53 protein-coding genes (2 of these 53 cut by a window edge) are annotated in these 56,511 nt (G+C 70.9%); 17 read left to right on the forward strand and 36 right to left on the reverse strand.

The window, feature by feature from the left end; all coding sequences use genetic code 11:
- On the forward strand, nt 1-250 hold the end of the coding sequence (locus tag ACQP2O_RS19855) for an LmbU family transcriptional regulator (protein WP_433187025.1). It extends 416 nt beyond the left edge of the window; 250 of the gene's 666 nt are visible here — the last part of the coding sequence; the start codon falls outside the window, past its left edge; the stop codon is at nt 248-250.
- A gap of 173 nt (nt 251-423) precedes the next feature.
- On the opposite strand, the gene ACQP2O_RS19860 is transcribed toward ACQP2O_RS19855, so the two are convergent.
- The 11 genes from ACQP2O_RS19860 to ACQP2O_RS19910 all read right to left on the reverse strand — a co-directional run bounded on the left by ACQP2O_RS19860 (nt 424) and on the right by ACQP2O_RS19910 (nt 12,012).
- Nucleotides 424-1,047, reverse strand: coding sequence for an LmbU family transcriptional regulator (locus tag ACQP2O_RS19860; RefSeq protein WP_433187028.1), 624 nt, complete (start codon nt 1,045-1,047; stop codon nt 424-426).
- A 4-nt stretch (nt 1,048-1,051) separates the two neighbouring features.
- A complete protein-coding gene (locus tag ACQP2O_RS19865; protein WP_433187031.1) occupies nt 1,052-3,235 on the reverse strand; it encodes a BTAD domain-containing putative transcriptional regulator in 2,184 nt (727 codons plus the stop codon).
- Between the two features lie 137 nt (nt 3,236-3,372).
- Complete coding sequence (locus ACQP2O_RS19870; RefSeq protein WP_433187034.1) at nt 3,373-4,140, reverse strand: amidohydrolase family protein; 768 nt, start codon at nt 4,138-4,140, stop codon at nt 3,373-3,375.
- A complete protein-coding gene (locus ACQP2O_RS19875) occupies nt 4,137-4,565 on the reverse strand; it encodes a thioesterase family protein (RefSeq protein WP_433187037.1) in 429 nt (142 codons plus the stop codon). Before ACQP2O_RS19875 ends, ACQP2O_RS19870 begins: the two co-directional genes overlap by 4 nt.
- Entirely contained in the window at nt 4,562-5,167 is a 606-nt protein-coding gene (locus tag ACQP2O_RS19880) for a TetR/AcrR family transcriptional regulator (protein WP_433187040.1), read from the reverse strand. The genes ACQP2O_RS19875 and ACQP2O_RS19880 overlap by 4 nt, the downstream gene beginning before the upstream one ends.
- Nucleotides 5,168-5,282: 115 nt before the next feature.
- On the reverse strand, nt 5,283-6,515 hold the full coding sequence (locus tag ACQP2O_RS19885) for an ROK family protein (RefSeq protein ID WP_433187043.1): 1,233 nt from the start codon (nt 6,513-6,515) through the stop codon (nt 5,283-5,285).
- Between the two features lie 138 nt (nt 6,516-6,653).
- Nucleotides 6,654-7,292 (reverse strand): hypothetical protein, encoded by a 639-nt coding sequence (locus tag ACQP2O_RS19890; RefSeq protein ID WP_433187046.1) that lies wholly within the window; start codon nt 7,290-7,292, stop codon nt 6,654-6,656.
- A gap of 170 nt (nt 7,293-7,462) precedes the next feature.
- The gene (locus ACQP2O_RS19895; protein WP_433187049.1) at nt 7,463-8,785 is read right to left on the reverse strand and encodes a GH1 family beta-glucosidase; all 1,323 of its coding nucleotides are present in this window, start codon (nt 8,783-8,785) and stop codon (nt 7,463-7,465) included.
- A gap of 53 nt (nt 8,786-8,838) precedes the next feature.
- Nucleotides 8,839-9,696 carry a carbohydrate ABC transporter permease gene (locus ACQP2O_RS19900; RefSeq protein WP_433187052.1) on the reverse strand — a complete coding sequence of 286 codons (858 nt, stop codon included), beginning with the start codon at nt 9,694-9,696 and terminating at the stop codon, nt 8,839-8,841.
- Nucleotides 9,689-10,684 carry a carbohydrate ABC transporter permease gene (locus ACQP2O_RS19905; protein ID WP_433187055.1) on the reverse strand — a complete coding sequence of 332 codons (996 nt, stop codon included), beginning with the start codon at nt 10,682-10,684 and terminating at the stop codon, nt 9,689-9,691. The genes ACQP2O_RS19900 and ACQP2O_RS19905 overlap by 8 nt, the downstream gene beginning before the upstream one ends.
- Before the next feature lie 14 nt (nt 10,685-10,698).
- Entirely contained in the window at nt 10,699-12,012 is a 1,314-nt protein-coding gene (locus ACQP2O_RS19910; protein ID WP_433187058.1) for an ABC transporter substrate-binding protein, read from the reverse strand.
- 136 nt (nt 12,013-12,148) lie between these two features.
- Here ACQP2O_RS19910 and ACQP2O_RS19915 point away from each other — a divergent pair, with 136 nt between their 5' ends.
- Entirely contained in the window at nt 12,149-14,251 is a 2,103-nt protein-coding gene (locus ACQP2O_RS19915) for an ATP-binding protein (RefSeq protein ID WP_433187061.1), read from the forward strand.
- A gap of 232 nt (nt 14,252-14,483) precedes the next feature.
- Here the strand turns inward: ACQP2O_RS19915 and ACQP2O_RS19920 are convergent, their stop codons facing one another.
- From ACQP2O_RS19920 to ACQP2O_RS19975, 12 genes are all read right to left on the reverse strand, one after another.
- Nucleotides 14,484-16,070, reverse strand: coding sequence for a glycoside hydrolase family 13 protein (locus ACQP2O_RS19920; protein ID WP_433187064.1), 1,587 nt, complete (start codon nt 16,068-16,070; stop codon nt 14,484-14,486).
- Between the two features lie 50 nt (nt 16,071-16,120).
- The gene (locus ACQP2O_RS19925) at nt 16,121-17,005 is read right to left on the reverse strand and encodes a carbohydrate ABC transporter permease (protein ID WP_433187067.1); all 885 of its coding nucleotides are present in this window, start codon (nt 17,003-17,005) and stop codon (nt 16,121-16,123) included.
- Between the two features lie 16 nt (nt 17,006-17,021).
- Nucleotides 17,022-17,966 (reverse strand): carbohydrate ABC transporter permease, encoded by a 945-nt coding sequence (locus tag ACQP2O_RS19930; RefSeq protein ID WP_433187069.1) that lies wholly within the window; start codon nt 17,964-17,966, stop codon nt 17,022-17,024.
- Nucleotides 17,967-18,001: 35 nt separating this feature from the next.
- A complete protein-coding gene (locus ACQP2O_RS19935; RefSeq protein ID WP_433187072.1) occupies nt 18,002-19,348 on the reverse strand; it encodes an ABC transporter substrate-binding protein in 1,347 nt (448 codons plus the stop codon).
- A 146-nt stretch (nt 19,349-19,494) separates the two neighbouring features.
- Nucleotides 19,495-20,487: a LacI family DNA-binding transcriptional regulator gene (locus ACQP2O_RS19940; RefSeq protein ID WP_433187075.1), complete on the reverse strand. Its 993-nt coding sequence runs from the start codon at nt 20,485-20,487 to the stop codon at nt 19,495-19,497.
- Nucleotides 20,488-20,558: 71 nt separating this feature from the next.
- A complete protein-coding gene (locus tag ACQP2O_RS19945) occupies nt 20,559-21,122 on the reverse strand; it encodes a dihydrofolate reductase family protein (protein WP_433187077.1) in 564 nt (187 codons plus the stop codon).
- Nucleotides 21,123-21,271: 149 nt separating this feature from the next.
- Nucleotides 21,272-21,469, reverse strand: coding sequence for a ferredoxin (locus ACQP2O_RS19950; protein WP_433187080.1), 198 nt, complete (start codon nt 21,467-21,469; stop codon nt 21,272-21,274).
- 19 nt (nt 21,470-21,488) lie between these two features.
- Nucleotides 21,489-22,718: a cytochrome P450 gene (locus ACQP2O_RS19955; protein WP_433187083.1), complete on the reverse strand. Its 1,230-nt coding sequence runs from the start codon at nt 22,716-22,718 to the stop codon at nt 21,489-21,491.
- Between the two features lie 37 nt (nt 22,719-22,755).
- Nucleotides 22,756-23,949, reverse strand: a complete 1,194-nt coding sequence (locus ACQP2O_RS19960; RefSeq protein ID WP_433187086.1) for an NAD(P)/FAD-dependent oxidoreductase — start codon at nt 23,947-23,949, stop codon at nt 22,756-22,758.
- Nucleotides 23,946-24,146 (reverse strand): ferredoxin, encoded by a 201-nt coding sequence (locus ACQP2O_RS19965; protein WP_433191082.1) that lies wholly within the window; start codon nt 24,144-24,146, stop codon nt 23,946-23,948. Before ACQP2O_RS19965 ends, ACQP2O_RS19960 begins: the two co-directional genes overlap by 4 nt.
- Complete coding sequence (locus ACQP2O_RS19970; RefSeq protein ID WP_433187088.1) at nt 24,146-24,808, reverse strand: TetR family transcriptional regulator; 663 nt, start codon at nt 24,806-24,808, stop codon at nt 24,146-24,148. Before ACQP2O_RS19970 ends, ACQP2O_RS19965 begins: the two co-directional genes overlap by 1 nt.
- A gap of 10 nt (nt 24,809-24,818) precedes the next feature.
- The gene (locus ACQP2O_RS19975) at nt 24,819-26,036 is read right to left on the reverse strand and encodes a cytochrome P450 (RefSeq protein ID WP_433187091.1); all 1,218 of its coding nucleotides are present in this window, start codon (nt 26,034-26,036) and stop codon (nt 24,819-24,821) included.
- Nucleotides 26,037-26,166: 130 nt separating this feature from the next.
- Here ACQP2O_RS19975 and ACQP2O_RS19980 point away from each other — a divergent pair, with 130 nt between their 5' ends.
- From ACQP2O_RS19980 to ACQP2O_RS19990, 3 genes are all read left to right on the forward strand, one after another.
- On the forward strand, nt 26,167-27,630 hold the full coding sequence (locus ACQP2O_RS19980; protein WP_433187094.1) for an MFS transporter: 1,464 nt from the start codon (nt 26,167-26,169) through the stop codon (nt 27,628-27,630).
- A gap of 76 nt (nt 27,631-27,706) precedes the next feature.
- The gene (locus ACQP2O_RS19985; RefSeq protein ID WP_433187097.1) at nt 27,707-28,513 is read left to right on the forward strand and encodes a DeoR/GlpR family DNA-binding transcription regulator; all 807 of its coding nucleotides are present in this window, start codon (nt 27,707-27,709) and stop codon (nt 28,511-28,513) included.
- Nucleotides 28,514-28,580: 67 nt separating this feature from the next.
- The gene (locus ACQP2O_RS19990) at nt 28,581-30,107 is read left to right on the forward strand and encodes a sugar ABC transporter ATP-binding protein (protein ID WP_433187100.1); all 1,527 of its coding nucleotides are present in this window, start codon (nt 28,581-28,583) and stop codon (nt 30,105-30,107) included.
- A gap of 179 nt (nt 30,108-30,286) precedes the next feature.
- On the opposite strand, the gene ACQP2O_RS19995 is transcribed toward ACQP2O_RS19990, so the two are convergent.
- The 4 genes from ACQP2O_RS19995 to ACQP2O_RS20010 all read right to left on the reverse strand — a co-directional run bounded on the left by ACQP2O_RS19995 (nt 30,287) and on the right by ACQP2O_RS20010 (nt 32,918).
- Complete coding sequence (locus ACQP2O_RS19995) at nt 30,287-30,556, reverse strand: hypothetical protein (RefSeq protein ID WP_433187103.1); 270 nt, start codon at nt 30,554-30,556, stop codon at nt 30,287-30,289.
- Nucleotides 30,557-30,690: 134 nt separating this feature from the next.
- Nucleotides 30,691-31,242, reverse strand: coding sequence for a GNAT family N-acetyltransferase (locus ACQP2O_RS20000; RefSeq protein ID WP_433187106.1), 552 nt, complete (start codon nt 31,240-31,242; stop codon nt 30,691-30,693).
- A gap of 6 nt (nt 31,243-31,248) precedes the next feature.
- Complete coding sequence (locus ACQP2O_RS20005) at nt 31,249-32,022, reverse strand: GntR family transcriptional regulator (RefSeq protein ID WP_433187109.1); 774 nt, start codon at nt 32,020-32,022, stop codon at nt 31,249-31,251.
- 131 nt (nt 32,023-32,153) lie between these two features.
- Nucleotides 32,154-32,918: a GntR family transcriptional regulator gene (locus tag ACQP2O_RS20010; protein WP_433187113.1), complete on the reverse strand. Its 765-nt coding sequence runs from the start codon at nt 32,916-32,918 to the stop codon at nt 32,154-32,156.
- Between the two features lie 363 nt (nt 32,919-33,281).
- On the opposite strand from ACQP2O_RS20010, the gene ACQP2O_RS20015 reads away from it, so the two are divergent.
- Complete coding sequence (locus ACQP2O_RS20015) at nt 33,282-33,743, forward strand: DUF6292 family protein (RefSeq protein ID WP_433187116.1); 462 nt, start codon at nt 33,282-33,284, stop codon at nt 33,741-33,743.
- Nucleotides 33,744-33,861: 118 nt separating this feature from the next.
- On the opposite strand, the gene ACQP2O_RS20020 is transcribed toward ACQP2O_RS20015, so the two are convergent.
- Nucleotides 33,862-34,641, reverse strand: coding sequence for a hypothetical protein (locus ACQP2O_RS20020; protein WP_433187119.1), 780 nt, complete (start codon nt 34,639-34,641; stop codon nt 33,862-33,864).
- A 24-nt stretch (nt 34,642-34,665) separates the two neighbouring features.
- On the opposite strand from ACQP2O_RS20020, the gene ACQP2O_RS20025 reads away from it, so the two are divergent.
- On the forward strand, nt 34,666-35,400 hold the full coding sequence (locus ACQP2O_RS20025; RefSeq protein ID WP_433187122.1) for a VOC family protein: 735 nt from the start codon (nt 34,666-34,668) through the stop codon (nt 35,398-35,400).
- Nucleotides 35,401-35,454: 54 nt separating this feature from the next.
- On the opposite strand, the gene ACQP2O_RS20030 is transcribed toward ACQP2O_RS20025, so the two are convergent.
- Together ACQP2O_RS20030 and ACQP2O_RS20035 are read right to left on the reverse strand one after the other, a co-directional pair.
- Nucleotides 35,455-37,911: a beta-L-arabinofuranosidase domain-containing protein gene (locus ACQP2O_RS20030; RefSeq protein WP_433187125.1), complete on the reverse strand. Its 2,457-nt coding sequence runs from the start codon at nt 37,909-37,911 to the stop codon at nt 35,455-35,457.
- Nucleotides 37,912-37,968: 57 nt separating this feature from the next.
- Complete coding sequence (locus tag ACQP2O_RS20035) at nt 37,969-40,479, reverse strand: LamG-like jellyroll fold domain-containing protein (protein ID WP_433187128.1); 2,511 nt, start codon at nt 40,477-40,479, stop codon at nt 37,969-37,971.
- A 242-nt stretch (nt 40,480-40,721) separates the two neighbouring features.
- Between ACQP2O_RS20035 and ACQP2O_RS20040 the strand changes: the two genes are divergently transcribed.
- The 6 genes from ACQP2O_RS20040 (at nt 40,722) to ACQP2O_RS20065 (ending at nt 47,811) form a co-directional block, all read left to right on the forward strand.
- Nucleotides 40,722-41,810: an ABC transporter substrate-binding protein gene (locus tag ACQP2O_RS20040; RefSeq protein WP_433187131.1), complete on the forward strand. Its 1,089-nt coding sequence runs from the start codon at nt 40,722-40,724 to the stop codon at nt 41,808-41,810.
- A 35-nt stretch (nt 41,811-41,845) separates the two neighbouring features.
- On the forward strand, nt 41,846-43,396 hold the full coding sequence (locus ACQP2O_RS20045) for a sugar ABC transporter ATP-binding protein (RefSeq protein ID WP_433187133.1): 1,551 nt from the start codon (nt 41,846-41,848) through the stop codon (nt 43,394-43,396).
- Entirely contained in the window at nt 43,389-44,354 is a 966-nt protein-coding gene (locus ACQP2O_RS20050) for an ABC transporter permease (RefSeq protein ID WP_433187136.1), read from the forward strand. Before ACQP2O_RS20045 ends, ACQP2O_RS20050 begins: the two co-directional genes overlap by 8 nt.
- A complete protein-coding gene (locus ACQP2O_RS20055) occupies nt 44,351-45,361 on the forward strand; it encodes an ABC transporter permease (RefSeq protein WP_433187139.1) in 1,011 nt (336 codons plus the stop codon). The genes ACQP2O_RS20050 and ACQP2O_RS20055 overlap by 4 nt, the downstream gene beginning before the upstream one ends.
- 139 nt (nt 45,362-45,500) lie before the next feature.
- The gene (locus tag ACQP2O_RS20060) at nt 45,501-46,421 is read left to right on the forward strand and encodes an undecaprenyl-diphosphate phosphatase (RefSeq protein ID WP_433187142.1); all 921 of its coding nucleotides are present in this window, start codon (nt 45,501-45,503) and stop codon (nt 46,419-46,421) included.
- Nucleotides 46,422-47,037: 616 nt separating this feature from the next.
- A complete protein-coding gene (locus ACQP2O_RS20065) occupies nt 47,038-47,811 on the forward strand; it encodes a polysaccharide deacetylase family protein (protein ID WP_433187145.1) in 774 nt (257 codons plus the stop codon).
- Between the two features lie 41 nt (nt 47,812-47,852).
- Here the strand turns inward: ACQP2O_RS20065 and ACQP2O_RS20070 are convergent, their stop codons facing one another.
- Nucleotides 47,853-48,890 (reverse strand): M56 family metallopeptidase, encoded by a 1,038-nt coding sequence (locus ACQP2O_RS20070; RefSeq protein ID WP_433187148.1) that lies wholly within the window; start codon nt 48,888-48,890, stop codon nt 47,853-47,855.
- Between the two features lie 83 nt (nt 48,891-48,973).
- Here ACQP2O_RS20070 and ACQP2O_RS20075 point away from each other — a divergent pair, with 83 nt between their 5' ends.
- The 4 genes from ACQP2O_RS20075 (at nt 48,974) to ACQP2O_RS20090 (ending at nt 52,071) form a co-directional block, all read left to right on the forward strand.
- Nucleotides 48,974-49,363, forward strand: coding sequence for a BlaI/MecI/CopY family transcriptional regulator (locus tag ACQP2O_RS20075; RefSeq protein WP_433187150.1), 390 nt, complete (start codon nt 48,974-48,976; stop codon nt 49,361-49,363).
- Between the two features lie 113 nt (nt 49,364-49,476).
- Nucleotides 49,477-50,313 (forward strand): ZIP family metal transporter, encoded by an 837-nt coding sequence (locus ACQP2O_RS20080; RefSeq protein ID WP_433187153.1) that lies wholly within the window; start codon nt 49,477-49,479, stop codon nt 50,311-50,313.
- 62 nt (nt 50,314-50,375) lie between these two features.
- The gene (locus ACQP2O_RS20085) at nt 50,376-51,263 is read left to right on the forward strand and encodes an alkaline phosphatase family protein (RefSeq protein WP_433187156.1); all 888 of its coding nucleotides are present in this window, start codon (nt 50,376-50,378) and stop codon (nt 51,261-51,263) included.
- A 61-nt stretch (nt 51,264-51,324) separates the two neighbouring features.
- Entirely contained in the window at nt 51,325-52,071 is a 747-nt protein-coding gene (locus ACQP2O_RS20090) for a M14 family zinc carboxypeptidase (protein WP_433187158.1), read from the forward strand.
- 53 nt (nt 52,072-52,124) lie between these two features.
- On the opposite strand, the gene ACQP2O_RS20095 is transcribed toward ACQP2O_RS20090, so the two are convergent.
- The 5 genes from ACQP2O_RS20095 to ACQP2O_RS20115 form a co-directional block, all read right to left on the reverse strand.
- Nucleotides 52,125-52,952 (reverse strand): COG4705 family protein, encoded by an 828-nt coding sequence (locus tag ACQP2O_RS20095; RefSeq protein WP_433187160.1) that lies wholly within the window; start codon nt 52,950-52,952, stop codon nt 52,125-52,127.
- A 114-nt stretch (nt 52,953-53,066) separates the two neighbouring features.
- Complete coding sequence (locus ACQP2O_RS20100; RefSeq protein ID WP_433187163.1) at nt 53,067-53,726, reverse strand: response regulator; 660 nt, start codon at nt 53,724-53,726, stop codon at nt 53,067-53,069.
- Nucleotides 53,723-54,955 (reverse strand): sensor histidine kinase, encoded by a 1,233-nt coding sequence (locus tag ACQP2O_RS20105; protein WP_433187166.1) that lies wholly within the window; start codon nt 54,953-54,955, stop codon nt 53,723-53,725. Before ACQP2O_RS20105 ends, ACQP2O_RS20100 begins: the two co-directional genes overlap by 4 nt.
- Before the next feature lie 7 nt (nt 54,956-54,962).
- Nucleotides 54,963-55,778 (reverse strand): ABC transporter permease subunit, encoded by an 816-nt coding sequence (locus ACQP2O_RS20110; RefSeq protein ID WP_433187169.1) that lies wholly within the window; start codon nt 55,776-55,778, stop codon nt 54,963-54,965.
- Nucleotides 55,775-56,511: the 3' portion of an ABC transporter ATP-binding protein gene (locus ACQP2O_RS20115; protein WP_433187172.1), read on the reverse strand. 193 nt of this gene lie beyond the right edge of the window; 737 of the gene's 930 nt are visible here — the last part of the coding sequence; the start codon falls outside the window, past its right edge — the gene reads right to left on this strand; its stop codon occupies nt 55,775-55,777. Before ACQP2O_RS20115 ends, ACQP2O_RS20110 begins: the two co-directional genes overlap by 4 nt.

The following is a 56,511-nucleotide window of genomic DNA, read 5'->3' on the forward strand; positions in this document are numbered from 1 at the left end:
CAGCCGGCTGCGTAAGCACATCCAGGACAGCCGGCGATGCCGGCGCGGAGCCCTCACTCCGGAGGCCACTGTGTCATTGCGGATCGACACCGAACGGCGGCGTCGATGGCGGGACGCCGCGGAACGGGAGGGGCGGCGGTTGCCAGAGTGGATCGCCGAGGCCCTGGACGGCGCGGCGGAGACCGCGCTGCGTTCGACGCCGCCTCCCCCGGGCGATGAGGTGGAGCGTTCCGTTTCGGCAGGCGGCTGAGTGGAGCGTTCCGTTTTGGCGGTCGATCAGGTAGAGCGTTCCGTTTTAGCAGCTGATCAGGCGGAGCGTTCCGTTCGGCGGTCGATCAGGCGGAGCCTTCCATTTGGCGGCTGATCAGGCGGAGTGTTCCGTTCGGCAGTCGGTCAGATGGAGCGTTCCGTTCGGCCGGTCGGTCAGGTGGAGCATCCCGTTTCGTCGGCGGCCTCGTCGAGGATGCCCGCGGCCCAGTCGTCCAGGCTCCTTCCCGACAGTGCGGCCGCTCGCCGCCAGCGGTCGACCCTGTTCTGATCGACCGTGACGCGCACCAGCGTCTCCCGCCCGGCGCCACCGTCATCGCGCCGCGCCGACGCCCGGCTGGCCCGCAGATGCTGCCGTAGCCTGCTGCGTGACCAGCCGAAACGCTCCGCCCGGTCGAGCCAGACGTCCCGGTCGCCGGGGCTGAGCCCGGCCACCTCCGCATGGTGCTGGATGCTGAGCCCCGGCCGGCGGGACGAGGCGTCGAACTTACGCGCGACCCAGGCGTAGTTCCGGAGTGTCTGGTAGTTGAGCCCCGTCCCGGCGACCGCCTGCCGATAGCGCTCCGGAAAGCGGTTCTGACCGTAGACGAGCCAGTCGCCCAGCCACCAGGCCGAGGCGTCGGCGATCGCGACGATCTCCTGCCCGACCCGCTGCCAGCCCTCCAGCGGCAGATCGGCGGGAAGCGACAGCCGCGTACGGTGGGCCCGCGCGTGTTCACCGAGCAGCCGCGCGCCAGGGTCGGCACCCCCGAAGCTCGGCAGGTCGGTCAGCCCGGCCATCACATCACCCGCGTTCTTCCGTCCGCGTCAGCCCCGGTCGTTCGGAGCCCTGCCGTCGTCCTGTCGGCTGGACCGAGCCCACGAAAGGACACTCGCCCAGGTGCGCCGCCGTCCGGTGCCGCCACTCCGCGCACGTGAGCCGGCAGACGGTCTGGAGATTGCCGTGTTCGATCGACAACCACCGGGCCGGATCGGCCCGTACGCGCGGAGCCAGCTCGGCCGGCATGTCGAGAGGCGGACCATGCGTCTGCGGCTGGGGACCTCGTGGGTTTCGAACGCAGCCGTGGTCGGCCGCACGGACCAGTCCCGCCCAGCCCTTGACGAGCCGGTTCAGCGCGGCGCCGCGTTCGGCTGCGGGAACCTCATCGAGCAGTTCGCGTGCGTAATCCGCGGTCAGCGGGTCCATGCGATAACGGGGCTGCCCGGTGAAGTCGACCGTTTCGGACGACACCACGTGATGGTCGAGCAGGCCTTCCAGCACGCGCTGGGTGTCCTTCTTCCCGCGCAGCGCCGCGATCGCCCATTCGGGCAGGTCGTGCATTGTGATCAGGCCGAGGAGCCGGAACAGGCGGCGCTCCTCCCCGCCGAGAGCGGAGTAGGTCGCCGCGAGCTCCCGCCGGACGGACAGGTGCCCGACGGTCAGCTCGTCCAGCCGCCGCCGCTCCATCATGGCGTCGGCGAGGTCCCGGATGGGCCGGCTCTCATGGTTCCGCAGCCGCGCCCCCGCGATCCTGATGGCCAGGGGAAGGTGGCCGCACGCCCTGACCAGGCGCTCGGCGGCCTCCCGCTCGGCCATGACACGCCGGGTCCCGATGATGTGCTCCAGGAGCGCGAGCGATTCGCCCGCGACGAGTGCGTCGAGCGACAGCGATCGCGCCCCCGGCAGGCCGGCGAGCCGTCTTCGGCTCGTCACCAGGACGGCGGCTCCCGGCGTGCCGGGGAGCAGGGGGATGACCTGTTCCGGCGCCGAGGCGTCGTCGACGACCAGCAGTATCCGCCGGTCGGCGAGGTGTGATCGCAGTAGCGCGGCGCGGCCGGCCGCCGACTCCGGGAGGATCTGCGCCGGGATGCCGAGGCTGCGCAGTACGTCGCCGACCACGGCGCTCGGTGCGCGGCGGGCGCCGTGGGCCCTCTCCAGCTCGACGTACACCTGGCCGTCGGTGAACCGGTCACGTAAGGCGTGCGCGACGCGCGTGGCCAGCGCCGTCTTCCCGACGCCGGCGCGGCCGCAGACGACCGCGATCGCCACTCCCGGCGAGGTGCCGGCGTCCGTGAGCTCCCTCGCCACCTCCGCGAGCTCCGTCTCGCGGCCCACGAAGTCGCGGGGCGCGTACGGGGTCTGCAGGGGAGCCGCGATCGCCGCTCCCGCGCGGGCGGACGGTGGCACCGGTCTGGAGAGGCGGGTCAGGGCCGCCGGGACGCGGGGCGGACCGGGACTCACGGCGCCGGCTGCGGGCGGCGATGAGAGCAGCTCTCGGCGAAGACGCATCAGGTCGGCGCCCGGTTCGACGCCGAGTCCCGCCTTCAGCACCTCGCGCGCCTCGTCGAAGGCGGCGAGGGCGTCGCCGCGGTGTCCGCTGAGCTGCAGGGCGCGCATCAGCTGGTGCCAGTGAGGCTCATGGAGGGGTGACTCCGACACCAGCGCCCGCAACCGGGGGAGCAGGTGCCGATGCCGTCCCAGCCGCAGCTCGGCATTGATCAAAAGCTCTTCGGCGGTACGGCGCTGGACTTTCCATCGTTCCAAATGCGGGATCATCGACGTCGTCGCGGGGACGTCCGCGAGCGGTGGACTGCGCCAGAGGGCGAGGGCCCGCTGGAGCCGGTCGACCGCGCCCCGGTCGTCGCCTCCGTCCAGACGGTCACGCGCGCCCGCGACGAGCCGCTCGAAGCGCTCCAGGTCGAGCTCTTCCGGCGCGACCTCGAGGAGGTAGCCGGACGGACGGGTGTGCAGCCGGCTGCTGGGCGCCAGCAGCCGTCGCACCGCCCAGACGTGGGTGCGGAGAGCGCCGCTGGACGTGCGCGGCCGTCCCACCCCCCAGAGAGCGTCCACGAGCGCGTCCGCGGTCATCTGCCGGTTGGTGTGCAGGAGGAGGACGGCCAGCAGAGCGCGCTGTCTCGCCTGCCGAATGAGCAGGGGAGTGCCGTCGTCCGCCCGGACCTCGAGCGGTCCGAGAACTCGGAACTCCATCCCACCTACCTCGGTCACGGGCTCGGCCCAGAGGTGGCCACGCCTTGACTCCGATCATTACTGATCGTAATGCCGATCGTAAAGCTCGTTTTCAAACCTCGCCATCACCCGGCACGGTCGCCGGTGGCTCAGTGGGCTCAGATGCGGTAGAACGCACGCGCGTTGCCGTGCAGCACCGCCTGGACGTGGTCCGGCCCGACCGCGTCGGCCAGCAGGTGCAGGTCGTCCTCGTGGAACGGGCGCCGGGCACGGGTGGACGGCAGATCGGTGCCGAACATCAGAGCCTCCGAGTTGACGGCGACCACGGCCTGAACCGCCTTGGTCACGTCGAGGTCGACGCGGCCGAAACCGGTCGCCTTGACCCGGGCGCCGCGTTCGACCAGCGCGAGCAGGTGCGGCAGTCCGTCTTCGGAGAGCCCGAGGTGATCGACGCTCACCGCCGGGAGGGCGCTCAGGACGGGAGTCAGGTCCGGCAGGTCACGCGCGTCGATGTACAGCTCGGTGTGCCACCCGGCGACCTCGTGGACGCGGCGGGCCAGGGCGTCCAGGTGATCGAGGGTCTCCGAGCCGCCCCGGCGCACGTTGAACCGCACCGCCCGTACGCCCTGCGCGTCCAGCCGCGCGATCTCCTCGTCGGTCACCGAGGCGGGCAACTGCGTGACTCCCACGAACCCCGCGCCCAGCCGCCGGAGGGCGTCCACCAGGTAGGCCTGGTCGAATCCCTGGAAGGAGCCGGACACCACCGCCCCGCCGATCACTCCGAGCGCGCGGGTCCGCAGCAGGTAGTCATCGACCGTGAACGCGGGCGGGAGATAGCCGTTGTTCCGGATGAGCGGGAACCGGGGATCGATGATGTGCAGGTGGGCGTCGAAGACCCGGCTGCCGCCGCGGGCGTCCGCGTTCACGCGGAGCCCTCCGCCACGGCCCGGTCGGCGAGGCGCTCCTCGAAACGACCCAGGTCGATCACCGCACGCCGGTGCGTGCCCCGGCACACGATCGCCGCGTCGTCCTTGGCCTGGACGGCGAAGGTGAGACGGCGACCGTCGACGGCGGTCAACTCGACGTCGATGGTGACCGCGCAGCCCGGCGGAGTGGCGGCCTCATGGCTGAGGTCGACGTGCACGCCGACGGTGCGCTCGCCCTCGTCGAGATGACCGGCGAGCGCCCGCATGCAGGTCCATTCGACCAACCCGACGAGATAACCGGTCGCCAGCACGGACGGCATCCCGCCGAACTCGTCCGATTCCGGCAGCAGATGCGGGACGGTCCGGGTCTCGGGCACGCGGTAGTCGAGCGTCGCGGCAAGGCCGGGGCGCAGGGACGATCTCATATGGTCCTCCGTTCGGTCGCGGGCTCGGCGCCGTGGTCGTCGAAGCGCCCCATGAGCCGGGCGGCGGCCGCTCCGGCTCGGCGCATGGCCGTACGGTCGCCGGCCACGACCACGCGCGCGTTGGCCCCGTCGATGAGCATGAGGAGGGCGAAGCCCAGCTCCTCGGGGTCGGGAGCGCCTGCCTGCCGCGCCAGCGAGGTCAGCGTCTCGCGCAGCCAGTCCTTGTAGGAGGCGATCACCGCACGGGCGGGATGGGCCGGGTCGGGCAGTTCGACGGCGGCGTTGGTGAACGGGCAACCGCGGAACCCCTCCCGACCGTGCCCCTGGGCGAGCCAGTCGAACACGGCCAGGATCCGGTCGACGCCCTGGGCGTCGCTCCGGGCCAGGAACGAGGTCAGAACCTCCTGGCGCCGCCGGCGGCGCTGGTCGAGCACGGCGGCGACGAGGTTCTCCTTGGACCCGAACTGCGCGTAGAGCGTGGGCTTGGAGACGCCGGCCCGATCCACCAGAGTGTCGACGCCGGTGGCCCGGATCCCCTCCGCGTAGAAGACCTCGGCCGCGACGTCGAGGAGTCGCCGACCGCCTGGGCTCAACCCGTCCACGGAATGCATACTTACAGGTCAGTAAAGCGCTGGCAAGGCCCCGCGCGGGTGTGTCGGACCGGCCGGCCCTCCCGCGCGCCGCCGTGTCAGCCGGCCGTCCCGCGCGCCGCCGTGCTCAGCCGGCCGAGCGTCGGTGTTCGACCGGGAGAATGGTCTCCCCGTTGAGGAAACGCTCGACCGGAAGGGTCGCCGCGCCGAGCGCCACCGCCTCCGGCCCCAGTCGGCCCAGCTCGATCGAGGTCTCGGAGAACGCGTGCCTGAGCGAGTGCCGGCGGGCGGCGTCGCGGATCCGTGGGAGTAGCCGCTCGCCGAGCAGCAGGCCGGCCCAGCCGCCCAGGATGATCCGCTCGGGATTGAACAGGTTGATCAGGTCGGAGAGGCCGACTCCGAGGTAGAGCGCGGTCTCCTCCAGGACGCTCTCCGCCTCACCCGCACCGTTCGCGGCCGCGTCGAGCAGGGCGGCCAGCGCGGACTCCTCGTCCTGGCCCGGCGGCGCGCCCGCGTAACGGTCGAGGATGGCCTCGGCGCCGACGTACGCCTCCAGGCATCCCTGGGCGCCGCACCGGCACTCGCGGCCACCGACCACGATGGTCGTGTGGCCCCACTCACCGGCGCTGGACGTGGAGCCCCGGTGCGGCCGGCCGTGCGCGATGACGCTCGCGCCGACACCCGAGCCGATGAGGCACACCACCGCGTGCTGGGCGCCCCGCCCCGCGCCGAACCACATCTCCGCGCGGCCCATCGTCTTGGCGCCGTTGTCGATGTGCAGGGGAAGGTCGGTGCCGGCCCGCAGCAGACGCCCGAGGGGGACCGCGTCCCAGCCGTACGTCTGGCCGTGCACGATGACCTCGTCGCCCTGCTCGACGACGCCGGGGACGCCGATGCCCACACCGAGGATCGCCGAGGGGCCGACGCCGGCGTCGGCCAGCACCGCGGACAGTCCCTCCAGGATCCGGTCGACGATCGTCGTCACGCCGTGCTCGCGGGGGTCCAGCGGGTAGTCGGCCGTGGCCCGCTCGGTCATCGCCAGGTCGAACAGCTCGACGCGGACCCGGGTCTCGCCGACGTCCACGCCGATGACGTAGCCGTGGTCCTGGTTGATGCGCAGCAGGACGCGGGGCCGGCCGCCGTCGGAGTCGACCGCGCCGGCCTCGTGCACGATGTCCTCGTCGATGAGTTCGCGGACGACGTTGCTGACCGAGGCGGGGGACAGGCCGGTCGTCCGGCTCAGCTCCTGGCGTGTGGAGGGTTGGTCGAAGTAGAGCGACCAGAGCAGCACCGACCGGTTGTCACGCCGGAGATCCCGCACCGTGCCCCGTCGTCGCTCCGGTGTGACGTGCTCCCACATATCGACCTCCCCGAGTAGTTCAAATCTTATAACAAGCACTCGAAGAAGCCTCGGGCCGGGTGTTACGCACCTTTGACGAGGTGCCGTGACCCGCTGATCCCCACCCCGTGGCCCGCGCGGCACCTCGCCGCGCGGGCCTCAGTTGTAGACGCGGGTGACCCGCCGTCTTCTGCGCGTACGGAGGCTTCGCTTGAGAAGGCGGACCACCACGACGACGAACAAGACGACCCCGGCCAGAGCGATGAAGACCGGGAGGCCCAGCCTCCAGTCGGGCCACTCGTCGTCGACGTGCTTGCCGATCCGCAGCCGTACCACGCGGCCGTGCCAAAGCTCGGCCGTGCCGGTGGTGCCGGCCTCGGCGACGTTGTAGAAGTCGTGCTCCACCTCGAAGTCGTGGTACCGCCCGTCCGCGGTGCGCACGGTGATCTTGTAGTGGGTGGTCCGCGAGGCGGCGACGACCCGCAGCCTCGCCACGGTCGGGAGGACCACCCGGAACGGTCCCATCGGGGGCGGCTGGGGCGGTTGCGGCGGCGGGAACTGCGGCGGGTCGGGCGGGTCCGGGTCCTCGGTCGTGTACGTGGACCGCCGGATGACGGTCATCGGAAGCCGCGTGACGCAGCGACTCGTATCGCTCGGTGGAGGCTCCGCGCAGTACGGGGCCCGCTCGAACGCCGTGAAGTCGGCACTGGGACCGGCGGCGAGCGCCACGCCCACGGCGATCAGCGCCGGCCCCGCCGCCAGCGCCGCCCACGTTCTCAGCCTCGTTCGCCATTCCACGCACCGAACGTAACCCGGTCCGCGCTCCACGCACCGAGATTTTCGCGCGGTGGCGCGGCCCTCGCCGGGCGGCGATATCGGCGAGGACCGCGGTCCAGGGCCTGTCTCGAAGTCCCGCTGTTCTACGGACGGGGACCTCGAGGCAGGCAATGGGCGTGCCCGGTGGGCCGTCAGACGCCGGCCCGCTCCCGATGGGAACGGATCAGCTCGGCGTAGCGGAGCCCGCTGTCCTTGACGGTCCGCCGCTGCGTCGCGAAGTCGACGTGGACGAGCCCGAAGCGCGGGGCGTAGCCGGCCGCCCATTCGAAGTTGTCCAGCAGCGACCAGCAGAAGTACCCGGCCAGCGGCGCGCCTCGCCGCACCGCCGACGCGCACGCGGCGAGATGTCCTTCCAGGTAGCCGGCGCGCTCGGGGTCGTGCACCCGCCCGCCGTCGACGGTGTCGGTCCACGCGGAGCCGTTCTCGGTGACGTACATCCGGGGCGGCCGGTACTCCTCGGCGACCCGGGTCAGGATGCTCTCCAGCCCGTCCGGTTCGATCACCCAGTCCATCCCGGTGAGCCGGCGGCCGGTCGGCGTGGTCTCCCGGACGTACGGCGGAGCGCCGTCGGGGTCGTCCGCGACGACGGCCGGCCGGTAGTAGTTCACCCCGAGCCAGTCCAGCGGCGCCGCGATGGTCTCGAGGTCGCCGGGCCGTTCGGGAAGGTCGACCCCGTACACCTCGAGCATGTCGGCGGGGAAGCCCCGTCCGAAGACCGGGTCGAGCCACCAGCGGTTCGTGTGCCCGTCGAAGCGGGCGGCCGCCGCGGCGTCGGCGGCCGAGTCGCCGGCGGGCTCCACGGGGTTCAGCAGGTGCACGATGCCGACGCGTGCGCCGGGAGCGGCGGCCCGTACGGCCTGCGCGGCCAGCCCGTGACCGAGGAGCAGATGGTACGAGGCGGGTACGGCCGCCTTGACGTCCGCGAGGCCCGGTGCGTGCCGGCCTTCGAGGTGGCCGATCCAGGCGGCGCACAGCGGCTCGTTCACGGTGGCCCAGTCGGTGACGCGGTCGCCGAGCCGCTCCACGACGCGGGCGGAGTAGTCGGCGAAGTGGTGGGCGGTGTCGCGGTTCGTCCAGCCGCCGGCGTCCTGGAGGACCTGCGGCAGGTCCCAGTGATAGAGCGTGGGGAACGGCGTGATGCCGGCTTCGAGCAGGGCGTCGACGAGACGGTCGTAGAACGCCAGCCCGGGAGCGTTCACGGGACCGGACCCGCCGGGCACGACGCGCGGCCAGGCGATGGAGAACCGGTAGGCGGTCAGGCCGAGCCGCTTCATGATCTCGATGTCCTCCGGCCAGCGGTGATAGTGGTCGCACGCCACATCGCCGTGGTCGCCGCCGTCCACCTTCCCCGGAGTGCGGCTGAAGGTGTCCCAGATGGACGGGGACCGGCCGTCCTCGCCGACCGCACCTTCGATCTGGTAAGCGGACGTGGCCACGCCCCATGCGAAGTCCACGGGGAGCAGGCTGAGGTGATCCACGAAGTGCCTTTCTGGGGTAGGGACGGCGCTCACTTGACGGCCCCGGCGGTGAGCCCGGCGACCAGGTAACGCTGAAGGAGGAGGAACCCGGCCACCACCGGCACGCTGACGACCAGCGAGGCGGCCATCACCTGGTTCCAGTACACGTCGGTCTCGGTCGCGTAGGCGCGCAGGCCCACGGCGAGGGTCCGGGTGGTGTCGTTGGTCATGACCGAGGCGAACAGCACCTCGCTCCAGGCGGTCATGAAGGCGTAGATGGCGACCGCGACGATGCCGGGGAGCGAGGCGGGGACGATGACGCGGAACAGCGCGCCGAGCGGGCCGCATCCGTCCACCAGCGCGGCCTCGTCGAGCCCCCGCGGGATCGAGTCGAAGTAGCCGACGAGCATCCAGATGGAGAAGGGGAGCGAGAAGGTGAGATACGTCAGGATCAGCCCGCCGCGCGAGCCGTACAGGGCGATCCCGGTCGCGTTCCCGATGCCGACGTAGAGCAGGAACAGCGGCAGGAGGAACAGGATGCCCGGGAACATCTGGGTGGACAGCACGGTGACCGTGAAGACACGCCTGCCGCGGAAGCGGTACCGGCTCACCGCGTACGCCGCGAAGATGGCCACCACCACGGACAGCCCGGTCGCCGCGCTCGCCACGACGATCGAGTTCTCGAAGTAGCGGCCGAGCGGGATGGTGCGCCAGATATCGGCGTACGGGCGGAGGGTGACGTGTTCGGGGATCCAGCGGAAGGCGCCGGAGACGTCCCGCAGCGGCTTCAGCGAGCTGCTCAGCATCACGTAGACCGGCAGCAGCGCGAAGACGGTCAGCAGCGTGAGGACGATCCGGCGGGTCCAGACGAACGACGGCGGCGGCGCCGTCGGCGAGCGCTCAGCCACGGCTCCTCCTCACTCGGGACGTGACCAGCAGGTAGGCGGCGGTCACCAGGGACAGGAAGAGCAGCATCAGCACGGACATCGCCGAGCCGGCGCCGAAGTTCCAGGTGACGAACGAGGCCGAGTAGATGTGCACGGAGATGAGGTCCCCGGCGGCCGGGGCCGACCTGCCGAACAGCACGTACGGCGTCGCGAAGTCGTTGAAGGTCCACAGGAACAGCACCAGCACGAGCACCTGGTTGATGGACCGCAGCGACGGCAGCGTGATGAGCCGGATCTGCTGCCAGATGCCGGCGCCGTCGATCGCCGAGGCCTCGTACAGCTCCCGCGGGATGTTCTGCAGGCCGGCCATCACGCACAGGAACGCGAACGGCCAGTTCCGCCAGACGGAGACGACCAGGAGGGAGACGAAGCTGTTGTCGCCGATCAGCCAGAACGTCGGCTTGCCGGTGACGCCCAGCTGGTCGTGCAGGACGTGGTTCACGAGCCCGTTGTCGTGCTGGAGCATGAACGCCCAGACGATCACGGAGGCGTACAGCGGCAGCGCGTACGGCGTGAGGAAGACCGCGCGCAGCACGCCGCGGCCCCGGAAATGGTCCTGCATCAGGACGGCCGCGGCCGTGCCGAACAGCCAGCACAGGCCCACGGCCAGCACGGTGAAGGCGCAGGTGACCAGGAAGGAGTCGAGCAGGGCCCGGCCGATGGGCGCGTTGACGTTCACGGCGACCCGGTAGTTGCCCCACCCCGTCCAGGGCGCCTGCCACCACTGGCGGATGTAGAGCTGCGTGAGCTCCTTCAGGCTCATCACCACGCCCAGCACCATCGGGATGACGTGGACGATGAGTTCGAAGATCAGCGCGGGCAGCAGGAGCAGGTACGGCAGGCCGCCCCGGCGGACCCGGTCGGGAATGCGGAACAGCCGTCTCCGGCCGTCCTCGCGACGAGGGTCCGGTCCGGCCGGAGGCGCCTGACGGTGCACGGTCGTGGTCATCGGTGGCGGCACGCCTACTGCATCTGCTGCTGGGCCTTGGCGAGCCGCGCCTGGACGGACTGCGTCGTCACCGGGCGGCCGGCCGCCGCGTCGGCGAGCAGGTCCTTGACCGCGCCGCCGACGAGCTCCTCGAACTGCGACTCCTTGGGCACCTGGGGGAGCGGCGCGGCACTGGTCGCGATGGCGTTGCGCAGGACGGTCAGCTCGGGCGTGTTGAAGGCCGGGTCCTGCGAGGCGGTCTTGACCGGCGGGATCGACCCGTACTCGCCGTTGATCTTCTTCTGCTCGGCGTCGCTCGTCATGAACTTCACGAACTTCAGCGCGCCGTCGAGGTTGCCGGAGTTCTTGAAGACGGCGATGTTGATGCCCGCGACCATCGTGTCGATGTTGCCGCCCGGTCCGGGCGTGCCGGACTGGACGGGGACCGGCGCCACGCCGAACTGGTCGGGCTTCATGCCGTGCTTCTGCAGGTTGGGCCCCGCCGCCTGCCACAGCAGCATGGCGGCCTTGCCGGTCGCGAAGTCGGCGACCGATTCGTTCTGGGCGTACTCGGCGTTGCCCGGCGCGGCGATCTTGTCGCGCGCGATGAAGTCGACGTACTGCTTGATGCCGTCGACCGCGCCCTGCGACGTGAAGGTCGGCCTGCCGGCCGCGTCGAAGAAGTCGGCGCCGTGCTGCTTGGCGAAGACGAACGCGTGGTGGATGTTCTCCGAGACGTTGCCGCCCTCGATGGCGAGGCCGTAGTGGCCGCCTCCGGTGAGCCGCTTGCCGTCCTGGACGAGCTCGTCCCAGGTGGCCGGCGGCTTCGCGATGCCCGCGTCCGCGAACATCTTCTTGTTGTAGTAGAGGCCGTACGCCAGGGAGTACAGCGGGACCGCGGTCGGGGTCTTCCCCTGCGCCCCGGTCGAGGCGAGGGCCGAGTCCTGGAAGCGGTCCCGGCCACCGACCTGCGCGAAGTTCTTGTCGTCGAAGGGCAGCAGTGCCCCCGTCGTCTGCAGGGAGGCCGACCAGGTGTTGCCGATGTTCAGGACGTCGGGGCCCTGCCCGGAGGAGGCGGCGCCCAGGATGCGGTTGAGCAGGTCCGTCCATGGGACGACCTCGAGCTTGACCTTGATCCCGGTCTGTTTCTCGAACTCCTGCAGCTCGGGGGTGAGCTTGGCCTTGTCGTCCTCCAGGCTGGCACCCTGGTTGCTCGCCCAGTAGGTGAGCGTCTTGGGATGGCCGGCGCTGTCGCCGCCGGTCGAGGTCCCGCCCCCGCAGCCGGGGAGCGCGGCAAGGAGAGTCGCGCCGAACGCGGCGCCGATGGCGGTACGGACCCGCACGCGCATACTGCCACTTCCTCACGTGAGGCTAATTTTAAGCCATGATTTAAGACGTGGCGTAAAGGTGTCAAGGGTGCTCGACCAGGCCCGCTGTGGGGGATGGAGGGCTCCCGGCCCCAGGGCGTCATCTATGCTCGGCGACGTGGGGGACCTGCCGGTAGGGGAAACCCGTTTCATCGGACGCAGGGAGGAACTGGCCGAGGCCAGGGCGGCCTTGCGCCGCGGCAGGCTGCTCACGTTGACCGGCGGTCCCGGGGTGGGCAAGACCCGCCTCGCGCTGCAACTGGCCTCGCGGGCGGGGCGCTCGTTCCCGGACGGCGTGTGGTTCGTCGAGCTGGCCCCGCTGCGGGACGCCGACATGGTCACCGGCGCGGTCGCCGAAGCCCTCGGGGCGGAGGAGACGACACTCGGCGTGCAGAAGTCCCCGGCCCGCGGCCTGATCGACGCCGTTGCCGACCAGCTGTCCGGCGGCAGGACGCTCCTCGTCCTCGACAACTGCGAACACGTGCTGGAGACCACGGCGCGGCTCGTCCACACACTCTTGCGCCGGTGTGACCGGCTGCGGATCCTGGCCACCAGCCGGCAGACGCTCCGGGTCGCCGGAGAGCGCGTCCTGACCGTGGGCCCGCTGCCCGTTCCGGACCCGGACGACGCCGAGCCCGTGGCCGCCGTCGCGCGGTTCGACGCGATCCGCCTCTTCGCCGACCGCGCGGCGGGCGCGTCCCGGCGGTTCCGGCTGACCGACGAGAATCGCGCGGCGGTCGCCCGGCTGTGCCAGCGCCTGGAGGGCAATCCGCTCGCGATCGAACTGGCCGCCGTGCAGGTGCGCGCCATGCCGGCGGAGCAGATCCTCGAACGGCTGGAATGCCATCTCGGGCGGCTCGCCGAGGGCGGCCGGATCGGCGTCCCCCGGCTGCCGAGCCCGCGTTCGGCGATCGAGTGGAGCCACCGGCTGTGCACCCCACGGCAGCAGACGCTCTGGCGGCGGCTCGCCGCCTTCCAGGGCGGGTTCGATCTGGAGGACGCCGAGACGGTCTGCTCCGGCCGCGGGATCGACCGCGCGGAGGTCGGCCCGCTCGTCGCCGACCTCGTGGACATGTCGATCGTCATCAGGGAGGCCGCGCCACACGCCTTCCTGTGCTATCGGCTGCCGGAGATGATCCGCGATTTCAGCGTCGAGGAGCTGTCCCGGTCGCCTGAGGAGGGCTGGCTGCGCCATCGGCACGGCGAGCACTATCGGCGGTTCGCCGAACCCTTCGAGGCCGACCCGATGAGCCGCTACCAGGCCGCGTCGCTCGCCCGGCTGCGGCTGCAGCGCGCCAACCTGCGAGCCGCGGCCGACTACCACCTGACGGCTCCCCACGGGGCCGTGACCGGGCTGCGGATCACCACCCTCCTGGCGCGCCACTACGTCACCGCCGGTCTGGTCAGCAAGGGCGGTCACCTGCTGATCCAGGCCCTCGACCGGAGTCCCGAGCCCGGGCCGGCGCGGACGGAGGCGCTGTGGACCGCCGGATGGCTGACCCTCCTGCAAGGGCGGACCGCCGAGGGCCTCGCCCTGCTCGGGCGATGCCGGGACCTCGCGCAGGAGATCGGTGACACGTCGGCGCTCCGGCGCGTGACGCAGTTCACCGGCCTGGCAGAGATCTTCGAGGGACGATACGAGCGTGCGCGCCTCCACCTCCGGCAGGCGCGGGCGGACCATCACGACGCCGGCGACGACGACGGAGAGTGGCTCGCTCTCTTCCAGCTGGCACTCGTCAGCAGCCACCTCGAAGACCACCGGCAGGCCATCGCCTACGGCGAACGATCACTGGCGATCTGCCGCGCTCACGACGCGGCCTGGGCCGAAGGCCACGCGCTGTGGGTGACCGGCGTCGCCTCCCTGTGGTGCGGTGACACCGCCCGAGCGGGCCGGCTGCTCCGCGAGGCCCTCGGTCTCAAGCACGCCCAGGGGGACCGGTGGGGCATCACCCGCTGCATGGAGGCGCTCGCCTGGACCCTCGCGCAGAGCCGGCCCGAAGACGCCGCCCGCCTTCTCGGGGCCGCCGACCGGCTGGGCCCATCGATCGGCTCGCCCCCCGACCACTTCCAGGTGCTGAGGGACGCTCGCCGGCGATGGAGAGCGCACCTCGGAGACGTCCTCGGCCCCCGCCGGTTCGAGGACGTCCACCGCGAGGGCGCCGATCTCCCGGTCGACGAGCTCGTCGCCTACGCGCTCGGCGAGCCGGCGCACGCCCGGTGATCGCGCCCGCCTGAGGTATTTACGGGTGGGGTGTTGGGGGGAACACCCCACCCGTAAACGGGGGAAGGGGACGCGTAGACGTCGCGGCCGGACCGGCCATGGGAGAGACGGCACCACCGCCGGTCCGCAAGCTCCCCGAGACGTTAGGCCGCGTATCCGGGCGCGTCAACGCAATCCTGCCGACAATGTCGAACACCTTCGACGGCTCCCTCCCCGGAACCGCCACGGCGGATCAATCCAGCCAGACGGCGGTGTCCGCAGGGAGCTCGCCCTGCTCCAGCGGTCCGCTGGCCAGCAGCGCCGACCGGCCCTCCGGAAGCCGCACGGGCCGGGCGCCGAGGTTGACGACACAGGTGACGCCCGAGTCCCGGTCGAAGGCGAGAACGTCCTCGCCCATCGACCGCCAGGCGAGGGTGCCGTCGCCGAGCCGCTCGCGCCGCAGCCGCAGCGCCGTCCGGTAGAGGGCGAGCGTCGAGGACGGGTCCGCGGCCTGGGCCTCGACGGTGAGGTCACGCCAGGACGGGGGCTGCGGCAGCCACGGTTCGCCGCCGCCGAAGCCGAAGGGCGGCGCGTCGCCGGACCACGGGAGCGGGACCCGGCAGCCGTCCCGGCCACGGTCGCGGCGGCCCGAACGGAACCAGATGGGGTCCTCGAGCCGGTCTTCCGGCAGGTCCTCGACCTCTGGGAGGCCGAGCTCCTCTCCCTGGTAGACGTAGAGGCAGCCGGGCAGCGCCATGGCGAGCAGGGCGGCCGCCCGGGCCCGGCGCAGGCCCAGCCGCAGGTCCGCGGGCGCCCCGTGCCGGCGGTCGCCCAGGTCGAAGGAGGTGTCCTCCCGGCCGAACCTCGTGACCGGGCGGGTCACGTCGTGGTTGGACAGCACCCAGGTCGGCGGCGCGCCCAGGGGAGTGTGCGTGGCCAGCGTCGTGTCGATCACCCGGCGCAGCGCCTCGGCCTCCCAGGGGCAGCTCAGGAAGTCGAAGTTGAAGGCCGTGTGCAGCTCGTCCGGGGCCAGGTAGGCGGCGAACCGGTCCTGGTCGGGCAGCCAGACCTCGCCGATCAGCGCCCGGTCGCCGTACTCGTCGGCGATCCGCCGCCAGGCCCGGTAGATCGCGTGCACGCCGTCCCGGTCGGTGTAGGGGTCCTGGCCGTCCGGCTCGGCGTCGGGGTCCTTGACCAGGACCGCGGCGGAGTCGATGCGGATGCCGTCCGCGCCCCGGTCGAACCAGAACCGCAGGACGTCGAGGAACTCCTCCCGTACCTCGGGGCTGCTCCAGTTGAAGTCGGGCTGCTCCGGCGCGAACAGGTGGAGGTACCACTCGCCGTCCGGAACGCGGGTCCACGCGGGACCGCCGAAGATGGACCGCCAGTCGTTCGGCGGACCGTCGCCGCGCCCGGGCCGGAACCAGAACCGCGCGCGGGCCGCCGAGCCCGGCCCGGACCGCAGCGCCTCCTGGAACCAGGCGTGCCGGTCGGAGCAGTGGTTGGGGACGATGTCGACGATCGCCCTGATCCCGAGCCCGTGCGCCTCCTCGATGAGCTTCTCGGCCTCGGCGAGCGAGCCGAAGACCGGGTCGATGTCGCGGAAGTCGGCCACGTCGTAGCCGCCGTCGACCATCGGCGAGGGATACCAGGGATTCACCCAGACCGCGTCGACCCCCAGGTCGGCGAGGTGGTGGAGGCGCCCGCGCAGGCCCGCCAGGTCACCGACGCCGTCGCCGTTGCCGTCCGCGAAACTGCGCGGGTAGACCTGGTAGATCGCGGCACTCCGCCACCAGCCCTCCGGCTGCGGTGACCTGCCGGGGGGAACGAGTTCGGCCATGCCGGATCATCTCCTCGAACGGTTCGGTCGGGTCGCGGGCACGCGCGCCCTCATCCCTTCAGTCCTCCGGCGGTCAGGCCCGCCATGATGTGGCGCTGGAACAGCAGGAAGACGGCGATGGCCGGGACGCTCGCGATCACGAGCGCGGCGATGAGGATGTTCTCCGGCGTCTGGTTCGACAGGGAGGAGATGGCCACGCTCACCGTCATCCGGTCGCCGTCGGGCAGCACCAGCAGCGGCCAGACGAAGTCCTTCCACACGCCGACCACCGCGAAGATGGACACGACGGCGAGGATCGGCCGCGAGATCGGCAGGACGATCGACCGCAGGATGCGCCAGGACGAGGCGCCGTCGATCGCCGCCGCCTCGAGCAGTTCCCTCGGGATGGAGTCGAAGAACCGCTTGAGCAGGAACACGCTGAAGGCGTTCGCCGCCGCCGGGAACCAGATCGCGAACGGCGTGTTCAACAGGTTGACGTGCAGGAACGGCAGGTCCCGCACGGTCAGGTACAGCGGGATCAGCAGGACGGTCGGCGGGATCATCAGGGTGGCCAGCATCATGCCGAGGATCGCCCGGCCGAGCACGGGCCGCAGCTTCGACAGGGCGTACGCCGCCGGTACGCACATCGCGAGCTGCAGCAGCCAGGCCCCGGCGGCGTACACGAGCGTGTTCAGGAGGTACCGTCCCAGGCTCAGCCGCTGCCACGCCTCGCGGTAGACGCCGGGGTGCGGGTGCCGGGGGAAGAGCGTCGGGGGCGTGCGCGCGAGCTCGCCGGACGACTTGAGCGCGCCGGTCGCCATCCAGTAGAGCGGGAACACGAACACCGCGGTGAACAGCACGATCACCGCGACGAGGACGGACCAGTAGACGACCCGGCCGCGCGGCGTGGTCAGCGCGCGGGCGGAGATGAGCGTTCGCGGGGCGGTCGCCTGCATCGTCGGGCTCCTCACCTCATCTCCCCTCGTCCCGGGTCAGCCGCAGGTACGCCGCGGAGAACACCATCAGGACGAGCATCAGCATCAGCCCGAGGGCGCTGCCGCCGCCGTAGCTGTTGAAGTTGAAGGCGTACTGGTACATCAGGTAGACGACGCTGACCGTGGCGTCCTGCGGCCCGCCGCCGGTGAGCAGGTACGGCTCGATGAACACCTGCATCGTGGCGATGACCTGGAGCAGGAGCATCACCAGCAGGATCAGCCTGGTCTGGGGGATGGTGACGTGCCGGACACGCCGCAGCAGTCCCGCGCCGTCCAGCTCCGCCGCCTCGTACAGCTCGCCCTCGACGCTCTGCAGGGCGGCCAGGTAGATGAGCGTGCCGCTGCCCATGTTCATCCAGGTGGAGACGATCACCAGGGACAGCAGCGCGGTGCTCGTGGAGTCGAGCCAGTTCAGCCCCGGGAGGTGGGCCAGGCGCAGCAGCTGGTTGAACAGGCCGGGACCCGGGTCGTAGAACCACTTGAACAGCAGCACCGCGACCGCCGGCGGGAGCATGACCGGCAGGTACACGACGAACCTGAGGTAGGCGCGCGCGTGGCGCAGCTCGTTGAGGACCAGCGCGGTCACGAACGGCAGGACGTAACCGCACAGCAGCGCCAGCCCGGTGAACTCCAGGGTGTTCAGCCAGGCCTTGCCGAAGGCCGGGTCGGCGCCGACGCGGTGGAAATTGTCGAGGCCGACCCACTCCGACCGGCCGACGAAGTTCGTCCGCTGGAAGCCGAGCAGGGCCTCCCGCACGATCGGGTACCAGGAGAACAGGGCGAAGCAGATCAGCGCCCCGCAGAGGAACCCGTACGCGGACAGGGCGCGCCGGACGCCGTACCGCGACGCCGCCCGGCGCGGCCCGGCCGGGCGCGACGGCGAACGCCGGGACGCCGCCTTGCGCAGGGCCGTCGTGGTCACCGAACCCTCCTTCGCTCGCAGGCCACCGGGCGTGCTCAGTTGGAGCGGGCGAGGATGCCGTCGACCTTCTGCTGGGCGGACGCGAGGAGCCGGCCGGGGTCGGCGTTCCGGTCGGTGAGGACCGCCGACATGACCGAGTCGAGGACGGCGTAGACCTGCTGGGCGTTCAACGGCTCGAGCTTGCCCGGGATGCGCGCGGAGGCGTCCTCGTACGGCTTGTAGTTCGCGACCGGCACGTTGGCCGACGCTCGGCGCAGCGAGTGATCGGTGTTCGCCGTCGACCCGGTGTAGAAGTCCGGCTGGGGGAGGCCGACCGCGCGCCCGTACTTCGCTTCGCGCTGGTAGTTCAGCTGGCCCTGTCCGGGCGTGAGGACGTAGTACTCCAGCCAGAGCAGCCCGGCCCTGACCTTGGCGGGGGAGGCCTTGACGTTGACCATGTAGCCGTCCCCGCCGATGAGCGTGGCCTTCGCCTCGGGGATCGGCGCCAGGCCGTAGTCCTTGTACGAGCCCTGGAACTGGTCGACCAGCGCGGTCACGTTGTCCGGCGCGGACAGGTACATCCCGAGCCGGCCGGCGGCCATCATCTGCTGCACGTCGGCGAGCTGGAGCAACTGCTTGGACCCCATCGAGTCGTCGGTCCAGCGCATCTGCCGGAGGTTCTCCAGCACGGCCTGGCCCTGCGGGCTGTTGAACGCGGCCTTCTTCCCGTCGGGGGTGACGACGTCGCCGCCCTGGCCGTACAGCTCGGTGGTGAAGTGCCAGCCACCCTGGTTGCCGGCGCTGTAGTCGGCGTATCCGACGACGCCCTTGCCGAGTGCGGCGATCTTCTTCGCGTCGGCGCGCAGCTCCGCCCAGGTCGCGGGCGGGGTGTCGGGATCGAGCCCGGCCTGCTTGAACAGCCTGCGGTTGTAGAGCAGGCCCATCGAGTAGTTCTGCCGGGGGAGGCCGTAGATCCTGCCGTCGGGGCCGGTGAAGACGCGCTTGACGGAGGGCTGGAGATCGGGGACCTGCTTGACGCTCCCGAGGTACTTGGTGAGGTCGGCGGCCTGACCCGACTTGATCACGTTCTGGACGTCGGTGAAGTAGGTGTAGAAGACGTCCTCCATCTGGCCGCCCGCGAGCTTGGCCGTGAAGGTCTTCGGGTCCGCGCAGGGGAAGGCGTCCTTGCCGACGACGGTGATGTCCGGGTGCAGTCGGTGGAAGGCGGCGACGTCCTCGTTCCACTCGCGGCGCTGGGTCGGCTGGCTCTTCGCGGGCATGCAGCCGACCGTGATGGAGACCTTCCCGCCCGAGGCGTCCTTGGACCCGTCACCGCCTCCGCACGCCGTACTGGTCAGGGCGAGCCCTGCCGTCAAAAGGACCATGAGTCGTCGGGGTCTCATCATCGACTCCCTCCTGGACTGGCCTCCGGCGCCCAGAGGCCGCGGGCCGAGGACCGGGATGCAGGATCCGGTGCGAGAACGATATAGAGACCGACATCACACTGCAATAGTCGAACTGAAAAGAGAAAAAAAACGACAGCGCGTCGTTAGGTCGGTCCGGTGGAGCCGCGGACCACGAGCTCCGGCTCGAACAGCAGCTCTTCGGGGGCGGCTTGCGAGCCGTCGATCTGGGCGCCGAGAAGGGTCACCACCGCGCGTCCCATCGCGTCGATGGGCTGGCGCACCGTGGTCAGCGGCGGGTCGACGCAGCTCATGAACGCCGAGTCGTCGAAGCCGACCACCGAGACGTCCTCGGGCACCCGCCGTCCCTGCCGGCGGGCCGCCTTGATCGCGCCCAGCGCCAGCGGGTCACTGCCGCAGATCACCCCCGTGACCCCCCGCCGCAGCAGGCGGGTCGTCGCCGCCTGCCCCCCTTCCAGGGAGAACAGGGTCCGCTCGACGAACTCTCCGCCGTCGGCCGCCTGGGCCAGCCGCTCGAAGGTCTCCACCTTCCGGCGGGATGGCATGTGGTCCGCCGGGCCGACGACCAGGCCGATCCGCTCGTGCCCCAGCGCGCGCAGATGCCCGTACGCCTGCTCGACGGCGACGACGTCGTCGGTCGCCACCGCCGGGAAGCCGAGGTCGGCGACGGACGCGTTCACGAGCACCACCGGCATGCCGCGTCTGCGGAGCAGGTGGTAGTGCTCATGTGCGGCGTCCGCCTCCGCGAACATCCCGCCGGCGAAGATCACTCCGGAGGCCTGCTGGTCGAGCAGTAGGTTCACGTACTCCGGCTCCGAGAGGCCGCCCGCCGTGCGCGTGCACAGGACGGGCGTGAAACCGAGTTGCACCAGGGCGCCGCTGACGACCTCGGCCAGGGCGGGGAAGATCGGATTCTGCAACTCCGGCAGCACCAGGCCGACCAGCCGGGCCCGGTCGCCCCGCAACTGCGTCGGCCGCTCGTAGCCCAGCACGTCCAGCGCGGTCAGCACGTTGTCGCGGGTCGCCGCCGAGACCCCCGGTTTGCCGTTGAGCACCCGGCTGACGGTGGCCTCGCTGACCCCGGCCTTCTTGGCGACATCAGCAAGTCGTCGTGACATGCCGCAAGAATATCGCAAATCTTGCAAGCCGCTTACATGTGTTGCGGGAAGTGCTGCCGGGGCGCGCGGGCTCAGGAGCGCTTCGGCTCGAAGTGCAGCGCGGTGACCCCGCAGTCGAACGTCTGCGCGGTGACGAGGTTCAGCCGCTGGTAGGCCCCGCCCCGGGGGAAGACCGGCATTCCCGTGCCGATCGCGGTCGGGTTGACGAACAGGTGGAGTTCGTCGAGGAGCCCCTCGGCGATCAGGCTCGAGACCAGGGTGCCGCCGCCGTACGCGATGATGTCCCCGCCCGGCTGCGCCTTGAGCCGGTTGATCGTCTCGGTGAGGTCGCCGCCGGCGACGGTGGCGTTCTCCCACGGCGACTCGGTGAGGCTGTTCGAGATCACGACCTTGGGCGTGTCGTTCATCTTGTCGATGGACTTCTGGTCCTCGCCCTCGGGTCCGGCCGCCCAGGCCGGGATGAAGCCCTCGGCGAGCCGGCGGCCCAGCACGATGCGGTCGACCGGCTCCGTGAGCGCCGTGACGTACGCCTTGATGTCGTCGGTCCACGGGAACGTCACCCAGTCCATCTCGCCGTTCGGGCCGGCCATGTAGCCGTCGACGGTGGTCTGGACCTGGAGCTTGAACGTGCGCATGAGGTGCTTCCTTCCGGGTTCGGAGCGGTGCCGTGAGGCCCGTCGTGCTCATGTGCCTTCAGCTTGGCCGAACCCGTTTACGGAATGTTTACGGCTTCCCTCCGCGCCGTCCGGTGCGGCGGCCGGGCCTCGGCCGCCGCACCTGTCCGCTACGACTCTTCGACCTGGATGGCCAGCGCCGGGCACACGGCCGCGGCCTGCCGGACGTCGGCGGCCAGGTCCGCCGGCGGCTCCTCGGCGAGCAGGACGACGATGCCGTCCTCGTCGCGCTGGTCGAACACGTCCGGCGCGCTGGTCACGCACTGCCCGGACGCGACGCACTTGTCCTGATCGATGATGACCTTCATGGGTTCGCTCCTTTGCGGATTACCAGGTGACGGGGAGTTCGTAGACGCCGTAGACGGATCCGTCGTGCTTGAACGGGATCCGGTCCAGGTCGGTGGCGAGTCTCAGGGTGGGGATGCGCTTGTAGAGCGTGCTGTAGACGACCTGCAGCTCCATGCGGGCCAGCGGCTGGCCGAGGCACTGGTGGACGCCGAAGCCGAACGCGACGTGGTGGCGGGCGTCGCGCCGGACGTCCAACTGGTCGGGGTGCTCGAAGGCGTCGGGGTCCCGGTTGCCGATGTCGTTGGGCAGGATGACGCCCTCGCCGGCGCGGATGGTCTGGCCGGCGAGCTCGATGTCCTCCACCGCCACGCGACGCCGACCGCTGTGCGTGATGTGCAGGTAGCGCAGGAGCTCCTCCACCGCCGAGGCGACGAGCTTCGGATCGTCGGTGTCGCGTAGCAGGGCGAGCTGGTCGGGGTGTTCCAGCAGGGCCAGGGTGCCCAGGGCGATCATGTTCGCGGTGGTCTCGTGCCCGGCGATCAGCAGGAGCACGCCGATCTGCGCGGCGTCCTGCCGGGTCAGCTCGCCCGCCTTGACCCGTCCGGTGAGCCCGGACAGCAGATCGTTGCCGGGATTCTCGAGCTTCTCGCCGACCAGCCGGTCCAGGTACTCGGTGAGGTTCCCCATCGCCGTCATCCGCTGCTCGGGCGTCGCGGTCCGCTTGATGATGACCTTGCTGTTGGCCTGGAAGAAGTCGTGGTCGGTGTACGGCACGCCGAGCAGGTCGCAGATGACCAGCGAGGGCACGGGCAGTGCGAACTCCTCCACCAGGTCCACCGGCTTCGGCCCGGCCAGCATCTCGTCGATCAGCCGGTCCACGATCCCCTGCACCGCGGGGCGCAGGGCCTCGATCCGCTTGATGGTGAACGGCGCGGTCACCATCCGGCGCAGCCGAGCGTGCTCGGGGTCGTCCATCAGGATGAAGCCGATCTTCGAGCCGCCCGGCTGGATCGGCGCCGAGCTCGGGTAGCCGGGGCGCTCGACGTCGGCGCTCAGCCGGGGGTCGGCCAGCAGCGTCCGCTGGTCGGCGTAGCGGGTCACCAGCCACGGGGTGCTGCCGTCCCACAGCCGGACCCTGGCCAGCGGACCTTGGCGCTGCGCGGTCGCCAGGTCCGGGGGCGGGTCGAACGGGCAGCCCGCCGCCCGGTCCATCGGGTATTCCGGAACCGCTGCCGCCTCCGGGCCGGCCGGACTCACTGTGCTGGTCATGGCTTCCTCCCTTATCAAGCGGGTTTCTCGGGATCGATCAGGGCAGGGCCGGCGCGAGGTCGGGACGGGCGTCGACGACCTCCTGGCGCCGCAGGCGGACCTGCTTGGGCATGTTCCAGCCGAGGACGCCGAGGACGCGGCCGTCCCGGTGGTAGCGGGCGACGAAGCGGCGGTCGGCCACCGCGCCGTCGACGATGGTCACCTCGGCGTCCGGGCTCGGCAGGCCGTGGACCTGGATCTTGGTGTCGAACTGGTCGGTCCACATGTACGGCACCGGGGCGTACGGCCGGTCGTCGCCGAGGATCGCGCCGGCGACGGCCATGGCCTGCTCGGTGGCGTTGGTCCGGTTCTCCAGCCGCAGCAGGGCGCCCAGCCCGGGGTGGTGCCAGCGGGCCACGTCGCCGACGGCGTAGATCCCGTCGGCGGCCCGGCAGCGGGCGTCGCACACGAGCCCGTCGTCCAGCCGCAGCCCGCTCCCGGCCAGCCAGTCCGTCGCCGGTGTGGCCCCGATCGCCACGACGACCACGTCGGCGGGCAGCACGTCGCCGGTGTCCAGCCGTACGCCGGTGACCCGTCCGTGCCGGGCGGTCAGGCCGCCGACTCCGGCGCCGAGCCGCAGGTCGACCCCGTTCTCGCGGTGCGTCTCGGCGAGCAGCGAGGAGACCAGCGGACCGAACCGGCCGGCCAGCGGCGCCGAGGCCGGGCCGGCCATGGTGACCGCCGGGCCCAGGCGGCGGGCGGTGGCGGCGATCTCGGCGGCGAGCACGCCATCCCCGACGACCACCACGCGTGCGGCGGTGAGCAGGTCGGCCCGCAGAGCCGCGGCGTCGTCGAGGGTGCGCAGCACGTGCACGCCGGAAAGGCCGTCCTGGCCGGGCAGTGTGCGGGGGCGCAGTCCGGTGGCCACGACGATGGCGTCGGCGCGCAGGACGCGCCCGGACTCGGTCCGTACCGTCCGGGCCGCCGCGTCGAGGCCGGCGGCGGGATCGCCGAGGATGAACTCGGTGTCCAGGGCGGACAGATGAGCGGGCGGGCGAAGCGCGGCCCGGCCGGGCTCCCACGCTCCCGAGAGGACCTGTTTGGACAGCGGGGGCCGGTCGTACGGCGCGTGCGGCTCGGCCCCCAGCACGGTCAGCTCGCCCTGGTACCCCTTGCGGCGCAGGGCCTCCGTGGTCGCGAGCCCGGCGGCGGACGCGCCGACCACCAGGACCCCGGCCGGATGAGACGTCATGAGGTCTCGCTCAGCCGGATGGCGCCGGCGGGGCAGACGTCGGCGGCCTCACGGACCACGCCGTGCAGCCGCTCGGGAGGTCGTTCGTCGAGCAGGACGACGATCCCGTCGTCCTCCCGCTGGTCGAACACCTCCGCGGTGAGCAGGACACAGCTGCCGGCGCCGCAGCACTTGTCCTGGTCGACGGCCACTCTCATCATGGTTTCTCCTTGGAATCGTCCTGGGCCGGGGTGACCGGAGCCAGCAGCAGCCCGACGATCGCGTCGATCAGTCCCGTGGCCGCGTCATGCCAGCTGGACCGGGCGGTGGGCGTCCCCTCGGCGAGTGCGCGTTCGCGTTCGGCGGTCATGTGCATGGTCAGCTGGCGGACCATCTCGCCGCGCTCCATGCGGACCTCGACCGGCAGTTCGGGAAGGCACCGGTTCATCCCGTCCACGGCCTCGCGCAGCGACGGCTCGCCGAGCGACTCGTCGACCATGATCGTGCGCAGCTCGGGGTCGGTCATCACCTGCGCGCTGAACCGGGCGAACCAGCTCGGGCGCGGCAGCGAGGCCAGGTGCTCGATGTTCGGGCGCAGCAGGCACGCGATCCAGTCCCGCAGATCCGTCGAGCCGGCGACCTCGGCCACCATGCTCGTGCGGATGCGGTCGATGTCCTCGGTGTGCCTGCGGATGATCGCGCGGACGAGGTCGGTCTTGGTGCCGAAGTGGTAGCCGACCGCGGCGGTGTTGCCCTGTCCCGCGGCCTCGCTGATCTGGCGGTTGGACACGGCGAACACCCCGTGCTCGGCGAACAACCGCTCCGCCGCGGCCAGGATCGACTCTCGCGTCGCCTGCACCCGTTCCGCCCGTACCGCCATGACCATCTCCTCACCATCGGATCGGCAGGCTGTGCAGCCCGCCGACGACCAGTCCCTCAACGCGTTCTAGATTCTCCGCCGGGACGGCGAGCTCCAGGGACGGAAGGCGGTCGAGCAGCACGCCGAGGACGGTCTGCAGCTCGGTGCGGGCCAGCGACTGCCCGAGGCAGGAGTGCGCTCCGGCGCCGAAGGTCAGATGCGGATTCGGGCTGCGGGTCAGGTCCATCTCCTCGGCCCGGTCGAAGGCGGTCTCGTCCCGGTTGGCCGCGGCCATGTCGCACAGCACGGTGGTGCCGCGGGGAACCGGCGTGTCGCCGACCTCGACGTCCTGGTCGATGTAGCGGACCATGCCGAGCCCGAGGTTGGTGTCGAACCGGAGTACCTCCTCGACGGCGGTCCGGATCAGCGACCGGTCGGCCAGCAGCCCCTCCCAGCGCCGCCGGTCGGCCAGCAGCATGGCCACCATCTTGGCGATCATGTTCGCGGTGGTCTCGTGCCCGGCGACCAGCAGGCCCTGGCCGGTGGCGACCAGCTCCGCCTCGGACAGCCCGCGGCCCTCGGCGTCGGTGGCGACGATCAGTTCGCTGAGCAGGTCGTCGCCCGGCTCGCCCCGGCGGTCGACGATGTGGCCCGCCATGTACGCGTTGAACTCGGCCTGGGCGGTCTTCACCTGCTCCTCGGTGTAGCGGGTCAGGTTGAGCATGCAGTCCGACCAGTGGGCGAACCGGTCCCGGTCGGAGTCGGGGACGCCGAGCAGGTCGCAGATCACCCACACCGGCAGCGGGAACGCCAGGCCCGACTTCAGGTCCGCGGGCCGGCCGCTCTTCACCATCGCGTCGATGAGCCCGCCGGCCATGGCCTCGATCCGCGGGCGCAGCGCCGCCATCCGCCGGGCGGTGAACCACTTGCCCACGAGCCGCCGCCAGCGCAGGTGCTCCTCGCCGTGCTGGGGGAGCACGTTGGCCATCTCGTTGTTGAACACCCCGCCGGACTCGGTGTCGGTGATCCGCGCCGCGTCGGGGGCGTTCAGCCGGCGGCCGAACCGCGGGTCGGACAGCACCTGCTTGACGTCGGCGTAGCGGGTGATGAGCGACATCTCGTCTCCGCTCGGCATGGCCACGCGCGCGACCGGGCACCGCTGGCGCAGCGTCGCCCACTCGGCCGGGGGCTCGAGCGCCGCCGGGCGGGGCAGCGGGTAGTCCAGCCTCTGCTCGTCGACCTGACTCACGGGGCGTCCTCCTGTCGACTCGTTGTCGCCGTCGTTGTCAGTCAACCCGCTCCGCTGGACTAAGTCAATCGATTGATTTAAATTTTGCCAAGGCGCATGCGCGCCGACCGTTCCGATGGAGGTTCCCCTCATGTCCCACGTTTCGACCGCCGCCGGAGCGTCCGGCCCGCCACGAGCGAAGGCCGGTCCCATCGTCGCCGTGCTGGCGCTCGGCGGAATCGTGGTCTCGCTCATGCAGACCCTGGTGATCCCGCTACTGCCCCAGCTACCCCACCTGCTCGGCTCCTCACCCGGGGACACGACCTGGGCCGTCACCGCCACGCTGCTCGCCGCGGCGGTGGCCACACCGGTGATCGGGCGGCTCGGCGACATGTACGGCAAGCGGCGCATGCTGCTCGTCAGCCTGGTGCTGCTGATCGTCGGCTCCGCCGTGGCGGGCCTGTCCGACTCCCTGCCGCCCATGGTCGTCGGCCGTGCCCTGCAAGGACTGGCGTCCGGCGTGATCCCGCTGGGCATCAGCATCATGCGCGACGAACTGCCCGTCGAGCGGCTCGGCGCGGCGACCGCGCTCATGAGCGCCTCACTCGGGGTGGGCGGCGCGCTGGGCCTGCCCGCCGCAGCGTTCCTGGCCGAACGCGCCGACTGGCACATGCTGTTCTGGACCTCGGCCGGCATGGGCGTGCTGGCCACCGTGCTGGTGCTGCTGATCGTGCCCGAGTCGCCCGTGCGCACTCCGGGACGCTTCGACCTGCTCGGCGCGGCCGGGCTGTCCGCCGGCCTGGTCTGCCTGCTGCTGGCCGTCTCCAAGGGCGCCGACTGGGGCTGGACCGGCGGCCTGACCCTCGGGCTGTTCGCCGCGGCCGTCATCGTGCTGGCCGCGTGGGGCTGGTGGGAGCTGCGCACCCGGGAACCCCTCGTGGACCTGCGCACGACCGTCCGCCGTCAGGTGCTGCTCACGAACATCGCCTCCGTCGTGTTCGGCGTCGCCATGTTCGCGATGTCCCTCGTGCTGCCGCAGCTGCTGCAACTGCCCAAGGCGACCGGGTACGGCCTGGGCCGGAGCATGCTGGCGGCCGGCCTGGTGATGGCGCCGACCGGACTGGTGATGATGGCCGCGGCCCCGTTCTCCGCCCGCATCTCCGCGGCCCGGGGGCCGAAGGTGACCCTGATGGCCGGCGCGGTCGTGGTCGCCGCCGGGTACGGGGTGGGTATCGTCCTGATGTCCGCGATCTGGCAGCTGGTGCTGGTCTCGTGCGTGATCGGCGCCGGTATCGGCCTGGCCTACGGCGCCATGCCCGCACTGATCATGGGGGCCGTGCCGGTGTCGGAGACCGCCGCCGCCAACAGCCTGAACACCCTGATGCGCTCGATCGGCACCTCGATGTGCAGCGCGGTCGCGGGCGTGGTGCTGTCCCATATGACCATCACGCTCGGCCCGGCCACCGTGCCCTCGCAGAACGCCTTCCGGGTGGTCATGGTGATCTCCGCGGCCGGAGCCCTCATCGCCCTCGCGGTCGCCGCCTTCCTGCCCGGCCGCCGCGTAGGCACCCCCACGTCGTCGCCCGTGGTCACGGAACCGGCCGAGACGCACTGATCCCCACTGGATGCGCCGTTCGGCGGGCCTGATGGCTACCATCGGGTCATCCGATGCTTTTCCTTCAGGGGGGACCGTGAGCGACGTCCCAGGCCCGTCGGACGGTCGCAAGCCGGTCTTCGCCGCCGAACGCCGCAAGCGCATTCTCGAACTCCTCCGGGCGAACGGCACCCTCTCGCTGCGCCAGCTGGCGGAGGCCGTCCAGTCGTCGGAGGTCACGGTCCGCCGCGACGTCCGCGCGCTCGAGGCCGACGGGCTGCTGGACCGTCACCACGGGGGAGCCTCGCTGCCCGGCGAGCTCTCCCAGGAGCCGACGTACCTCCAGAAGGTTCAGGTCGGGAGCGAGGAGAAGGCCGCGATCGCCGACCTGGCGACCGCGCTCGTCGACGACGGCGACGCGATCGCCATCGGCCCCGGCACCACGACGTACGCGCTGGCGCAGCGTCTCACCGGTCACACCGACCTGACGGTGGTCACCAACTCGCTCCTGGTCGCGCAGGCGCTGGCGGCCTCGCCGCGCATCGAGGTCGTGGTGACCGGCGGCACGCTGCGCGGCCCGGTGCAGGCACTGATCGGCAGCGCGGCGGAGCGGTCGCTGGCCGGGCTGCGCATGCGGCGGGTGTTCATCTCCGGCAACGGGCTCACCGCCGAGCGCGGCCTGTCCACGCCGAACATGCAGGTGGCCGGCACCGACCGGGCGCTCGCCGAGGCCGCCGAGGAGGTCGTGGTGCTCGCCGACCACGCCAAGATCGGCGTGAACACCATGGTGCAGACCGTGCCCCCCGAGCGCATCGACCACCTCGTCACGGGCGAGGACGCGCCGCCCGACGAACTGCACGAACTGAGCGCACGGGGCGTACGGATCCACATCGCCCGTCTCTGATCTGGCAGGTGAGGGCCGCGGCGTGGTATCACGTGCGGTGAACCGGCGCGGTACCGGGAGGTGCGTCGTGACGGACAGAGCCCTGGAGGCGGCCGGGATCCTCAAGACGTTCCCCGGCACGGTCGCCCTCGACCACGTCTCACTTCTGCTGGCGCGCGGCGAGGTCCACGCCCTGACCGGTGAGAACGGCGCGGGCAAGTCCACGCTCGTCAAGGTCCTGACGGGTGTCCATCGCCCGGACGCCGGGCGGCTGCGCCGCGACGGCGCGCCGCTGCGGCTCGGCGGCCCCCTGGACGCCCGCCGCGCGGGCATCATGGCGGTCCACCAGGACGACACGCTTATCCCCTCGATGAGCATCGCCCGCAACCTGTTCGCCGGCGCGGAGCCGCGCGGCCGGCTCGGCCTGATCGACACCGCGCGGATGCACGACCAGGCCACCGACATCCTGTCCCGCCGTTATGGCCTGCGCGTGGACGTACGCCGGCCGCTGGCGGCGCTGGACCCGGGCGCGCGCACGCTGGTCGCGCTGGCCCGCGTGGTCACGGCCGGCGCCGAGGTGATCATCCTCGACGAGCCGACCGCGGAGATGGAGCCGCCGCAGATCGAGACGCTGTTCCGCGTCGTGGCCGAGCAGCGCGAGCTGGGCCGGGCGGTGCTGTACGTCAGCCACCGGCTCGACGAGCTGTACCGGCTCGGCGACCGCCTGACGGTGCTGCGCGCCGGCCGCGTCGTGCACAGCGGGCCGTTCGCGGCGCTGGACCGCCGCACGCTGGTGTCCATCATGCTGGGACGGCGGCTCCAGCGGATGCCGTCCGCCGTACCCGAAACGGCCGCGGACGCCCCCGCCGACCCGCCCTACCTGCGCGCCACCGGGCTGACGCGCCGGCACGCGCTGGCCGACGTCTCGCTCGAGCTGCGGGAGGGCGAGGTGCTGGGGCTGGGCGGCCTGCTGGGAGCGGGCCGCTCGGAGACCGCCAAGGCCATCGCGGGCGCGTTGACCCTCGACTCCGGCCAGGTCACGGTGGCCGGCGCGCCGTTGCCCCGGCGCTCGATCGCCGGCGCGATCCGCGCGGGCGTGGGTCTCCTGCCGGAGAACCGCGCCACCGAGGGCATCATCCCGTCGCTGTCCGTCCGCGACAACATCGCGCTGGCCGCGCTGCCGCGCCTGTCCCGCTTCGGCATCGTGTCCGGCGCGCGGATCGACCGGGTCGTGGAGACCTTCATGCGCCGCCTGCACATCAAGGCGACGTCACCGCTGCAGAAGGTCGCCGAGCTCTCCAGCGGCAACCAGCAGAAGGTCCTGCTGGCCCGCTGGCTGGCGATGCAGCCGAAGGTCCTGCTGCTGGACGAGCCCACGCGCGGCATCGACGTCGGCGCCAAGGCCCAGCTCCGCGACCTGCTGGACGAACTGGCCGTGGCCGGCCTGGCCATCCTGCTGATCTCCTCCGACCTCGAGGAGCTGGTCTCCGGCTGCGACCGCGTCGTGGTCCTGCGCGACGGCACCGTCGCCGCCGAACTGACCGGCCGCGAGGTCACCGAGGACCGCATCATCGCCGCCATGGCCTCCGCCGGCGCCGAGCGATCGGATCGCTGACCGCGACCAGGCAGGACCACGTCCGGGCGACACGGCGGTCATGGCCGCCGAGCCCGGACGCCTGCCGCGCTGCTGACGCTCTATGCAGTGGGGGAGCCTAGGGTCCCGCCTCAGCATGCAGTGGGGGAGCCGGCGGTCCCGCCTCAGCGCCGCTCACCCCGCGTTGAGAACGATCTCGCTCAGGAAACGCTGCTTTCCGCCTGAGCTTCTTCTCCGTCTCCCAGCAGTACGGCGTCGACGTGGAGGCTGACGCGGTACCGCGAATCCGGGCGACTGACGTACAGGCCGTTCATTCGGCGTGCCATGCGGGTGAGACCTTCGGGCGCGCGTTCCGGCAGTCTTCCAGCATTGCGCTGGTCCTCTCGGCGGACGGCGATTACGACCATGAGAATCGCGCCCACCGCGATTCCCAGTATGAGTATGGCGGCCGCAGCCACGACGACGATCATCTAGATGCTCCTCCCGGCGACCGGCCCGGCGTCCCGTCGCCGAGCTTACGTCTGACTCATACCAACGTTTCAGCATGTACAAACGGGAGGTAAGGGACCCACTACCGTTTTGCGACCTTTTCCGCTGGTCGCCGTCAACCGGACAGACGGCCTTCGCGGAGCCGGGGCGTCGGCTGCGGCGACGCCGGCCGCTGGAACAGCGCGCCGGACGGATAGTCGGCGAGGTCCTTCGTCCGCACGTGCACGAAGCCCTGCCGCAGGTAATAGGCATGCAGTGCCCGGTTGGTGGTCCAGACATCGACCCGGACCCATCGGGCGCCGAGGAGCGCCGCACGGGTGCCCGCCCAGTTCAGCAGTTCGGCGCCGAGCCGTTGTCCGGCATGGTCACGCCGGACCGCGAGACGGCGGATGTAGAACGCGCGTTCATGCCGTTCTCGCGGAGTCCACAGGCGACCGTCCGGCTCCTCGTCCATCGAGACCGTGGCGATCGCGCCGGCCGGGCCCCACACCAGCCACGTCCGCTGCGCGATGATGCACGACCGTACCCGCTCGGCGCGTTCCTCCTCGCTGGGCCAGGGCTTTTCCCACTGGTCCGTGCCTTTCGCCCGTAGCCATCTGGAGGCGTCTTCCAGCAGGGCCAGAACGGTGGACTGTTGGTCGGGCGTTGCGGGCCGGACGATGAACACCGGGCTTCAGTCGTGGTCGGAGCCGGGGAAGATCTCTTCCGCATGGTATGCCGACACGTCGCCGGTCTCATAGAGCAGGTGGTTTCGGTCGGCCGGCAAAATCGTGTGGGTGACCCGGATCGGCCGCTGGACCGAATACGCGGTCCGCCAGTGTTCGATCACCGGAATCGCGGGGCGGGTGGAGGGATCCAGTCCGAAGTACTCCGCCTCCTCCAGCGTGGGTTCACGCGCCGTGACACGATCGGTATAGCCGACCTGCCGGTGCCCTTTCTCGGCCAGCACCTCGATGGTGCCCCGTTTGATGTCCTCTGGCTTCATCAGGTCGGTGTCCTTGACGAGGTCGAGCGGGTAATACGACGTCTCGACGGACCAATGTTCCCCGTCGATCTGCCGCCACATCTGGCGGAACACGACGGCCGATCCCTCGGGGATCCGTAGCCGCCGTGCCACCTCCGCTTTGGCGGTGTCCTTGGTGACGTAGACCTGGTGGCCCGCCAGGCGTCCCTGCAGCGCGACGTCCGTGTGGTAAGAATCACTGTTCTCCGGGCCGCGACCGGGCTTTTCCCGCGAGGCGTACAGCGTGAACGCGGGAAACTCGCGAACCCGGATGGGCCGGCCTGGCGAGTGCTCGATGAGCCCGAGATTGGCCAGATCGGCGAGGACCAGGCGAATCGACTGCACGTCGAGGTCATGCTGGGCGGCCAGGTCGAACTCGGTGGCGAGTTCGGTTCCGGGCTCGAGCTCTCCGCTACGAATGCGCCCTTTCAGTTCCTCGGTCACCTGTCGGATTCGGTCGCGACGATGCACATGACCCTCCTGTAGCGGAATGGGCGGGGCGCAACGTGGGGAGTCGCTCCACAGCTTTCATATCGCGCGATGGAAGCGGTGTCATCCCCGTGCGCGATCCGCTCCTATCGATCCTGGGGCGAGATGTCTCCGACGTTGTAGACCAGATGAAACAGGTCCGCCGGGAAGATGGTGTGTGTCAGCCGGATCGAACGCTCGGCGGAGTTCGCCGTCCGGAACAACTCCATGACGGGAACTCCCTGGCCGAGGCGGAGCTCCTCTGTTTCCTGCGGTCCGGGCATGCGTGCCAGGAGCTGGTCCCGATAGCCGATCTGCTGGTGGCCGAGTTCGGCGAGGTACGCGATGGTCCCCTGCTCGATCTCCTGCTGTTTCGTCAGAGCGGTGTTCAACGCGATGTCGAGCGGATAGTAGGAGCGCTGGATGAGCGCGGGCTCCCCGTCCACCTGGCGAGTGATCTGGCGAAGTACCACCAGGTCTTCGATGGGGATGCGCAGCCGGTCGGCGATTCCGGTGGTCGCGGGCAGCACCCGCATCGTGACCGGGCCCCATCCAGGGGTGCGCTGCTGTGCCTCGATCTCCGAGCGGTACTCCGGATCGTGCTCGCTGCCGGGCCCCTCCACCCCCAGTGTGAAGTTCAGCACGGTCCGGGTGCGCACGAAGGTGCCGCGTCCCGGCTGGGAGACGATGCGCCCTTCGTTCGCCAGAAGGTTGAGAGCGAGGCGCACGGTGTTGCGCGAGACCCCGTACTCCTCCATCAGCTCCGGCTCGGAGGGCAGCTGGTCGTCCGCGGCGTAGACCTTCTGGTCGATCTTGGCGCGTAGATCGTCGGCGATGCGCCGGTACCGGGGGCCCTGCGATCGCTCAACCACGGCAAAGGCCTCCCTCAGCCTCGGAGTATCAAAACATACCAACGAGTCCTACCATACCCTTGACAAGGTCGCGGCGCTCGCACCACGCTGAGGGGCGCGGGTGGGGCCCCTCTGTGAGGGTGTCCCCGGGGCCGGGTGCTGGTCGGTGGTACGACCTATTACTCTTCCCATCCGTTGACGGCTCCAACTCGCTGCGAAATCGTCATTCGTGCTCAGGTTTCCGATTAACGGCGACTGCTCATGTAATCTACGAGCGTCGAAAGCATTCAGCGGCGAATGGTTCGAATCGCGCCTTGAGCTGCTTTCTGTCTTTTTAGCTTCAAGGTCACAGATGTCCGCAAAAACGCATCAACGGAGCAGACGATGAACAGACTTCCCGTGCCGGGGACGCATGACTGGGTGGAGCTTCCCGCCCACTACCTCGGTGCCACCTGCGCGGCGCTCACCGCCGCCGGGATCGCCGTCGCCGAGTCCTGGGTCGACCCCATGGACCCGCGCGACGCCACCATCTTGCTCGCGGTCCGGCCGTCAAGCGTCCTGCACGCCGACGTCCCGCTCGCTCTGGTGTGGGACGAGATGAGCGGCTGGCGGTACGGCCGGTTCGTGAGCGGCCGCAAGGGCATCCGCACCCGGCTCGACCAGGAGCGCAGCTTCGGCGGCGATCTCCTGCCGGAGCCGGCCATGGTCGCGGCCACCATGCAGTGCGTGTTCCAGGGCGCTCTGGTCGGTGCGACGGAGCGGCCGCGTTTCCGCCACTACGCCGACCTCGGTGACGGCACCGACGAACGTCTCGCCGCCTTCGCCCCGCAGGACGCCCTGCTCTGATCGGCACGCGATGATAAGGGTCTGCCGCCGGAGGGGGCCCTTATCGTTTCTTGACTCCAGCAGACCCTGATCCGGCGCGCGCACGACCAGCCGCCGGGCACCCGCGTGCGGATGGTCGTTAGAAATCAAGCAGGAGTCCATAGCCTTCGTCGATGCCCTGGCTCATCCAGTCGAGGATGTCGTGCAGGTCCGGGTCCTCCGCCGCTTCCCGTACGTACTTCTCGAAGGTCCAGGGGCCGGGGAGCCATACGCGGTGTTTCCGCGGAACCCGGTGGTTCCAGGACTTCGCCAGTGCCACCGGAACGGGCTCGTCATCACCGTGGCCGGGCGGAATGGAGGCGTGCTCCGCGCCCCAGTGCGGGGCCGGCGGGACGATCGGTGCCGGGATCGCGAGGATCTCCTCCCGGACGGTTCGCAGCTCGGGGTCGAGCGCCCACCTGTTCGTCCGTTCCCGGGCCTGCTCCGCCGACTCGCGTAGGAGCGACCATGCCTGGGCGTACCGCGAGGTGACGTCGTAGCGGTACCAGGCCCGTAGGTAACCGCGATGGGCGCCGCCGCGCACCTCGTCCAGATGCGTGCGCCACCGCCGCAGATGGTCGGCGAGCTCACCGGGCAGGAAGCTGCGAAAGGCCGCCAGCCGCCACTCCGCCGGGAGGGCCGGGCTGTAGACGAAGGAGCCTACCCGGCGGTAGCAGCCCGGGCCGCTGTCGAGTTTCACCCGCTGGGCGATCTCGTTCGATCCCGCGCCGGGGTGCGGTCCGCCGAGCAGGTGGTCGAACTCCCGGTCGCGCAGGTTGCCGAGGGCGGTGAAGGCGGTCGCCTGGGCTTCGACCAGTGCCGCCCAGCGTTCGGGGGAGAGGCCGCTCACCGGCCGCATCCGTACCCAGTCGATCCCCACCGCTTCTCCTTTACGATCCTTGGCATGGCAACGAGACTGGTGCAGGTCAATATGAAGGCCCATAACGCCTCCGCGCTCGGCCGGTTCTGGGCGGAGGCGCTCGGCTGGGCCATCGACAGTGAGGAGTACGGTTCCAGCCTCGAACCCGTCGGCTTCGCCTACCCCGACCCCGCCGCCGTCTGCATCGACCTCATCGCCCGCCCGGAACCCAAGACGGTCAAGAATCGGGTGCACCTCGACCTGGCCACCACCTCGGCCACCCACCGGACGGAGCTGGTCGCGCGCCTCAAGGAGCTCGGCGCGACCCCCGCCGACGTGGGCCAGGGCGACGTCCCCTGGACGGTCATGGCCGACCCGGAGGGCAACGAGTTCTGCGTCCTGGAACCCCGGCCGATCTACCAGGGCACCGGCCCGATCGCCGCGGTGGTCGTCGACTGCGCCGACCCGCGCGCCATGGCCCGCTTCTGGGGCGAGGCGATGGACTGGACCCTGCACGAGGTCACCGACGACCACGCGGTCATGCGCTCCGCCAAGGCCGTCGGCCCCTACCTGGAGTTCATCCGCACCTCCGACCCCAAGACCGTCTGGAACCGCGTCCACCTCGACATCTGTCCCTACCCCGGCGACGACATGGCGGCAGAGGAAGCCCGCCTGCGCACCCTGGGCGCCACCGACCCCGGCATCGACCAGTCCGACCTCCACTGGAGGGTCCTCGTCGACCCGGAAGGCAACGAGTTCTGCCTCCTCACCCCCCGCTGACCTCGGCTTCCGGTTTCCGGCGACGCACAGTCGTGCAGGACCGGAATGCGGTCGTCACTCATGTTCGATGGTCCACTCGAGGATGCCGCCGGACACCCCGTCGGCGAGATCTGCTTCCAACCGGAAAGCGGTGGCCCGGACGGGAGCGAACGTCGTGCGGTTGTAGGTGTCACGCGCGGTGCCGTACGCGGACGGGTTGTCGACGGGCCGCCAGGTGTCACCGTCGCGGTACAGGAGGCGCCACGACGTTGGGACGCGGCACTGCCCGTGTCCGGTGTCGTCGAACCAGTACACGGCGGTCGCCGCGGCCGTGACGGGGTCCGGATAGTCGTACTGGACCCACTCGACGCCTCCGCGATGGTCCCACCAGGTGAAGCGCGGGATCGACTCGTCGGCGGAGTTCGCCGGCTCGATCCCGTCGCACAGCGCCTCGGTCGTGTCCCCCTGCCACAGGTGAGAGGCCGTGGCGACCAGCACGACCTTCCATTCCCGAGCGCCCGCGCCGTGGCCGATGACCGGGAACGCGGTGAGGCGAAGCCGTGCGGCGCCCATCGGGACGAGGGTGACGGTCTCCGCGGGCTCGTCCGACCTGATCGGGCCGTCCTGCAGCGGCCGGATGACGTTCTCGTCGTCGGCCCGCCAGTTGGGGATCCGGCGGGCCCGGGCGCTGATCTCCAGGGGTGCTCCTCGCCGGGTGAACGGGTTTCCGCGCGCCGGCCGCCGCCGTACCGTGAAGGACCGTCCGTCGAGGCCGTAGTTCCACGGCGAGCCGGCGGTGACCTCGTACTCCGGCCATGCCGTGGTCCCGGCGAACCGCCGCCAGTTCTCCTCGATCGCCAGGGAGAAGGTGAGCGGACCGTGCTCCACGGAGACGGCTCCGTGGTTCTTCTCCCAGGTACGCGTGGTCGTGCGCATGGGGAGGCGAAGCTCGATCCGGTCGCCGTTCCGCCACGTGCGGGTGACGACGACATAGCAGGGCGGTGCCGCCCGTACGGGCACGGGTGAACCGTTCACGCGCAGCGCGGGCTCCTGACACCACTGCGGAACGCGCAGATAGAGCGGGAAGTCGACCGGGCGCGGCGTGGAGATCCGCAGCGTCACGGTCTCCTCGAACGGATACCCGGTCTCCTCGGTCACGGTGACGGCGGTGCCGTCGGCTCCGACCTTCGCCGTCACCTCGGACGCGGCGTACATCGAGGCGCAGAGCCCGGAGTCGTACGTCGCGAGCCAGAGTTCCTCGGCGAAGTACGGCCAGCCCATGCCGTAGTTGTGCGGGCAGCAGCGGTAGTTGTGCACGCCCGGCATGTACGCCTGCATGGCGAAGTCGTTGTCGAACTGACCGTGCGTCTTCGGGGTGTTGTCGAGCTGGACGCAGTTGGCGCTGGTGACGTAGTGCGTGCCGCGCTGCGCGGGGTCGAAGGCGGCGGGCAGCGAGTTCACGGCGATGTTCTCGCAGCGGTCGGCCCAGACCGGGTCGCCGGTGATCCGCGTCAGGACCTCGAAGCTGTGCATCAGCTCGACGAACCCGCAGGTCTCGAAGCCCTGCCGGGGATCGGTGAAGTACGGGCGGCAGTTCTCGTCGCCGGCGAACCCGCCGCCGGGGAACTGGCCGTACGTGCCCATGATCACGTCGTGGTTCCGGTACGTCGCCGCGCGCAACGCCGGGTCGCCCGCCAGGACGCCGTACTGGACGGGCTCGCGGAACCCCTGGGCGAGGTTGACGTTGTGCCAGGTCGGCAGGCCGGTGACGTAGTCCGCCGAGCCGGCGTGGATCTTGCGCACCAGGTCGAGGAGCCAGGCCTCCCCGGTCCGGTTGTAGGCCCAGTAAATGCTGTCGATGGTGTCGCCCCAGCGGTACGCGCCCCAGCCGCGCCGGAACACCTCGGCGGACTGCCGGTTCTGGAAGCCGAAGTATCGGATCAGGAACGGTGTGATGCGCTCGTCGCCGGTCGCCTCGGCGTACGAGCGGAGCGCGTCCAGGACCGGCATGTGCGGCCAGAAGTCGGGGCCGCCCTCGAGCGAGCTGCGGTGGACGGCGGGGCCGAACCAGCCGTCGGCCTGCTGGGCGGCCAGGATGCCGTCCACCCACCGGCGGGTCAGGCCCCGTACGCGCGGGTCGCCGGTGACGATGCCGAGGTCGGTGAACCCGCGCAGCCAGTACGGGAGCTCCTCCCAGCCTCCCTTCGAGGGATCGACCCACCCGTTGGTGTCGTAGTGCAGATAGTCCGATACCTCGGGCATACGCCCGTTGAGGCCTTCGAGCTGCAGGTCGAGCTGCCGCCGCAGCCACCCCTTCGGCCGTACGCTTCCCGGCGGCAGCTTGAGGAAGGGCGCGGGCCGTAGCGGCGCGCGGTTCGGCGTGTAGTGGCCGCCCGCCGAGGTGGCCTCGACCGTCCGCAGGACCCGTACGCCCTCCGGGAGGCGATCAGCGCGCGCGGGGCTCGCGACGCCGGCGGCCGCGACGCCCCCGGTCACGGCGAGACCACGGGTGAGGAACGTCCGTCGTTCCATCGGCTCTCTCCTTTCCACGGGAGGCGGGAGGGACCGGGTGGTCCCTCCCGCGCCGGATCACTTGCCGGATCGGTAGAGGGCCGCGACGTCGTCGGCGGACAGGGCGCGGTCGAAGACGTGCACCTGGTCGATGGCGCCGGGCCAGAAGTCGACCTGGTTGCCGCCGTACTTGCCTCGGCCGATCACGGTGTGACCGGTGGAGCGGTCGCCGAGGCACGCCGATCCGCTGCCGGCCTTCTCGCCGTTGACGTAGAGGGTGAGGGTTCCGGTCGCGGCGTCGCGGACGCCGGTGAGGTGGTACCACTGGCCGGTCTGCGGCGCGGCCGGGGCGAGCGCCCGGACGCCGGCGAAGCTGAACGCGAACCGGTCGTCGGCCCCGGAGTACTGCAGGTAGAAGGCGCTGTTGGTGTCGCCGTCCTGGCTGACCGCCGTGGCGAACGAGCCGCGCTTGTCGAGCTTCACCCAGGCGGACACGCTGTAGTTCCCGGTCGTGTCCAGGATGGCCGCTCCGGTGTCGGCGAACTGGTTCGAGCCGTTGAACTGCAGCGCGGACCCGGAGTGCCCGGTGGTCCACGTCGGCCCGTTCACGAGCGTCGCGTCGTGCGAGCCGGCGGCGTCCTTGGCGACGGAACCGGTCCCCTCGTCAAGGGGATAGAAGGCGACGCCGTCGAGGCCAGGGGTGCCCGGCGGGAAGGTCGCGCCGCCGCCCTGTCCGACCGAGCCGGAGGCGTTGATGAGGGCCAGGTTGGCCTTGCGCACCTCGGCGGCGTCGGGCTTGAGGACCTTGCGGTCGTAGGTGTAGATGCCGTTGAGCTCGTTCTCCACGTCGGTGATCTGGGTGTAGACGGAGGCGGAGAGGCCGCAGCCCTTCTCGACCTGGAGCAGGCGGTTCTGCAGCTCGGTGTAGCGCCCGGTCAGCGTGGCCGCGTCGGGCTCCATCTCGTAGGCGAAGCCGTGGGCGGGGTCGTACATGTGGCCGTCGACCTTGAGGCCCAGGCCGCCGTACTCGCCGTCCACCGAGGCGCGGGCGCCCTGCTGGATCGGCGTGCCGGGGCCGACGTAGGTGTGGTCGTCGCGGATGTCGCCCTCACCGTTGTCGGGAAGGGAATCGCAGCAGTTGACGCCGCTGTCGGCGTTGACGAGGCGGCTGGGGTCCCACGACTTGATCGCGGCGCTGATGCGGCCGGGTTCGTACTCGCCCCAGCCCTCGTTGAACGGCACCCAGACGATGATGGACGGGTGGCTGCGGTGCTGGTCGACCAGTGCGTGCAGCTCCGTCTCGAACTGCGTCTTGGTCGCGGCGGACGGCGAGTGCCCGGCGTACGTCGCGGGCATGTCCTGCCAGACGAGCAGGCCGAGCCTGTCCGCCCAGTAGTACCAGCGGTCGGGTTCGACCTTCACGTGCTTGCGGACCATGTTGAAGCCGAGGCGTTTGTGCGCCTGGAGGTCGAACCGCAGCGCCGCGTCGGTCGGCGCGGTGTAGATGCCGTCCGGCCAGAAGCCCTGGTCCAGCGTGCCGACCTGCATCGTGAACTTGCCGTTGAGCAGCATGCGGACCTTGCCGTCCGGACCCTTGCCGAGCGAGATCGAGCGCATCCCGAAGTAGGAGCCGACCTCGTCGGCGTGCCCGTGGCCGTCCCGCAGCCGCACCTTCAGCGTGTACAGGTACGGGTCGTCGGGCGTCCACAGGTGCGGCTCGGCGATGTGCAGGCGAAGCTCGGCGCCGGCCGCTCCGGTGACCCGGCCGACCTTCCGGTGTCCGGCGTACGCCGTCGCCTCCACGGTCCCGGCCTGCGCGCCGGCCGCCTGGACGGTGAGCCGCAAATCCTTGGCGGCCAGGTCCGGGGTCGCGTCGACCCGCTCGACGTGGGCGGCCGTGACCGGCTCCATCCAGACGGTCTGCCAGATGCCCGAGGAGGGCGTGTAGAAGATGCCGTCTCCGGGGGCGCGCTGTTTGCCGAGCGCCTGCGTCCCGATGTCGGTCGGGTCGTCGACTCCGACCAGGAGCTCCTGCGGTCCGGCGCCCCGGACCGCGTCGGTGACGTCTGCGGTGAAGGCGTCGTATCCGCCGGTGTGGGTGGCGACCCGCACGCCGTTGACGTAGACGGTGGTGTGGTAGTCGACGGCCTGGAAGTGCAGGAGGAGGCGGTCGCCGTGCCAGGAGGGCGGCACGGTGAAGGTCCGGCGGTACCACATGTGGTCGACGTGCCGTTTGACGCCCGACAGCGCCGACTCGATGGGGTAGGGGACGAGGACGCGTTCGGCGAGGTTCTGGCCGACGGGCGGGGCCTGGCCGGCGGTGGCCTCGGCGAACTGCCACGAGCCGTTGAGGTTCTGCCACCGGTCCCGGGTGAGCTGGGGGCGGGGGTACTCCGGGAGGGCGTTGCGGGCCGAGACCTGGCTCGTCCACGGGGTGGTCAGGGGCGGGTCGGCGGCGGCACGTGGCGCGGCGGCGGGGCTCGCGGCGGCGTGAGTCGCGGGGGACAGGAGGGCGGCGAGCAGAGCGAGGAGGGCGGCGGCTGCGGGGCCGCGGGGCCGGGCGCGGCGCACCGGGCGGAAGAGGGACACGGACGGTCTCCCATCTGTCGGACGGCTGTCGGAGGGAACCGGCGGAGGCGACGCGCGGAGGGAGGCGGCGGTACAACGGCCGCGAAAAGCCCACCGCGGACATCACGCCTCAGCATGAGCGAGCCTGATCGGATTTGCAATATTCGGATCGATGCAACGCTGTCTTCCTGATCGCTATTGACAGAACGAGATCAGCGATGACTCAATACGGGCACCTCCTGACCCGCACGAAGGGACCGGCCATGACCGTGCCTGCGACCTCCCGAAGGACGTCCTCACCCGCGTGGGTGCTCACCGTGGCCCTCACCCTGGTCACCGCGGCCGGCTGCGCCAAGTCGGAGAAAGACCAGGCGGCCGGCGCGCAGTCCGGCCAGCAGCCGCAGCAGGTGGTGCAGACGCCGTCCGGCAACGCTCCGTCCTGCACGATCGGCAAGTTCGGCGGCGCGAAGTTCGACCCCAAGACCTCGGTCGTGGGCTTCTCCCAGTCCGAGAAGGAGGCCAACCCCTTCCGCATCGCGGAGACGCAGTCGATCAAGGCGGAGGCGAAGCAGCAGGGGATCACCGGACTGCGCACGACCAACGGTCAGTCGCAGTTCAGCAAGCAGATCAGCGACGTGCAGCAGCTCATCGCCCAGGGCGCCAAGGCCCTCGTCATCGCGCCCCTGAACTCCGACGGCTGGGAGCCGGTGCTGCAGCAGGCGTCCGCCAAGCACATCCCGATCATCACGGTGGACCGGAAGATCAACGCCACCGCCTGCAAGGACTACGTGACGTTCATCGGGTCCGACTTCTACCAGCAGGGCAAGCGGGCCGCCGATCAGATGATCAAGGCCTTGAACGGCAAGGGGAAGGTCGCGATCCTCCTCGGCTCGTCCGGCAACAACGTGACCACCGACCGCACCAACGGCTTCAAGGACGAGATCGCCAAGCAGGCGCCCGGCATCCAGATCACCTTCCAGCAGACCGGCGACTTCGCGCGCGAGAAGGGCCAGCAGGTCACCGAGCAGATGATCCAGAGCCACCCCGACGTGGGCGCCATCTACGCCGAGAACGACGAGATGGCGCTGGGAGCGGTGACGGCGCTGAAGGGCGCAGGCAAGAAGGCCGGCGACATCAAGATCGTCTCGGTGGACGGCACCCGGAACGCCGTGGCGCAGATCGTCAGCGGCTGGATCTACGCGGTCGTCGAGTCCAACCCCCGCTTCGGCCCGCTGGCGTTCCAGACGCTGAGCAAGTTCGAAAGCGGCGAGCCGATCCCCGACAAGGTGATCATCTCCGATCGGGAGTACGACTCCTCCAACGCCAAGCAGTCCCTGGCGACCGCGTACTGACCGATGCTCCGACACCACCGGGGGTGCCTGTGACCGTGACGAAGCCCGACGATCGGCGCCCGCCGTACGATGACGCGCCGGTGCTGGCGGCCCGCGACATCGTCAAGCGCTTCACCGGGGTGCTCGCCCTCGACCGCGTGTCCCTCGGCCTGCGCCCCGGCGAGGTCCACGCGCTCGTCGGCGAGAACGGCGCGGGCAAGTCCACCCTCATCAAGGTGATCACCGGCGTCCATCGGCCCGACGAGGGCGAGGTGCTCCTGGCCGGGCGGCCCGCCGGCTTCGCCGGGCCGCTGGACGCGCAACGCGCCGGCGTGCAGGCGGTGCACCAGGAGATCGGCCTCGTGCCGGACCTCAGCATCGCCCGCAACCTGCTGCTCGGCCGCGAGCCGCGCCGCGCCTTCGGCCTCATCGACTCGCGGCGCATGCACGAGACGGCCGCCCGGACGCTGGCGTCGTACGGCGTGCGGGTGGACGTCCGGCTGCCGCTGCGGTCCCTCGGCGTGGGCGCGCAGCAGATGGTCGCGCTGGCGCGCGCGGTCTCCGTCGACGCCCGCGTGGTCATCATGGACGAGCCGACGTCCTCGCTCGAACCTCGCGAGGTCGACACGCTGTTCGACGTCATCGGCCGGCTGCGCGAGCAGGGCATCGCGGTCCTGTACGTCAGCCACCGCCTGGACGAGCTCTACCGGATCTGCGACGGTGTCACCGTGCTGCGCGACGGCCGAGTCGTCCACCAGGGGGCGCTCGCGGACCTCGACCGGCTCCGTCTCGTCTCGCTGATGCTCGGCCGGGACGTCGCGAACGTCCGCGCGGAAGGCGTCACCCGGTTCTCGGGGGCCCACGAGGTCTCCGGAGAGCCGGTCCTGGAGGCCCACGGGCTGTCCAGCCGGCACCTCCTCGACGACGTCTCGCTCACCGTCCGGTCCGGTGAGGTGGTCGGGTTGGGCGGCCTGCTCGGCGCGGGCCGTACGGAGACGGCCAAGGCCATCGCCGGGGCGCTGCCGCTCGACGCGGGACGCGTCACCGTGGCCGGGCTGTCCGTGCGCCGGGGGTCGGCCGGCGCCGCCGTGCGCGCGGGCGTCGCGCTGCTGCCGGAGGACCGCAAGGCCGAGGGCATCGTGCCGACCCTGTCGGTCCGCGACAACATCGCGCTGGCGGCCCTCCCGCGGCTGGCCCGCGCCGGGGTCGTGTCCGACGCGCGCATCGACCGGATCGTCGAAACGTTCATGAAGCGGCTGCGGATCAAGGCGACCGGGCCGCACCAGCCGGTGGCCGAGCTGTCGGGCGGCAACCAGCAGAAGGTGCTGCTGGCCCGCTGGCTGGCCACCGAGCCGAAGGTGCTGCTGCTGGACGAGCCCACGCGCGGCATCGACGTCGGCGCGAAGGCGGAGGTCCAGGCGCTGGTCGACGAACTCGCCGAGACGGGTCTCGGCGTCCTTCTGATCTCCTCCGACCTGGAGGAGCTGGTCGAGGGCTCCGACCGCGTCGTCGTTCTGAAGGACGGCGCCGTGGTCGGCGAACTGACCGGCGACGAACTCACCGAGGAGGGCGTGATGACCACGATCGCGCAGGGGTCTCATGAGTGAGGCCGCCGTCGCGCTGCCCCGGCCGGCCGGCGCGCGGGTGCTGACCTGGCTGCAGAACTACGGGGTGTACGCCGCGATCGCCGTCCTGATCGTCGTGAACATCGCGATCACGCCGCACTTCCTCAGCATGGAGAACCTCCGCACCCAGCTCGTCCAGGTCGCACCGGTCGTCATCGTCTCGCTCGGCATGGCCCTGGTGATCGGCACGGAGGGCGTGGACCTGTCCGTGGGCTCGGTGATGGCCCTCGCCACCGCGCTGCTGCCGCTCTACCTCGGGTACGGGGTCGGGCCGGCGATCCTCGTGGCCCTGCTGGGCGGTGTCGCCGTCGGGCTGGTCAACGGCTCACTCGTGGCGTTCGTGCGGGTCCAGCCGATCGTCGCCACCCTCGCGCTGTTCGTCGGCGGCCGGGGGCTCGCCCTCGTGCTGGCCGGCGGGCAGCTCAAGGACGTCCACAACGCGACGCTGCTGGACCTCGGCTCGTCGAGCGTCGCCGGCGTTCCGCTCCCCGTGGTGGTCGCGGGCGCGCTGACGCTCCTGGTGACGGGCGTCGTCCGGCGGACGACGTTCGGCCGGCAGCTCGTCGCGATCGGCGGCAACCGCACGGCGAGCGTCCTGTCCGGCCTGCCGGTCCGGCGGGTCCTGCTGCTGGTGTACGTGCTGTCGGGTCTGCTCGCCGCGGTCGCGGGCGTGCTCGCCACCGCCCGGCTGCAGGCCAGCGACCCGTCGTCGCTCGGCCTGCTGATGGAGCTGTCGGCCATCACCGCCGTGGTGGTCGGCGGCACCCCGCTCACCGGCGGCCGGGTGCGCGTCCTGGGCACCGTCGCCGGCGCGCTGCTGATCCAGCTCGTCCGCGCCACGCTGATCAAGCACGACCTGCCCGACTCGGTCGCCCAGATGGTGCAGGCAGTGATCATCCTCGCGGCCGTCTACGCCGCCAGGGGAGGGACCGGACGATGACCACCGAGCAAGCGGCCGCCGACGCACCCGTCGTCCACGACGCCTACCGGCCGAGCCGGCGCGACCGCGCCTTCGGCCTGATCCAGCGGCACGGCGCAACGGCGGTGCTCGTGCTCCTGCTCGCCGTCGGCTCGCTCGCCTTCGCCCGCTTCCCCACGGGTGAGAACCTCGGCGACATCGCCATCACCTCGACGTTTCCGGCGATGGTGGCGCTGGGCATGACCTTCGTCATCATCACCGGCGGCATCGACCTGTCGGTCGGCTCCGTCTTCGCGCTCGGCGGGGTGCTCGCCGCGTACGCGGTGCGGTGGGGCACCCCGGCCGCGCTCCTGGTGCCCCTGGTCGCCTGCGGCACGATCGGCCTGGTGCAGGGCCTGCTGATCGCGCGGGTCCGGCTCGCGCCGTTCATCGTCACCCTCGCCGGCCTGCTCGGCGCGCGCGGCCTGCTGCTGTCGATCTCGCACGAGGGCGCGACGACGTACCTGATCCCGCACGGCTCGATGCTCGCCCGGTTCGGCCAGGGACGCCTGCTCGGGCTGGGCTACCCGGTCTACCTCACGCTCGCCCTGTTCGTCGTCGGCGCCGTGCTGCTGCAGCGCACCGGGTTCGGCCAGGCGGTGTACGCCATCGGCGGCGCGGAGGACGCCGCCGCGCTGATGGGCGTGCCGGTCGCCCGCACGAAGATCATCGTGTACGCGCTGTCCGGCACGCTGGCCGGGCTCTCCGGGGCGCTGAACGCCGCCCGCCTGTCATCCGGGGTGACCATCCTCGGCACCGGCATGGAACTGGACGTCATCGCCGCGGTCGTCATCGGCGGCACGCTGCTGACCGGCGGCGCGGGCTCCGTCAGCGGCACGATCGCCGGCGTTCTCCTGCTCGGCGTGATCCAGAACCTGATCAACCAGATCGGCGACCTGTCCTCCTCCTACCAGCAGGTCGTGAGCGGCGCGTTCCTCGCCGTCGTCGTGGTGGCGCAGACCTACCTGAGCCGCGCGCGCCGGATGTGACCGTCGAGGACTGGAGCCCACGTACGGGAATCCGTTTTACCCCTACGGTTTCGGGCTTCACGCCTGGTAGGGGAGCGGCCTGCACTACTATCCGGATAGTAAAAACTATCTGGATAGTAGTTCTCTGTTAGGGGTGCGGGTGTCTCATCTGACGTACACCGAGGCCGTCGTGGTCGGGTTGCTGCAGGGTGTGGCGGAGCTGTTCCCGGTATCCAGCCTCGGCCACAGCGTCCTGATCCCGGCCCTGGTCGGTGGCCAGTGGGCGCGCGACCTGAACGTCTCGACCCCGGAGTCGCCGTATCTGGCGTTCATCGTCGGCCTGCACGTGGCGACGGCGATCGCCCTGCTGGCCTTCTTCTGGCGGGACTGGGTCCGCATCATCGGCGGCTTCCTGACCTCGGTGCGCGATCGCCGCATCGAGACCCCGGACCAGCGCCTGGCCTGGCTGATCATCTTCGCGACGATCCCGGTCGGGGTCGTCGGGCTGCTGGTCGAGCACACGTTCCGGACCGTGCTCGGCAAACCGGTCCCCGCGGCGATCTTCCTCGCCCTCAACGGCGGAGTCCTGTACGCGGGGGAGCGGCTGCGCCGCCGGGAGTCGCGGGCGGCCGACCGGGCGGTGGCGGCCTCGGTCGGGAGCACGGCCACCGACCTGGCGCTGGAGTCGGACCGGCGCCTGGCCGGGCTCGGTTTCAGCCGGGGTACGGGCATCGGCGCGGCGCAGATCCTCGCGCTGCTGCCCGGCATCAGCCGTTCGGGCGTGACGATGGTCGCGGGCCTGCTGCGCGGGCTGTCCCACGAGGACGCCGCCCGGTTCTCGTTCCTGCTGGCCACCCCGGTGATCCTCGCCGCGGGCGTGCTGAAGATCCCCGACCTGACCGGTCCGCTCGGTAACGGCATCCACGGTCAGGTGCTGGTCGGCAGTGTGCTCTCGGGCGTCGGCGCCTACGTGTCCGTGCGGTTCCTCACCAGGTACTTCGAGACGCGGACGCTGACGCCGTTCGCCGTGTACTGCGTGGTCGCCGGGCTGGGCAGCCTGATCTGGCTCGGAGTCCGCTGACCCGACGGCAGGGTCGTCGCGTCCACCGGGGCGGTGGGCGCGACGACGACCTCCGGCACTTACCCCAAGCCGTTACCGAATTCTCGGCATTTACCCGATGGCCGGGTCGGCCTCACTTGCATTTAGGGTTACATTTTCCTTTGCCTCGACGGTAGCCGTATTTGGCGCACCGATGGGTCTTGGGGTTCATCTTGAGGCAGCACCGGGTACACGGCGGAGGTTTGGCGGTGATCCGTGCCGCCGATGCCGGGGCGGCGATGGTCGTCCGGGCGTTCGCCGCGCCGCCGGGCGTAAGGGCGGCCCCGAGCGCCAGCGTGGCGACGGTTCCGGCCGCCGCCGCCAACCGTGTGATCTTCCGAGTCATGTGATCCCCTCTTTCTGGTATTTCGCTCCAACTTCAACAGGTTTGCAGTTTTTACCGATTTTCGGGAAGAGTGGAAGCAGCGGTACCGGCGACACCTGGTCAACATTTACACGACGCTTGAAACCCACTTTGTCAAGTGTCAGGCTGATGGCGGACGTCGTGACGAAACGGGCCAGGAAACGCTGAGTTGGGTAGGTAGTTGACAGGAGTGGCGATTGGGGGGTCCTCATGCGGAGACCGGACAGGCGTCAAATGCTGATGGCCATCGCCGCGGCGGGAGCCGGGCTCCTGGCGGGCGGAGCACCCGAGCTGACACGGATGTCGGAGCCGGCCGCGCCGTCGAAGAGACAGGCCCGGCACGCGCTGAAGGCGGCCCGTCATCCTCTCCGCGACCCGGGATACGCGCACGGGCCGCTGCACGCGCTACGCCGCCCGGTGCACAACCTGCACGACCTGACGCCGGCGGCTCCCGCGAACGCCATCGCGCTGACCATCGACGACGGCCCGCACCCTCGGTGGACGCCGATGATGCTGGATCTGCTCGCCGAGTTCCAGGTGCCGGCGACGTTCTCCCTCATCGGGGTCCAGGTCGCCGAGCTCCCGAAGCTGGTCGAGCGGATCGTGGCCGCAGGACACCAGGTCTGCGATCACACCGTTACCCACCCGCTGAACCTGCCGCACCTGTCCTCCTCCCAGATCCGGGAGGAGATCGGCGGCGCACACGACCGCATCGCCCACACCGCGGGGGTCGCCCCGCAGTTCTTCCGCTCGCCCGGCGGCGCCTGGTCCGCCGAGATCATGGACACGGCGACCGCCCACGGGATGATCTGCGTCGACTGGGAGGTCGACCCCAGGGACTGGGCGCGGCCGGGCAGGATCGCCATCACCGACCGGATGCTCCGCGCCCGGGGCGGCGACATCCTCCTGTGCCACGACGGCGGCGGCGACCGCTCAGAGACGATTCAGGCGCTGCGCACCGTGATCCCCGCTCTCCAACGGCGCGGCCTCACCTTCGTGGCGCTGTGAACGAGGCGGCCGACCTCACCGTCCAGGCCTGACACGACGGGTCATATCACCGCGTCCGTGACGCCCTGGATATCGCGGTCGGCCCGCCGGGCCTCGATCAGATCATGCCGGGCATGCCGGTGGCCCGCGTGGTGCGGGTCGCCGGCTTCTGGGCGGTGGTGGATCTCCATGGCCTCCAGGCTCCCGTGCAGATCGGTGGCGGCGTCCAGCGCTCCGGCCCCGGACATCGTCAGACAGGCCGCCAGGGCGGTCGCCATGCCGGGCAGCAACCGAGACCGTCTCGGCGCCGGAGTGGCCAGGAGCGCCGCGACCCGGCGGGGAACGGGGCCGCTGATGGCGGAGAGGACCGGGCCGGGCGCGGAGACGGGCGAGCCCACTCGGCTCCGCGCCAGCGCGGCCCGTGCGATGGCGCGGGCCACGAGACGCCGGTCCCCGACGGTGTCCGCCGCCGACTCGTCGGCCCAGCGCTCGAGGTGGTAACGCAGGGGGCCGCGAAGGGCGGCCAGCGCCGGATGCAGGACGGTCGCAACGTCCATCGCCAGGGTGAACCAGTGGTGGCGGCCGGCGAGATGCGCGCGCTCGTGAGCGAGCAGGACGTCGCGCTCGCGGGCGTCCAGCGCCCGCAGCATGCCGGTCGTGACCACGACGGTGCCGGGACGGCCGGGAACGGCATAGGCGTCCGGCAACTCGTCCCGCAACACGGTCAGCCCGCCGCGGCGCGACCGGGAGGCGTTCCTGGCCAGCGTGAGGACGGCCCGCCGTCGATGGAGCGTCCAGAACGCGACGATGATCGTCACGGCCAGCGCCGCACCGGCCGCGCAGGCCAACGGGACGGGGACCGGCGACATCCGCCGCAGCAGGACGGGCGACAGGTGCTCGGCGGCCGCCACGAACGGAACCCGGAGGAGTCCCGCGCCGGTCAGCAAGAGGAGGGCGAGCGCGGTGCAGCCGGACAGGAGAACGCCGGTCGCGGCCAGCAGCCACGAGGCCGACCGCGGCGACAGCCGATCCGCCAGGAGACGGACGAGCGGCACCGCGAGCAGGGGCACCAGCAGCGGCATCCATACGTCGACGACCATGCCCTTCATTATGGGCGCACGTGTGCGGCCGCCCGTACGGCCTTCTTGTTCCGTGTGATCTACTATCGATGTAATACACACGCATGGAGATTGACGTGACCAAGGAGCGCGAGCAGGGACGGCGGCCCGCCGGCATGCTCGAGGACGCCGTGCTGGCCGCCCTGTGGCAAGGCGGTCGGCCGATGAGCCCCGCCGACGTGCAGGCCGTGCTTCCCGACACCCCCGCCTACACGACGGTGATGACCACCCTCGCGCGGCTGCATCGCAAGGGTCTGGCCACCCGCACCCGGGCCGGCCGCGGATTCGTCTACTCGCCCAACGTCGACGAGGCGGCGCACACGGCCACCGCCATGCACGACCTGCTCCGGCGGCGCCGCGACCGCGCGGCCGTACTCGCCCGCTTCATCTCCGACCTGGCCCCCGAGGACGAGCGCCTGCTGCAGCAACTGCTGCGCCACGACGACGCCGACTGAGGGCACCGGCCGCTTGCTACTATCCGGGTAGTATTAGGCAAGCCTTGCCTATCTAGCGTGCGCGAACGGTGCGGCAGAGGCATGCGTCACATCTCGACCCCCGGAGTGTCTTCATGGGATCCGCCCAGATCGCCGTGCTCGGAGCGATAGCCGGCTTCACCATCTACCTCGGCCTGCCGATCGGCCGGCTGCGCTCGCCGCTGCCGAAGGTCCGGGCCCTGCTGAACGCGACCGCCACCGGCATCCTGATCTTCCTTCTGTGGGACGTGCTCGCACACGCGTGGGAGCCGGTCGACACCGCGCTCGGCCATCACGGGTACGGCGCGGCGATCGGCAACGGGGCGGTGTTCGCGGTCTGCTTCGGCATCGGACTGCTCGGCCTCGTTCATTTCGACCGCGCGATCGCACGCCGCGCCCGGCGGGCGGCTCCGAGGCGGTCCGGTCCCGGCACGGCGTCGGCGGCCGAATTCCAGGCCGAGGCCACCGGTCTGTCGCGTCTGGGTGACCTGCCCATGATGATCGCGATCGGAATCGGGCTGCACAATTTCGCCGAGGGCCTGGCGATCGGCAACTCCGCCGCCCACGGCGAGTTGCAACTCGCCGTCCTGCTCATCATCGGATTCGGCCTGCACAACGCGACCGAAGGGTTCGGAATCGTCGCCCCCATGGCCGCCGAAAGCCGCCGGCCGTCATGGGGCTACCTGGCGCTCCTGGGCCTCATCGGCGGCGGTCCGACGTTCCTGGGCACTCTCATCGGCCAGCATGTCGTCAATGACACGGTGTCCATTGGATTCCTCACCCTCGCGGCCGGATCCATCCTGTACGTGGTGATCGAACTGCTGGCGGTGGCCCGCAAACTGGGGCTGAAGACGCTGACCACCTGGGGAGTTCTGCTGGGCGTGCTGGCCGGATTCGCCACCGACGCGATCGTTACCGCCGCAGGAGCCTGAGCCCTGGCCGGGATCTAGGTACTATCCGGGTAGTAGCCGTGCCCTGCACCCGGAGGCCAGTCGTGAAAGAACGGCGTGTCCGTCGCGCTCTGCTCCTCACGGCGATGGCCCTCGCCGGGTGCCTGACGGCGGCGTGCGGCAAGGGCGGGTCCGCCCCTGCCGCCGATCCGAGCCCGGCGGTCCGATCGGTGCCGCAGTTCGGGCACCTGGTCGTGGTCATGCTGGAGAACAAGTCCGACACCCAGATCATCGGTGCCCGTGACGCGCCGTACCTGACGTCGCTGGCCCGGAGCGGCGCGCTGTTCACGAACTCTTACGCGATCCGGCACCCCAGCCAGCCGAACTACCTGGCGCTGTTCTCGGGGTCGACGCAAGGCCTCACCGACGACTCCTGCCCGCACTCCTACACCGCCCCGAACCTCGCCTCGGAGGTCTCCGCCGCGGGGCTGAGCTTCGCCGGTTTCGCCGAGGGACTCCCGGCGTTCGACCGGGCCGCCTGCGACAGTGGGCGCTATGCCCGCAAGCACGTGCCCTGGGCGGACTTCCCCGACCTGCCGGACGCGGTGAGCCGGTCCTTCGCCGACTTCCCCGCCGACTACGCCGCGCTGCCCACGGTGTCGTTCGTGATCCCGGACATGTGCGACGACATGCACAACTGCCCGGTGAAGACCGGGGACGCCTGGATCCGGGACAACCTGGACGGCTATGTCCGGTGGGCGCGTACCCACGACAGCCTGCTCATCGTCACCTTCGACGAGAACGACGGCTCTCCCGGCAACAAGATCGCCACCATCTTCGCCGGAGCGTCCGTGAAGCCCGGCGCCTATCCCGAGAAGATCGACCATTACCGCGTGCTGCGGACCATCGAGGACGCCTACGGCCTGTCCCACGCGGGGACGGCGGCCTCGCGCAGCCCCATCACGGACGTGTGGACGACCGGCCGAGGGTGACCCGGCAGGAGTTCCCGGGTAGGGGAGTAGCGCCCCCGGAATGCCAGGCGGTGACGGGATCATGCGGACGAGTGGCCGGTGGTTGATCGCGGGCGTTCTCGCGCTGCCGTCCCCGTGCGGCTGCGCGGCGTCCGGCGGCACCGCCACCGGCGGGACGCCTCCGCCTGCGGCGGTCCGCCGTACCGTGCCGCTCGGCGCCTCCGTAGACGGCCGTCCCATCGTCGCGGTCGAGTCGGGTGATCCGGCGAGCCCGCGGAAGGTGCTGGTGGTGGGCTGCATCCACGGGGACGAGCAGGCGGGGATCGCGGTCGCCCGGGCGCTCGTCGACGGCCCGGCCCCCGCCCACGCCGACCTGTGGGTGATCCCGGTGCTCAACCCCGATGGAGTCGCCGCCCACACGCGCGGCAACGCCCACGGAGTCGATCTCAACCGGAACCTCCCCGCGGGCTGGCGTTCGCCCGGCCCGCCGGGCTCGGAGTTCTTCGCCGGGTCAGGTCCCCTCTCGGAGCCGGAGTCCAGGTCCGTCGCCGCGTTGATCCGCCGGATCAGGCCGACCGTGGGGATCTGGTTCCACCAGCACATGGCCGTGGTCGACACCTCGGAGGGGCCGAAGGAGGTCGAGCGGCGCTTCGCCCGGCAGGTGGGGCTTCCGGCGCGGCCCCTGACCGACTACCCGGGCAGCGTCACCGGCTGGGAGAACACCGTGGTCCCCGACAGCGCGTTCGTGGTCGAACTGCCCGCCGGTGCCCTGTCCGCACCGGCGGTACGCCGCTACGTCGCGGCCGTCCGGACGATCACAGGACCGTGATCGCGAGGTCCCGGTGCCGGGCGAGCCCCGCACCGGGACGCGAACCGTACGAGTCAGCGTGCCGTGTCTTTGCGGGTCACGCTCAGATAGCCGACGAAACCGACGATGATGACGGCCAGGGCCAGGCTGACCGGACCCGTGCCCAGGGCGAGACCGCCTCGAGCGCGCGATACCCCCATCCAGTCGGCGAATGACGCGCCGAGCGGCCGGGTGAGGACGTACGCGAACCAGAAGGCGAAGACGGCGTTCATCCGCAGCCAGCGGTAGGCCAGGGCCGGGAGCGCGATCAGGACCGCGAACATGACGCCCGAGGCGAGGTATCCGAGGTGGACGGTGACCGCGGTCATGTCGCCGGTGGCGGTGCCGAGCGCGAACGTCGTCATGACGGTGGCCCAGTAGAACAGCTCCCGGCGCATCGTCACGATGCTGTGAATGGACAACGTCTTCTCGCTCGCGTACCAGATTGCGAAGATCACGGCCAGCGCGACCATAAAGAATGCGGTCGAAATAACGTACGGAATGCCGAGGGCGACGTGCAGCACGTCGGCGGCCATCGTGCCGAAGACGCTGACCATGGTGATGGCCGTCCAGTATATCCAGGCGACATAGCGTCGGACGCCGAACTGGAGCGCCAGCGAGGCCGCGAGGAAGATTCCCGCCAGGGCGACCGCGATGATCGGGTTGAGGCGATGGGCCAGGTAGTCGGAGGTCGTCTCGCCCATGCCGGTGGTCAAGACCTTGACGATCCAGAAGTAGGCCGTCACTTCCGGGACTTTGCTCATCGCCCGCCGAGTAACGGTTATGGGGCTGTTTTGAAGGTGACTCGTCGCCATATCGACAAGGATGGCATATCGCCGCCGCTTGGTGGCGGGATCCAGCATGTCAAGGTGCTATCCGCGGCAGTCGGATCGCACATATTCACAAAGCCCGGCGCTAGATTAGAGAAAGGTTAACGGTCGTTCTTTCTGTGTTATCCCGCATCCATGTGAGGCGGTTCACGGTGGCCTCAGCAGTCCGGTCTGGTAGGCCAGCACGACGGCCTGGACGCGGTCGCGGAGACCGAGTTTGGGGAGGATGCGGCTGACGTGCGTCTTCACCGTCGCCTCGGACAGCCCGAGTTCGGTGGCGATCTCGGCGTTGGAGAGTCCCTTCGCCATCTCGATCAGCACCTCGCGCTCCCGGTCGGTGAGCCGGTCGAGACGCGGGTCGTCGGCCGAGCCCGGTCGTGCGCGGTTCAGGCGGGTGAACGTCTCGATGAGCACTCGGGTGAGCCGGGGCGCGACGACGCCGTCGCCCGCGGCGACCGTGCGAATGCCCGCGATCATTTCGGCGGGCTGGACGTTCTTGAGCAGGAAACCGGCGGCGCCGGCGTGGAGGGCGGCGAACGCGTACTCATCCAGGTCGAACGTCGTCAGGATGAGGACGCGCGAGGCGGCGTGGTCGCGGGTGATCCGCTCGGTGGCCTCGAGGCCGTCCATACCCGGCATCCGTACGTCCATCAGCACCACGTCGGGGGCCAGCGAGGCCACCTGGTCGAGGGCCTCGGCGCCGTCGCCGGCCTCACCGACGACGCTGATGTCGGGCTGTGTCTCCAGCACCAGCCGGAAGCCCATGCGCAGCAACGGCTGGTCGTCGACGAGCAGAACCTTGATCATCGGGCGCTCTCCAACTGGGACGGTTCGAAACGGGCATGGACCCGCCAGCCGCCGCCCTCGGGCAGCGGACCGGCCTCCATCAGGCCGCCGTAGACGGCGACGCGTTCGCGCATCCCGGCGACGCCGTGCCCGGTGCGCTGCCGCCCCGCCGGAACGCCGACGGCCGGCCGCCCGTCGTCGGTGATCTCGACCTCCACGTGCGCCGCGGTGTACTCGAGCCGTACCCGGGCGGTGGTCCCCGGCGGGGTGTGCTTCCGGACGTTGGTGAGCGCCTCCTGGACGAGACGGTAGATGGCGAGTTCGGCTCCGGAGGCCATGGCGGGCGGCCGTCCCGTGACGACGAACTCCACCGGGAGTCCCGCGGCGCGGACCTCGGCGAGCAACGCGTCGAGCTGGCTCAGCCCCGGCTGCGGGCGCCTCAGCCCGGTGGGCGGCGGGGCGTCCTGGCGGAGTACGTCCAGCACACGCCGCATCTCCGCGATGGCCTGGCGCCCGATCTCCGACGCCTTGGAGACGGCGTCGGCGGCCCGATCCGGCGAGGTCGGGAGGGTGTAGGCGGCGCCGTCGGTGAGGGCGACCATGACCGACAGGCTGTGGGTGACGATGTCGTGGACGTCGCGGGCGATCCGCGCGCGTTCCTCGGCGGCGACGATCTGGGCCTGCTGGTCGCGCTCCTTCTCGAGGCGGGCGGCGCGGTCCTCCAGCGACGCCAGGTAGGCGCGGCGGGTGCGCATGTTCAGCCCGATGACGGCGGCGGCCGTGGTCATCCCGGACAACAGGACGAAGACCTTTCCCAGGTGACCCCGCGGGGCCCACTGGACGGTGGCCATCGCGACGCCGATCTCCACGATGCCCGCCGCCACGAGCAGCCGGCGCAGCGTCGAGTGGGCCGCGACCGAGTACAACGCGATGAGCACGGCGAGGTCGCCGGTCGACAGCAGCACTCCGGCGAGCCACTGCGCGAACGCCAGCGCCGCGACCACGCCGAAGGCGGTGAACGGCGCGCGTCGCCGCCAGATCAGCGGCACGAGGAGCGCGATCTGCAGTCCCCAGCCGAGAAGAGGCTGCTTCGGCGGTTCCTTGAGCAGGTGGGGTACCCCGAAGAGGAGCACGACGAGCGCGAACGCGCTGTCGACGACGGCGGGATGCCGGCCGGCGAGCGCACGCAGGCGAGGGCCCCAGCGCGCGTCGAGCGCGCCGGGGCCGGACTCGGGCGAGGAGCCGATCATCGAGGCGTCAGGCGTCCCTGCGCTTGAGCAGGAACGCGGCCACCGCCATCGCGATGACGGTGTAGAGGACGAAGACCCCGAACCCCGTCCACGGGCCGAGCGATCCGGGGTCGGGGGCGTTGGTGAGCAGGTCGCCGCCGGCGTTGCTCGGCAGGTACGGCGTGATGTGCTTGCCCCAGGACGTGAGGTTCAGGACCTCGCCCAGGACGGGGAGCACCAGCAGGATGCCGAACAGCGCGGCGATGGCCCCGGCGGTGCTGCGGATGATGGCACCGAGCGCGGTGCCGAGGAGGCCGACGACCGTGAGGTAGAGCCCGACCCCGGTGACGATCCGCAGCGCCTGCGGCGAGGAGAGCGTGGCCTGGATGTGCTGGGTGGACAGGATCGCCTGGCCGCCGAAGAAGGTCGCGAAGGACACGATCTCCATCAGGACCAGGACGACCACGCTGAACACCACGGCCTTGGCCCACAGCACGGGGAGCCGGTTGGGGACGGCGGACAGGGTGGCGCGGATCATCCCGGTGGAGTACTCGCCGGTGATCACCATGACGCCGAGCACGCCCACCGCGAGCTGGGCGATGACGTACGGCCGGAGCGGCACGGTCACCGCCATGGTCGCGGCGTCGCGAATGGGACGGGCGTGGTCGCCGACACGGGTGGCGAAGCCCCAGCTGAAGAGCATGCCGAGGCCCATGGTCGCGACGATCGCGGCGAACAGCGACCAGAAGGTGGAGCGCAGGGTCCGGAGCTTGATCCACTCGGAGTTCAGAACGCGCAGCTGGGTGACCCTGCCGGTCCGAACGGGTGCGGTGGCGGTGGTCATGCCGCGGACCTTTCCGGGGTGCGGGCGGGGGCCCGGTATTCGACGGACTCGCCGGTCAGCTCCATGAACGCCTCTTCCAGCGAGGCCTGCTGCGGCGCCAGCTCGAACAGCGTGACGCCGTTGTCGGCGGCGATCTGGCCGATCTGGTCGCTGGTGAGCCCGCTGATGAGCAGGGTGCCCTCCTCGGTCTCCGCCACCGTGACGTCCGGGCCCGCCAGCAGGTCGCGCAGCCGGGACGCCTGGGGAGAGCGGACCTTGACCCGGCCGGTGGAGGCGCGCTCGATGAACTCGGCGACGGAGGTGTCGGCGATCAGCTTTCCCCGGCCGATGACGATGAGGTGCTCGGCGGTCAGGGCCATCTCGCTCATCAGGTGGGAGGAGACGAAGATGGCGCGTCCTTCGGCGGCCAGGTCCTTGAGCAGGTTACGGATCCACAGGATGCCCTCGGGGTCCAGGCCGTTGACCGGCTCGTCGAGGATCAGCGTCTTGGGATCGCCCAGCAGCGCCGACGCGATCCCGAGGCGCTGGCCCATGCCGAGGGAGAAGCCGCCGGCGCGCTTGCGGGCGACGTCGCGCAGGCCGACCAGGTCGATGACCTCGTCGACCCGACCGCGCGGAATGCCGGTGGTCGCGGCCAGCGCCAGCAGGTGGTTGTAGGCGGTCCGGCCCGTGTGGATGGCCTTGGCCTCCAGCAGGGCGCCGACCTCGTGCAGCGGCGCCGCGTGGCCGGCGT

Origin of the sequence: Actinoallomurus sp. CA-150999 (assembly GCF_050942425.1) — a bacterium.
Classification (GTDB): domain Bacteria; phylum Actinomycetota; class Actinomycetes; order Streptosporangiales; family Streptosporangiaceae; genus Actinoallomurus.

Bases quoted from the DNA above. Each gene is read 5' to 3' on its own strand.
- ACQP2O_RS19860 (WP_433187028.1), bottom strand. From the start codon at position 1,047: ATGGCCGGGCTGACCGACCTGCCGAGCTTCGGGGGTGCCGACCCTGGC.
- ACQP2O_RS19865 (WP_433187031.1), bottom strand. From the start codon at position 3,235: ATGGAGTTCCGAGTTCTCGGACCGCTCGAGGTCCGGGCGGACGACGGC.
- ACQP2O_RS19875 (WP_433187037.1), bottom strand. From the start codon at position 4,565: ATGAGATCGTCCCTGCGCCCCGGCCTTGCCGCGACGCTCGACTACCGC.
- ACQP2O_RS19885 (WP_433187043.1), bottom strand. From the start codon at position 6,515: ATGTGGGAGCACGTCACACCGGAGCGACGACGGGGCACGGTGCGGGAT.
- ACQP2O_RS19905 (WP_433187055.1), bottom strand. From the start codon at position 10,684: ATGACCACGACCGTGCACCGTCAGGCGCCTCCGGCCGGACCGGACCCT.
- ACQP2O_RS19910 (WP_433187058.1), bottom strand. From the start codon at position 12,012: ATGCGCGTGCGGGTCCGTACCGCCATCGGCGCCGCGTTCGGCGCGACT.
- ACQP2O_RS19920 (WP_433187064.1), bottom strand. From the start codon at position 16,070: ATGGCCGAACTCGTTCCCCCCGGCAGGTCACCGCAGCCGGAGGGCTGG.
- ACQP2O_RS19925 (WP_433187067.1), bottom strand. From the start codon at position 17,005: ATGCAGGCGACCGCCCCGCGAACGCTCATCTCCGCCCGCGCGCTGACC.
- ACQP2O_RS19935 (WP_433187072.1), bottom strand. From the start codon at position 19,348: ATGAGACCCCGACGACTCATGGTCCTTTTGACGGCAGGGCTCGCCCTG.
- ACQP2O_RS19940 (WP_433187075.1), bottom strand. From the start codon at position 20,487: ATGTCACGACGACTTGCTGATGTCGCCAAGAAGGCCGGGGTCAGCGAG.
- ACQP2O_RS19945 (WP_433187077.1), bottom strand. From the start codon at position 21,122: ATGCGCACGTTCAAGCTCCAGGTCCAGACCACCGTCGACGGCTACATG.
- ACQP2O_RS19950 (WP_433187080.1), bottom strand. From the start codon at position 21,469: ATGAAGGTCATCATCGATCAGGACAAGTGCGTCGCGTCCGGGCAGTGC.
- ACQP2O_RS19955 (WP_433187083.1), bottom strand. From the start codon at position 22,718: ATGACCAGCACAGTGAGTCCGGCCGGCCCGGAGGCGGCAGCGGTTCCG.
- ACQP2O_RS19960 (WP_433187086.1), bottom strand. From the start codon at position 23,949: ATGACGTCTCATCCGGCCGGGGTCCTGGTGGTCGGCGCGTCCGCCGCC.
- ACQP2O_RS19965 (WP_433191082.1), bottom strand. From the start codon at position 24,146: ATGAGAGTGGCCGTCGACCAGGACAAGTGCTGCGGCGCCGGCAGCTGT.
- ACQP2O_RS19970 (WP_433187088.1), bottom strand. From the start codon at position 24,808: ATGGCGGTACGGGCGGAACGGGTGCAGGCGACGCGAGAGTCGATCCTG.
- ACQP2O_RS19980 (WP_433187094.1), top strand. From the start codon at position 26,167: ATGTCCCACGTTTCGACCGCCGCCGGAGCGTCCGGCCCGCCACGAGCG.
- ACQP2O_RS19995 (WP_433187103.1), bottom strand. From the start codon at position 30,556: ATGATCGTCGTCGTGGCTGCGGCCGCCATACTCATACTGGGAATCGCG.
- ACQP2O_RS20015 (WP_433187116.1), top strand. From the start codon at position 33,282: ATGAACAGACTTCCCGTGCCGGGGACGCATGACTGGGTGGAGCTTCCC.
- ACQP2O_RS20025 (WP_433187122.1), top strand. From the start codon at position 34,666: ATGGCAACGAGACTGGTGCAGGTCAATATGAAGGCCCATAACGCCTCC.
- ACQP2O_RS20030 (WP_433187125.1), bottom strand. From the start codon at position 37,911: ATGGAACGACGGACGTTCCTCACCCGTGGTCTCGCCGTGACCGGGGGC.
- ACQP2O_RS20040 (WP_433187131.1), top strand. From the start codon at position 40,722: ATGACCGTGCCTGCGACCTCCCGAAGGACGTCCTCACCCGCGTGGGTG.
- ACQP2O_RS20050 (WP_433187136.1), top strand. From the start codon at position 43,389: ATGAGTGAGGCCGCCGTCGCGCTGCCCCGGCCGGCCGGCGCGCGGGTG.
- ACQP2O_RS20055 (WP_433187139.1), top strand. From the start codon at position 44,351: ATGACCACCGAGCAAGCGGCCGCCGACGCACCCGTCGTCCACGACGCC.
- ACQP2O_RS20065 (WP_433187145.1), top strand. From the start codon at position 47,038: ATGCTGATGGCCATCGCCGCGGCGGGAGCCGGGCTCCTGGCGGGCGGA.
- ACQP2O_RS20070 (WP_433187148.1), bottom strand. From the start codon at position 48,890: ATGGTCGTCGACGTATGGATGCCGCTGCTGGTGCCCCTGCTCGCGGTG.
- ACQP2O_RS20075 (WP_433187150.1), top strand. From the start codon at position 48,974: ATGGAGATTGACGTGACCAAGGAGCGCGAGCAGGGACGGCGGCCCGCC.
- ACQP2O_RS20080 (WP_433187153.1), top strand. From the start codon at position 49,477: ATGGGATCCGCCCAGATCGCCGTGCTCGGAGCGATAGCCGGCTTCACC.
- ACQP2O_RS20090 (WP_433187158.1), top strand. From the start codon at position 51,325: ATGCGGACGAGTGGCCGGTGGTTGATCGCGGGCGTTCTCGCGCTGCCG.
- ACQP2O_RS20095 (WP_433187160.1), bottom strand. From the start codon at position 52,952: ATGCTGGATCCCGCCACCAAGCGGCGGCGATATGCCATCCTTGTCGAT.
- ACQP2O_RS20100 (WP_433187163.1), bottom strand. From the start codon at position 53,726: ATGATCAAGGTTCTGCTCGTCGACGACCAGCCGTTGCTGCGCATGGGC.
- ACQP2O_RS20105 (WP_433187166.1), bottom strand. From the start codon at position 54,955: ATGATCGGCTCCTCGCCCGAGTCCGGCCCCGGCGCGCTCGACGCGCGC.
- ACQP2O_RS20110 (WP_433187169.1), bottom strand. From the start codon at position 55,778: ATGACCACCGCCACCGCACCCGTTCGGACCGGCAGGGTCACCCAGCTG.